At 46.5% G+C, this 41,424-nt stretch carries 39 protein-coding genes; 25 read left to right on the top strand and 14 right to left on the bottom strand.

Translation table 11 applies throughout. From position 1 onward, the window contains the following. The first annotated feature begins 323 nt into the window (after positions 1–323). The 5 genes from PSI22_RS16005 to ssb all read left to right on the top strand — a co-directional run bounded on the left by PSI22_RS16005 (position 324) and on the right by ssb (position 4,654). Complete coding sequence (locus PSI22_RS16005; RefSeq protein WP_273580614.1) at positions 324–1,037, top strand: PFL_4669 family integrating conjugative element protein; 714 nt, start codon at positions 324–326, stop codon at positions 1,035–1,037. 13 nt (positions 1,038–1,050) lie between these two features. After that, complete coding sequence (locus PSI22_RS16000; RefSeq protein WP_273580613.1) at positions 1,051–3,045, top strand: DNA topoisomerase III; 1,995 nt, start codon at positions 1,051–1,053, stop codon at positions 3,043–3,045. A 328-nt stretch (positions 3,046–3,373) separates the two neighbouring features. Beyond that, on the top strand, positions 3,374–3,838 hold the full coding sequence (locus PSI22_RS15995) for an STY4534 family ICE replication protein (protein ID WP_238127229.1): 465 nt from the start codon (positions 3,374–3,376) through the stop codon (positions 3,836–3,838). An 81-nt stretch (positions 3,839–3,919) separates the two neighbouring features. Continuing rightward, positions 3,920–4,129 carry a hypothetical protein gene (locus tag PSI22_RS15990; RefSeq protein WP_238127230.1) on the top strand — a complete coding sequence of 70 codons (210 nt, stop codon included), beginning with the start codon at positions 3,920–3,922 and terminating at the stop codon, positions 4,127–4,129. A gap of 15 nt (positions 4,130–4,144) precedes the next feature. Beyond that, entirely contained in the window at positions 4,145–4,654 is a 510-nt protein-coding gene (ssb, locus tag PSI22_RS15985; protein ID WP_273580612.1) for a single-stranded DNA-binding protein, read from the top strand. A gap of 83 nt (positions 4,655–4,737) precedes the next feature. Here the strand turns inward: ssb and PSI22_RS15980 are convergent, their stop codons facing one another. Both PSI22_RS15980 and PSI22_RS15975 read right to left on the bottom strand, forming a co-directional pair. Next, on the bottom strand, positions 4,738–5,328 hold the full coding sequence (locus tag PSI22_RS15980) for a hypothetical protein (protein WP_273580611.1): 591 nt from the start codon (positions 5,326–5,328) through the stop codon (positions 4,738–4,740). A gap of 343 nt (positions 5,329–5,671) precedes the next feature. Beyond that, positions 5,672–6,721, bottom strand: a complete 1,050-nt coding sequence (locus tag PSI22_RS15975; RefSeq protein WP_273580610.1) for an Abi family protein — start codon at positions 6,719–6,721, stop codon at positions 5,672–5,674. Between the two features lie 619 nt (positions 6,722–7,340). Here PSI22_RS15975 and PSI22_RS15970 point away from each other — a divergent pair. The 9 genes from PSI22_RS15970 (at position 7,341) to PSI22_RS15930 (ending at position 14,575) form a co-directional block, all read left to right on the top strand. Further along, positions 7,341–7,604 carry a helix-turn-helix domain-containing protein gene (locus PSI22_RS15970; RefSeq protein WP_273580609.1) on the top strand — a complete coding sequence of 88 codons (264 nt, stop codon included), beginning with the start codon at positions 7,341–7,343 and terminating at the stop codon, positions 7,602–7,604. A 179-nt stretch (positions 7,605–7,783) separates the two neighbouring features. Continuing rightward, entirely contained in the window at positions 7,784–8,344 is a 561-nt protein-coding gene (pilL2, locus tag PSI22_RS15965; protein WP_273580608.1) for a PFGI-1 class ICE element type IV pilus protein PilL2, read from the top strand. Then, on the top strand, positions 8,345–9,049 hold the full coding sequence (locus tag PSI22_RS15960) for a hypothetical protein (RefSeq protein WP_273580607.1): 705 nt from the start codon (positions 8,345–8,347) through the stop codon (positions 9,047–9,049). It abuts the gene before it with no gap. 8 nt (positions 9,050–9,057) lie between these two features. Next, positions 9,058–9,756, top strand: a complete 699-nt coding sequence (locus tag PSI22_RS15955) for a TIGR03759 family integrating conjugative element protein (RefSeq protein WP_273580606.1) — start codon at positions 9,058–9,060, stop codon at positions 9,754–9,756. Then, positions 9,753–10,298 carry a lysozyme family protein gene (locus tag PSI22_RS15950; RefSeq protein ID WP_273580619.1) on the top strand — a complete coding sequence of 182 codons (546 nt, stop codon included), beginning with the start codon at positions 9,753–9,755 and terminating at the stop codon, positions 10,296–10,298. The genes PSI22_RS15955 and PSI22_RS15950 overlap by 4 nt, the downstream gene beginning before the upstream one ends. Continuing rightward, the gene (locus PSI22_RS15945) at positions 10,295–10,816 is read left to right on the top strand and encodes an integrating conjugative element protein (protein WP_273580604.1); all 522 of its coding nucleotides are present in this window, start codon (positions 10,295–10,297) and stop codon (positions 10,814–10,816) included. Before PSI22_RS15950 ends, PSI22_RS15945 begins: the two co-directional genes overlap by 4 nt. Then, entirely contained in the window at positions 10,813–12,867 is a 2,055-nt protein-coding gene (traD, locus tag PSI22_RS15940) for a type IV conjugative transfer system coupling protein TraD (RefSeq protein WP_273580603.1), read from the top strand. The genes PSI22_RS15945 and traD overlap by 4 nt, the downstream gene beginning before the upstream one ends. 8 nt (positions 12,868–12,875) lie before the next feature. Next, positions 12,876–13,634 (top strand): TIGR03747 family integrating conjugative element membrane protein, encoded by a 759-nt coding sequence (locus PSI22_RS15935; RefSeq protein ID WP_273580618.1) that lies wholly within the window; start codon positions 12,876–12,878, stop codon positions 13,632–13,634. A gap of 131 nt (positions 13,635–13,765) precedes the next feature. Beyond that, positions 13,766–14,575 (top strand): S1 family peptidase, encoded by an 810-nt coding sequence (locus PSI22_RS15930; RefSeq protein WP_273580602.1) that lies wholly within the window; start codon positions 13,766–13,768, stop codon positions 14,573–14,575. A gap of 159 nt (positions 14,576–14,734) precedes the next feature. On the opposite strand, the gene PSI22_RS15925 is transcribed toward PSI22_RS15930, so the two are convergent. Then, positions 14,735–15,433: a DUF5710 domain-containing protein gene (locus PSI22_RS15925; RefSeq protein WP_273580601.1), complete on the bottom strand. Its 699-nt coding sequence runs from the start codon at positions 15,431–15,433 to the stop codon at positions 14,735–14,737. A 146-nt stretch (positions 15,434–15,579) separates the two neighbouring features. On the opposite strand from PSI22_RS15925, the gene PSI22_RS15920 reads away from it, so the two are divergent. The 10 genes from PSI22_RS15920 (at position 15,580) to PSI22_RS15875 (ending at position 23,410) form a co-directional block, all read left to right on the top strand. Continuing rightward, positions 15,580–15,909 (top strand): integrative conjugative element protein, RAQPRD family, encoded by a 330-nt coding sequence (locus PSI22_RS15920; protein ID WP_046336270.1) that lies wholly within the window; start codon positions 15,580–15,582, stop codon positions 15,907–15,909. Beyond that, complete coding sequence (locus tag PSI22_RS15915; protein WP_273580600.1) at positions 15,906–16,142, top strand: TIGR03758 family integrating conjugative element protein; 237 nt, start codon at positions 15,906–15,908, stop codon at positions 16,140–16,142. Before PSI22_RS15920 ends, PSI22_RS15915 begins: the two co-directional genes overlap by 4 nt. Positions 16,143–16,222: 80 nt before the next feature. Beyond that, the gene (locus PSI22_RS15910) at positions 16,223–16,555 is read left to right on the top strand and encodes a TIGR03745 family integrating conjugative element membrane protein (protein ID WP_273580617.1); all 333 of its coding nucleotides are present in this window, start codon (positions 16,223–16,225) and stop codon (positions 16,553–16,555) included. Between the two features lie 10 nt (positions 16,556–16,565). Then, on the top strand, positions 16,566–16,931 hold the full coding sequence (locus PSI22_RS15905; protein ID WP_046336267.1) for a TIGR03750 family conjugal transfer protein: 366 nt from the start codon (positions 16,566–16,568) through the stop codon (positions 16,929–16,931). Further along, positions 16,931–17,587 (top strand): PFL_4703 family integrating conjugative element protein, encoded by a 657-nt coding sequence (locus PSI22_RS15900; RefSeq protein WP_273580598.1) that lies wholly within the window; start codon positions 16,931–16,933, stop codon positions 17,585–17,587. Before PSI22_RS15905 ends, PSI22_RS15900 begins: the two co-directional genes overlap by 1 nt. Positions 17,588–17,604: 17 nt before the next feature. After that, positions 17,605–18,435, top strand: coding sequence for a TIGR03749 family integrating conjugative element protein (locus PSI22_RS15895; RefSeq protein ID WP_273580616.1), 831 nt, complete (start codon positions 17,605–17,607; stop codon positions 18,433–18,435). Further along, positions 18,425–19,867, top strand: a complete 1,443-nt coding sequence (locus PSI22_RS15890) for a TIGR03752 family integrating conjugative element protein (protein ID WP_273580597.1) — start codon at positions 18,425–18,427, stop codon at positions 19,865–19,867. Before PSI22_RS15895 ends, PSI22_RS15890 begins: the two co-directional genes overlap by 11 nt. Before the next feature lie 14 nt (positions 19,868–19,881). Then, positions 19,882–20,226 carry a hypothetical protein gene (locus PSI22_RS15885; RefSeq protein WP_273580596.1) on the top strand — a complete coding sequence of 115 codons (345 nt, stop codon included), beginning with the start codon at positions 19,882–19,884 and terminating at the stop codon, positions 20,224–20,226. Next, the gene (locus tag PSI22_RS15880; protein WP_238126835.1) at positions 20,220–20,624 is read left to right on the top strand and encodes a TIGR03751 family conjugal transfer lipoprotein; all 405 of its coding nucleotides are present in this window, start codon (positions 20,220–20,222) and stop codon (positions 20,622–20,624) included. The genes PSI22_RS15885 and PSI22_RS15880 overlap by 7 nt, the downstream gene beginning before the upstream one ends. Next, the gene (locus PSI22_RS15875) at positions 20,624–23,410 is read left to right on the top strand and encodes a conjugative transfer ATPase (protein WP_273580595.1); all 2,787 of its coding nucleotides are present in this window, start codon (positions 20,624–20,626) and stop codon (positions 23,408–23,410) included. Before PSI22_RS15880 ends, PSI22_RS15875 begins: the two co-directional genes overlap by 1 nt. 296 nt (positions 23,411–23,706) lie before the next feature. On the opposite strand, the gene PSI22_RS15870 is transcribed toward PSI22_RS15875, so the two are convergent. The 4 genes from PSI22_RS15870 to PSI22_RS15855 all read right to left on the bottom strand — a co-directional run bounded on the left by PSI22_RS15870 (position 23,707) and on the right by PSI22_RS15855 (position 31,277). Next, positions 23,707–24,042, bottom strand: a complete 336-nt coding sequence (locus tag PSI22_RS15870; RefSeq protein WP_273580594.1) for an immunity protein YezG family protein — start codon at positions 24,040–24,042, stop codon at positions 23,707–23,709. A 2-nt stretch (positions 24,043–24,044) separates the two neighbouring features. Then, positions 24,045–27,845 carry a DUF637 domain-containing protein gene (locus PSI22_RS15865; protein WP_273580593.1) on the bottom strand — a complete coding sequence of 1,267 codons (3,801 nt, stop codon included), beginning with the start codon at positions 27,843–27,845 and terminating at the stop codon, positions 24,045–24,047. A 362-nt stretch (positions 27,846–28,207) separates the two neighbouring features. Beyond that, a complete protein-coding gene (locus tag PSI22_RS15860; RefSeq protein ID WP_273580592.1) occupies positions 28,208–29,530 on the bottom strand; it encodes a filamentous hemagglutinin N-terminal domain-containing protein in 1,323 nt (440 codons plus the stop codon). Between the two features lie 49 nt (positions 29,531–29,579). After that, complete coding sequence (locus PSI22_RS15855; RefSeq protein WP_273580591.1) at positions 29,580–31,277, bottom strand: ShlB/FhaC/HecB family hemolysin secretion/activation protein; 1,698 nt, start codon at positions 31,275–31,277, stop codon at positions 29,580–29,582. Between the two features lie 524 nt (positions 31,278–31,801). Between PSI22_RS15855 and PSI22_RS15850 the strand changes: the two genes are divergently transcribed. Beyond that, complete coding sequence (locus PSI22_RS15850) at positions 31,802–35,062, top strand: inverse autotransporter beta domain-containing protein (protein WP_273580590.1); 3,261 nt, start codon at positions 31,802–31,804, stop codon at positions 35,060–35,062. Positions 35,063–35,147: 85 nt separating this feature from the next. Here PSI22_RS15850 and PSI22_RS15845 read toward each other — a convergent pair whose 3' ends face one another. The 7 genes from PSI22_RS15845 to tssI all read right to left on the bottom strand — a co-directional run bounded on the left by PSI22_RS15845 (position 35,148) and on the right by tssI (position 41,246). After that, on the bottom strand, positions 35,148–35,372 hold the full coding sequence (locus PSI22_RS15845; RefSeq protein ID WP_273580589.1) for a T6SS immunity protein Tdi1 domain-containing protein: 225 nt from the start codon (positions 35,370–35,372) through the stop codon (positions 35,148–35,150). A 26-nt stretch (positions 35,373–35,398) separates the two neighbouring features. Beyond that, positions 35,399–35,782 carry a GAD-like domain-containing protein gene (locus PSI22_RS15840; RefSeq protein WP_273580588.1) on the bottom strand — a complete coding sequence of 128 codons (384 nt, stop codon included), beginning with the start codon at positions 35,780–35,782 and terminating at the stop codon, positions 35,399–35,401. Between the two features lie 73 nt (positions 35,783–35,855). Continuing rightward, the gene (locus tag PSI22_RS15835; protein ID WP_273580587.1) at positions 35,856–36,491 is read right to left on the bottom strand and encodes a GAD-like domain-containing protein; all 636 of its coding nucleotides are present in this window, start codon (positions 36,489–36,491) and stop codon (positions 35,856–35,858) included. Continuing rightward, positions 36,491–37,810, bottom strand: a complete 1,320-nt coding sequence (locus PSI22_RS15830; RefSeq protein WP_273580586.1) for a polymorphic toxin type 15 domain-containing protein — start codon at positions 37,808–37,810, stop codon at positions 36,491–36,493. Before PSI22_RS15830 ends, PSI22_RS15835 begins: the two co-directional genes overlap by 1 nt. Before the next feature lie 10 nt (positions 37,811–37,820). After that, positions 37,821–38,195: a DUF4150 domain-containing protein gene (locus PSI22_RS15825; RefSeq protein ID WP_273580585.1), complete on the bottom strand. Its 375-nt coding sequence runs from the start codon at positions 38,193–38,195 to the stop codon at positions 37,821–37,823. Further along, positions 38,170–39,396, bottom strand: a complete 1,227-nt coding sequence (locus tag PSI22_RS15820) for a DUF2169 family type VI secretion system accessory protein (RefSeq protein WP_273580584.1) — start codon at positions 39,394–39,396, stop codon at positions 38,170–38,172. The genes PSI22_RS15825 and PSI22_RS15820 overlap by 26 nt, the downstream gene beginning before the upstream one ends. 11 nt (positions 39,397–39,407) lie before the next feature. Further along, the gene (gene tssI, locus PSI22_RS15815) at positions 39,408–41,246 is read right to left on the bottom strand and encodes a type VI secretion system tip protein TssI/VgrG (RefSeq protein WP_370689037.1); all 1,839 of its coding nucleotides are present in this window, start codon (positions 41,244–41,246) and stop codon (positions 39,408–39,410) included. Positions 41,247–41,424: the final 178 nt, after the last annotated feature.

The following is a 41,424-nucleotide window of genomic DNA, read 5'->3' as shown; positions in this document are numbered from 1 at the left end:
GCCAGCGGCTGAATCTGGCGAAATACAACTGAGGTGGATGTGAGTGAAATTCGTACCGTGTTGGAGGCTCCAACACGGTATAAAAAACAGCCATCTTTGTTTGTAACAGTGATGGTTGAAAATCATACCGTGTTGGCGTCTCCAACAAAGATTAAAAAGTATACAGTAACACGACCAATGGCGTTTAAATAAATCATCGTCCTGACAGGGAAATAAAATCAAAGGTTTTTACACCTTCCCATAACTGGTTATTGATTGAGTTCCGAATGCCTTTCCCCTGATAGTCCCGCAGACATAAACTGGCTGAACAGGAGATGATCTTTATGTCTGATATTGGCAAAAAAACGGCACCGCCGCCGCGTTTGCGTGCCGGCGTATTAAAATCTTCTTTGAATATTGAGCTGCATACTCACTACGCGATCCGGCTCTGGGAAGGGCGCAGAAGGGAAGAGATGACGAATTCCCGTAAATTTTCAGATATTCTCGGTATGCCGCAGGTCATCAAACGCGCAGGTACTATCAGTGCGGACTCGGCAGCCGATAATCCCTACGCCGATGTCTGGCTGGTTAAACTGGAACAGACGCTGGATGCCGCCTCTGCCAATCTCCAGCAGAGCATCATCACCTTGCAGGATACTCTGACCTCCCTGCCGGAACACGTTACCTTATCGTCGGTGTCCTCCGTCGAGCCGCTGAATATCGGTGTTTACAGTCATTCACCATTAGGCTATCGCTGTGTCTGGTTGCTGGTCGGCTATGACCAGTTAGCCATGAAAACTTTTCAGGCTTTTCATTACGGGCTGATTTCACGTTCGGAACGTGATGCGTCGCTACACAATGGCAGCCATGCTATCCGTCAGGTTTATGGGATTGTACGCTCTTACCGCTCATTGGCTGTCACCCGCCGTGATATTCAGGAAAAAACACCGACAGGACTTGAGGCCATTAAACTGTTGGGTGAACCCAATCCCGATATTCTGTCAGGCAGGTTGCGTTCTGTTTTTTCGCCTCCTCTGCGTTCGGTTGAGCAGGATTGAGGGAGGAGACGATATGCAACTTTATCTGTGTGAAAAACCGTCTCAGGCCAAAGACATTGCCAAAGTTTTAGGCGTTAAGCAGCGTGGACAGGGTTTTCTCTTTGGTGCGGGTATTACGGTGACCTGGGCTATCGGACATTTATTGGAGATGGCGGGTCCGGAGCATTATGGCGAGCAATTTGGCCCGCCATGGCGAATGGGTGTTTTGCCGGTACTGCCTGCGCAATGGCAATGGGAAATTAAAAAAGACACGGCGGATCAATTCGCGGTCATTAAACAACTGTTGAAACAGGCGGATGAAGTGATTATCGCCACTGAGGCTGATCGCGAAGGGGAAGTCATTGCGAGAGAATTGCTGGATTATTGCCACTTCACCGGCACGGTCAGGCGGCTCTGGCTTTCAGCGCTGGATGAAACGAGTATCCGGCAGGCGTTAGCGGCGATTTTACCGGGGGAGCAAACCGTGCCGTTATATCAGGCGGGATTGGGCAGGGCACGGGCGGACTGGTTAATGGGTATCAATCTGACCCGTCTGTATACCCTGAAAGCGCAGGCACAGGGTTTTGGTGAGGTGCTGTCCATCGGGCGGGTACAGACACCGACACTGGCGTTGGTCGTTGAGCGGGATAAGGACATTGCTCATTTTGTGCCAAAACCGTACTGGCAACTGATTGCAGAACTGGAAAAAGAGAACGTGCGCTTTCGCGCCAAATGGCTGCCGGCGGCGGATTACTGTGATGAAGAAAAACGCTGCATCCGGGAGGCGATGGCTCAGGCCGTGCAGCAACATTGTCAACAGACAGAACAGGCCACGGTTATTGACGTCAGCAAAAAACGGGAGAAAACGCCGCCGCCGCTGTGTTTTGATTTGGGTACACTTCAGCAGGTGGCTTCCCGTCAGTGGGGAATGGGCGCCGGTCAGGTGCTGGCAATTGCCCAGTCCCTGTATGAAACCCATAAAGCGACCACCTATCCCCGCACCGATTGCGGTTATTTGCCCATCTCCATGCAGGAAGACATTCCCGCTGTTTTCACAGCATTGGCGCGAACTGATCCCGCCATGGCTGCGATTATCAGCCAATTGGATAAGCACGGGGTTTCCCGTGTCTGGAATGACAGAAAAATCACGGCACACCATGCCATTATTCCCACGCGCCATCCCTTTGATATCACCAAATTATCGGCGGATGAGTTAACGATTTATCAGCTTATCCGCCAGTATTATCTGGCGCAATTTCTGCCGGTACAGGAATCAGATGTGACTGAGGTGACGCTGAATATCGGTGGTCAGCTATTCCGGGCGAAAGGGTGGGTCAACGTTATCACGGGCTGGAAGGCGTTGTTTACGCATGAGAAGACTGAGGATGAGCAGGAAGAGCATTGTCCGCTGCCGGAACTCAGTCAGAATGAGGTCTGTCGTGTTACCGGGGGCGACATACAGTCACGGCAAACCAAACCGCCTGCGCCTTTTACCGAAGGCACCCTGATTGCGGCCATGAAAAATGCGGCCGGTTTTGTCAGTGATCCGCAATTAAAGAAAGTACTGCGTGAGCATGCCGGACTGGGTACGGAAGCCACCCGTGCCAACATATTGGAGACCTTGTTTAAACGTCATCTGATTGAGCGGAAAAAGAAAACTATTCACTCAACTCCTCTGGCGCAGGAACTCATTGCCAGGTTACCTGATGTGCTGACTAATCCGGGCATGACGGCATTATGGGAACAGTCCCTCGATGATATCGCTCAGGGCAACGCGTCGTTGGCTGTTTTTATGCAAAAACAGGTGCAATGGCTTCAGCATTTAGTGGAGAAGGGTAAGACACAACCGATTCAGTTCACATTACCGGCAACACCGGAATGCCCGGTCTGCGGCGGTATGACTCAAAAACGGCAGGGAAAAAAATCCCCGTTTTGGGGCTGTGTAAACTACCTGGCCTGTAAGGGAATGCTGAATGCCAAAGCTGTGACGCAATCACGAAAAGTCAGGCGGGAAAATCAGCAGAGATGAGGATCCTATTGTTGATTGACTGCCCTGTACGATGCTTTAAAAATCAACCTGTTTACTTAGATGATCTGTCAGCCTGTAAAGATCGCCTGCGGGTGGCTGTAAAACTCCTGTAGCCTGCAAGGGAGAGCATCATGCGGTACATCTGCACACCTTTGGAAGCAGATATTGCGGGATCAAAAGCAACTATTGCCCGGCAATAAAGGTTCTTTATCACTTAATTATCAGATAGTCAGAAATGCGCATTTCTGGCTCCCGGCGGGAAAACCACTCCCGTCAGGGCATGGCTTTTCTCCGTCATATCTTATTTTACCTCCATGGAGAAAACAGCATGTCTGAGAATACAACGCCATTGACCAAAAACGACTATTTCAATCTGAACATCAAAGGACTGGGCTATTTGAATAATATTCGCCATGTCAGCACCTCCAACGGTACGTTCCTGAGCTGTGTGATTAATGCACTGAACGGGCCGGGTGATAACCCAGTGTATGTGCGTTTTGATATTACCGTTGTCGGTAAAGAGGCGACAAGTCTGGTCAGTCGTTGCCAGAAAGCGGTTGATGAGGATAAGAAAGTGTTGTTGGGTTTTACCTTAAGCAATCCCTCAACCGATATTTTTACCCTGAAACGCGGTGACCATGCCGGAGAGCAGCGTGTTAGCCTGAAAGCCCGTCTGATTAAAGTCGACTGGATCAAAATCGGTCAGGAAAAAGTATATCAGGCCGAACAGTCTGACTCACTGCCGCCTCAGAATGGCGTCACGCAACAGGAATATGTAGAAAACTCTTTCTGATATTCATTATTTGTCAATCCGGCCTGTCCTGAATCACCGTATTCAGGGCAGGTATCTTTATGATTACAACAGGATAATGCCATGCGTTTTGCATCGATTGGTTTTCTGGCACTGCAATATTGTCATAAACAATTACCGTTAACCGTTTTACAGACCCGTGCAGGATTTTATATCGGCACGACCGATGACGGCGTGCCGTGTTCCCGTGAGTCAGTGGAATATTTTGCCCGCCGTGAGCAGGCAGAGTTTGCGCTGAAACAAGGGCAGTGGACGCAACGTCAATCTTCATAACAGGGAGGAAATACTATGTCTTCACGGGGTATCAACAAAGTCATTTTAGTCGGCTATCTGGGGCAGGATCCGGACATCCGTTATCTGCCCACTGGCGGTACAGTGGCAACGCTTTCACTGGCTACCGCTGAAAACTGGCGGGATAAACAAACAGGCGAAATGCGGGAAAAAACCGAATGGCACCGGGTGGTGATATTCGGCAAGTTAGCGGAAATTGCCGCGGAGTATCTGCTGAAAGGTGCTCAGGTTTACATTGAAGGTCAGTTGCAAACGCGCAAATGGCAGGACGACCAGGGGCAGGATCGCTACTCTACCGAAGTGGTAGTGAATGTAAACGGCACGATGCAGATGTTGGGGAGTCGTGGTGATTCGAAGAGTGCGACTGCTCATCAGGTTGGACGCAAACCGTCACAGCAACAACCTTCTCAACCCGTTAATCAGGCAAAAAAAGCCTCTCGAACGGTACCGGTTTCGACTTTACCGGAAGAGGAGGAGGTAGATTGGAATGATGAGATCCCATTTTGACGTTTTTTATCATCAACACATTGCCCTGTTACAACAGGGCTTATTTTCATTATTGGGAAAATAATTTATTTTTTTATAGATCTTTATTTGAATCCACTGGCGTCTATTCGCCTTAATTTATCAGCGTATTCTTTCATTTTCTTTTTGTTAGGTAATTTATAATAAAACCATAACCAAGAAAGCTCTGTAATTATCATAAAACAATAAATGGTACTTAATTTGAATTCTGAAGGTGTATAAGAAATAAAAACGAAAATAGAAATCAGCATAAGCACCAATGATATCATTGATAATGAAAGGCGTTTTTTTCTATCCTTTGAGTACTTTTTAAAATCAACGATTATTTTTTTATTTTCAAGGTGAGTGTATTTCACTATTTCTTTCAACTGATCTTCAAGGATATCGCATCTGTATGGTTCGGCTAATAAAAACATATAAATCTTTCGGCTAACATGATCTCTTACTCCTGTTATTTTTAATAGTAAAATATCTTTTGTTTTCCTTTCTATGAATAGTGATTCTATGGTATTTCCTTCCTTAATACGAGAAAGATAATTATCACCATATTTCTTGAATTTATTCAATCCCTGATCTTTAAATGCTAATAGTATCTCTCTTAATTTTTTATTTTTTACAAATAAAATCAGGGCAATAAAAAAATATAAAGGGCGCATCCCCCTCATTGAGGTTTTTCAAAAAATCTTTTGTTTCATCTACCAATGACATAACATGTTTTCCTTTTAGATATGATAACCATTAAAGGTTATGCTAAAACATCTATGGAAGGTGAATTTTATCTATTAATATTTTATTTTTTTCTCGTTTTTTTAAACTAAATCACAAATTAGAGTTTGGTATGTGATATATGAATGTTTTTCTCTATTACTATAACGAGAATTGGTTTATACATTTTAATCGAGAAGAAAACCGATTTTGTGTTATGGTTCATTTATCACATGTAAGGTCTGATAATTTTAATTCATATCTCCACAAAATCGGCAACTTTGGCGTTATGATTTACACCTTGATGATCTTTTTTGCATTGGGATAACGTGCAGTACTTGATTCAGGATAATATTTCACTAAATCATGTTGTTGGTATGTATCAATCCCACTTTGAAGCTCTTCTTTTTTTCCAAAAAATATGACTCTATCTTTTTTGCTTTTTATTAAGATGTGATTGTCAGCGACATGAATAATTTCTCCAATATGAGAAGAGTCTAAAAGGGCTGTTTTTCCCCACTCTTTATTGATTGGTAGTGATGGTATACCGACGGGAAGTTGTTTATTTTTCCAGAGTGTATGGGTACTGCATAATTCTGCCATTTTCTGATTGTTTTCAATGATATCCAACAGCTTCAGATTTGAAGGATTGATCCAATAAATAACCTTCAAACAGCGTTCATAGTGCTCAATAACTTTGTTGATGATATCCTCAACCTGATACGCTTTTTGATCACGCCATAGTGGCTCATGATGAGAAAGCCGGTTGCGAATTTTATTAATTTCCTTTAGCTCATTGCCAATGCTGTTAATTGATAATGGACGGCCTGTTTGTGTATTCAATGCATTAGGAAAAACTAAACCTCTTAAATATGGCCAAAGAACTAAGTAAGCGTTTTTCTGAACGTCAAATTCATTTCTTACCATAGATACCCAAAAACCAAATGTCAGTTTGGCGATAATATTTTCAGGTGTGTGTGGTTTTTTTTCTTTATCTAATTGCTTTACCGCTGCTTGAATGCCTTTATAAGCGCCAGGGTTATTCTGTTGTGTGAACGTCGTAACGAACCAACTACGATCTATTTTGGATTTCTTTTCTTCCCAAACATGGCTGGCGAATTTGTTCTCAATACGTTTTTCTTCATATTGGATATAAGATTGATGGATGGCGTTACGTAATGAAATCTCAATGACCTGCAACGCAGGTAAGAAAACACTGGCCAGCTGTTTGTTCCACAGATAAATGCCCAGACATTGCTCAGAAGATGTTCCACCAAGGATAGGAGACTGATAGGTGGCAAATCTAGAAGCGGATAGCGATTTAGTAATTGCTTCAATAGTCATTGTGTTACTACGTCCTTTGTGAATTTGGCGTAGTATACCGTTGTTTTATTTAGATATACACGGTGCAAGCAACACACATTGACGTATTTTACTGAGTGATATATAATCTGTGGCCAGAGGAAACTCTACTTGTGTAAGCACCCGCCCCTACTCATTGTGATGGTCGGAGTGTGAAGAATATTTTTCAAAAAAGGCTCCGAAAGGAGCCTTTTTTGATCCTGATTTACAGTATGTCAGCGATTATTGATAGATATTTATTTTTCTGTTCGTTATTTGAAATTATCAGGACAGAGTAATTAGTGGTACTTTACTGACATGGCAGCACAATAGACTAAGATAATTGCCTTAATCACCTAATTTACTTGTTAAACTTACACATTCGATTATTGAATTAGATAACACAATCCGTTAAAGTAAAAAAGCTATCGGCACATCCGATAGTCGAGGTTTTGCAGCCTTGAGATCAACCACTGGTAGGATTTTTCTACCAGTGTGCCTGTTATCGCCCTTTCAATGGCGGTTCAGGCAGGGGAGGTTAACACCTCGCCGGAAGTTGATCCCGGTCTGCAAACCCTGTTTGAATCGCCACCATCAATAATCAAAAGAAGGGGAAGCAGGCATGACTCACACTCAACAAGACTGGCACCCAGCCGATATTATTGCTGCATTACGTAAACGTGGTACCACACTCGCTGCATTATCCCGCGAATCGGGTTTAAGCTCATCAACACTGGCAAATACACTGTCCCGCCCGTGGCCGAAAGGCGAATATATCATTGCAAGCCGTTTGGATATTGCGCCCTCTGAAATCTGGCCAAGCCGTTATTTTGATCACAAGGGCAATTTGCTTCAGAGAAAACTACGCAATTCGGTTGCTGAATAATTCTCCATTATAAACCATGACACAAAATACAATCATGTCTGTTCAGGTTTTATAAGTTATTGCCTATTTCGAATCGTATTTTTATTTTCAGCAAACACAGTTGAGTTGTTCATTGAATAAACCACAGGGTTCCCTGCATAGTCATCGTTATGTGATGACTGAGCGGGAACCTATCTGGGATGAAAAGCGGTAGTAATACAAGAAATGCGTTAATGGGTTTGGTCGCGGTAATACTGGCGGGATGTACGTCTCCTGCCAAGCAGCAATTTCCCTCTCAGCGTTCAATTGAAAGTACGCCTTCTGTCACGCTCACCCGAAATATTCAGCCTGTGCTGCCTGATGTGTATGGGCAAGCGCCGGAAGTCGTCCGCTATGGTCGTTATCTGTTGGTCAGCACAGATCCTACTGCGGTGCAGCGTGACCCACTCTCCCAACTGATTGATATCCATATACCTGTCTCCCTGAAACCGACGGTGGCGGATGCCATGCGTTATGTCCTGCGCCAGTCGGGCTATACGTTATGTGCCGCTGAACAGGCGGATGACATCCTGTATCGCCAGTCATTACCCGCTGTGCAATATCATCTGGGCCCCGTCCGGTTGAGCTCTGCTTTACAGCTAATGGCCGGGCCGGCATGGCAATTGGACGTGGATGAGGTGCAGCGCGTTGTTTGTCACCACTTGCGGGAAGGCTATCAGCTACCGGATCCAGACAAACGACGCCACAGGAAAGGGAATTAAATGATGAGTGAACAGGCGCAGTCATTACCCGAAAAACCATTCCGTCAGCGCAGATGGATGAATGGCTTCATTTTATTCTCTACCCTGAGTGTGTTGGCCGGCGCTATCGGATGCGGGGCAATGATGATGACGGAGGCAGATAAGCGCCTGGTCATTCTGGAACAGCAGCAAAATAACTGGGCACATCTGGATGATATCGGGCGTTTACAGCAGGCACTGAAAGAGCGGAACGCAGGCAATGAGGAGCAGATTACGCAGTTGAAGCAGGCGTTATCAGTCCTGCCAACCACGTTCCCGGAAAGCGATGCATTAAAGCAGCAGCTTAATGCCATGGAGGCTGTCCTAAAAGGGCAGGAAGCGCGCATCACAGCACTCAGCGAACAGTTACAACAATTACAGCAGGACAAGGCTAAAGCACCGATGCCCATTGTCGAAAAAGATACATTAACGCCCCCAAAGACCCAAAATCCCACGATGACCCCAAAAAACCGTCAATCCATTCAAGCGCCTTTTGTCCTGACAGGCATTGAGAAAAGGGGAACCACCTCTTTTGCTGCTATTGCACCGCGCGATTTCAGCCAACTGTCCCAAATCCGGTTAGTCGGTGAAGGAGAAACAATTTCTGGCTGGACATTAACACGCATGGGCATCGGGCAGGCTCAGTTTCAGGTCAAAGGTCAACGACACATTCTGAAAGTGCAGTGAGGGGCGTGATGCCATTGAAAACCTTCAGCATATTAACCTTAGTCATGTTGAGCTTTGCCGGACAGGCCGCAACATCAGAACCTCTCACCGCAACGGACAGTCAAACGGCAGAAAGCCGGACGCAGTCTCTCTGGACTCAGGCCGGGCAATGGGGATTGAGCATGGAGGAATATCAGCGTTATCAGCAGCTGATGCATGGGCCAAGAGGTATTCAGTCGCCGGGGCTAGATCCGCTGACTACATTGGGCATTGAAGCCCAAAATGAGGCAAAACGCCGTCATTATGCCGAGCAGTGGGTTAAAGCGGAATTTGCCCGCACAGAAAAAGAACTGCGTTTCCAGCGGGAAGTGGATGCGGCGTGGAAACGGTTGTTCCCGGATACACTGCCCGTCAATATGGAAAAAGGGGGAGAGACAAACGGACGTCTGGCGTTATTTGTCAGAGGAAAAAACTGTCCGCAGTGTGATCCCCGTCTGGCTGCGGTACTGGCCACCAATCAGCCCGTCGATATCTATCTGGTAGACAGTGGCGGCGATGACAATACGCTGCGTCAGTGGGCAAAGGGGCATCATATTCCGGTTGAACAGGTGCGCAACCGACGGGTCACACTCAATCACGATGCCGGGCACTGGCTCCGGTTTGGCAATGGCGTGATGCCCGTGTTATTGCGGCAAGGAGAGCAGGGGTGGCAGGTTACGTCATTATGATAACGCTGATTTTCGGTGTGACCGTGATGAGCCTGCCGGTCTCTGCCCATTCTCTGATCCCCACAGGGTACCGGCAGGTTGCCAGCCAGTATGGCATTCCGCCTGACTACCTGTATTCACTGGCTTTGACTGAATCCTCCCGCTCATTACCGTTCGGCCAACGCCCCTGGCCGTGGACACTGAATGTCGCAGGCAAAGGGTATCATTATGCTTCCCGTCCGGAAGCCTGGCAGGCATTACAACACTTTTTGAAAACGCATCCCTTCAAACGCATTGATATTGGCATTGCACAAGTCAATCTGGGCTGGAACGGCCACTATTTTACGTCTGCATGGGAAGCATTAGATCCCTACATTAATCTGCATGTCGCGGCGAGCATTTTACAGACATGCAGAGCGCGTACCGATAGCTGGCTGGCTGCGACAGGATGCTATCACCATCCGGCAGGCGGAAAGCCCGCTGCACGCTACGTTGAAAGGGTGAAAAAACACCTGGCAGGTTTGCAGACAATCAGCGGGAAGACGCAAAAGGAGCTTTCATGAAGCGATGGTACATACTGCCTGTTATCGGGATGTTTTGGATCAATGTCGGTCATGCCGAACTGAACGTCATTGCCGATTTAGGTGGTAAAGATGCCTCACCGTTTTATGAAGGCATCAATGCGCAACAAAATGAATCGCCTTTGCCTCCGGCACACCATTTTTCACCGGAGATAGCCGGCGAAGCGGCGATGTTGCCGGTTAAGACACCAGTGCTGACACCGGGGCAGCTTATCAGCAGGCCGCTGCAACTGCCGGGCATCGGGGCGTTGTTTATTGTTGGTGATGATCCGGATTCAAGGCGGTGGCTGAGCCAGAATGCCGCTCTGTTGGCACAGCATCATGCGGTCGGATTGGTCGTCAATGTCAATGATATGGCGGGATTACAGTCATTGCGTGCATTAGCGCCGGATTTACTGTTATCGCCTGCTTCAGGGACAGAACTCGCCCGCCGTTTGCAGCTGCAACATTATCCCGTGCTGATCACCGACACCGGACTCTCTCAGAAGGTATCACGTTGAGTCGGCGTTATGTTGTTGAAGCCCTGTTGCGTCCCGCTGTGGAATTGAATACCGCCGTGGTTTCGGCCATGGCAGCTTTTGTCTGTGTCAAAGCGCCGTGGGCTGTAGCGTTAATCCCTTCGGTCAGCTATGTCATGGCAGGTGGTTTTGCGGTGCTGGCGGTCATACGTACCCTGCAGGGCGTTCAGGTGATCCGCTATCGCCGGAATTTGCGTCGCTTGCCCCGTTATCAGATGAGTACAAAACAAATTCCGCTCAGTCATCAGCATTTGTTTCTGGGCAGGGGATTTCGCTGGCAGCAGAAGCACACTCAACGCTTGTTAGATACCCGCCGACCGGAAATCGAGCGGTTTGTGCAGCCGTCAAAAATGTATCAGTTTGCCCGTACACTGGAACGCAAAGCAGAATACCGTTATCCGAGGTTATCAAATTTACTGCGTCAGGATTCGCCCTTAAATCCGGTGCGTCCTTTGCCGCCAGTGGGCGGTAATCCGATGATACATGGTATTGAACCGCAGGAAACGGAGGTGTTTATGGATCTCCGGGAACGGGTGGGTCATACGCTGGTGATGGGCACAACGCGGGTCGGCAAAACTCGTCTGGCAGAGCTGCTGATCACACAGGATATCCGGCGGGGAGAAGTCACCATCGTTTTTGATCCCAAAGGCGACGCCGATTTGTTAAGACGCATCTGGGCAGAGGCGCATCGTGCCGGACGGGGCGGCGAGCTGGTGATATTTCATCTGGGCTGGACAAACATTTCCGCCCGCTACAATGCCGTCGGACGGTTTGGCCGGGTTTCCGAAGTCGCTTCCCGTCTGGCAGGGCAACTCAGCGGAGAAGGAAACAGTGCCGCGTTCCGTGAATTTGCCTGGCGGTTTGTCAATATTGTCGCCCGTGCGTTGGTGGCGTTGGGACACCGTCCTGATTACACACTGATCACCCGTTATGTCAATAACATCAGCGAACTGTATCAGTTGTATGCCATCCAAGTGATGGAAGAAAGGATGCCGGCGTTGTTAGCACAAATCAGTCATTGCCTCGGTACTCTGAAAGAAAAGGATGTACCGCGTAATATGCAGGGGCAGCCCGATGCCCTCCGGCTCTGGGCGATGGAAATGACCCTGAGTTCTGAAACGGGTAAACAACTCTATGATCCCATTCTGGATGGACTGCGTTCTGCCGTGCGTTATGACCGCACCTATTTTGATAAAATTGTTGCCTCGCTGCTGCCCCTGTTGGAAAAGCTGACCACGGGCAAAATCGCGGAATTGCTCTCCCCTGATTATCTCAATATGCATGACCTGCGGCCTATCTTTGACTGGGAGCAGGTGATCCGTAAACGCGGGATTGTCTATATCGGGCTGGATGCGCTGTCCGACAGCGATGTCGCCTCGGCGGTGGGCAACAGTATGTTCGCCGATTTGGTCAGTGTGGCAGGGCATATCTATAAATATGGTATGAATGCCGGCTTGCCGGTGCGCCATGATGGCAAACTGGCCATCAACCTGCATTGTGACGAATTCAACGAACTGATGGGCGATGAGTTTATCCCGCTGATCAATAAAGGCGGCGGTGCAGGGATGCAGGTGACGGCTTATACGCAAACCTCCTCCGATATTGAAGCCCGTATCGGCAGCCCGGCCAAGACGGCGCAGGTGATTGGTAACTTCAATACCCTGATTATGCTGCGTGTACGGGATAACCGGACGGCGGAGTTACTCACCAGCCAGTTGCCGGAAGTGGAAATTTACAGCAAAACACTGGTATCCGGGCATTCGGATGTCGCTGATGTGGAGCAAGGACAGGATTTTACGTCCTCAACTCAGGACAGGGTCGGCACGGTAAAAACGCCACTGATTACGCCCGCAGAAATGATCAACTTACCGAAAGGACAGGCGTTTGCGTTACTGGAGGGCGGTCAGTTGTGGAAAATTCGTATGCCGCTGCCAACAGGCGATACGCTGATGCCAGAAAATTTGCAGAAAATCGCCGAACATATGCGGCACCACTATCGCACCAGTGAATCCTGGTGGGAAAAGAAAGCGTAATTTCCGCGATGGCACAGTCAGAAAACCATTCCCGCCAACCCTCCCAACCCCCGCGCAAACATGGCCTGTTGTATCTGGTGTTGTGGGAATGGCCGTGGAAAATAGTCGGGTTTATTTTGATGTCCTGGTTATTCAGCCTGTTGATTGAATTTATCGGTATGGTATTTTTCTGGCCGGAACTGGGGGCGTCTCATAGCCAAACCATGATGAAGACAGAGCTGGGGTATTTATCGACGGAATTTACCCAAGGTTTGTTGCTGTCGGATCCATCAATGACCGTTTCAGCAGGATTGGCACAGGCTTATCAGTGGCTGTTTATGGGCAGTGGTTTTATGGATTGGATTCAGGGACAGCGGCATTATCAGTTACATGCCCGCAATGATTTTGTTCGCGAACTCAATGACGGGTTGTTCTGGTTATCGAACATATTGCAGGACTATTGGCTGGCAATGGTGTTTATGACCATGGTCACGCTAATCCGGATGGCAATCCTGATGTTATCCGTGCCGTTGTTTGTGATGGTGATTCTGGTGGCGTTGGTTGACGGGCTGGGACGCCGGGACTTACGGCGTTACGGGGCGGGGTATGAATCCAGTTTTGTCTATCATCATGCGAAACGAGTGATTAAGCCGGCTTGCACTATTCCTTGCGTGCTGTATTTGTCGTGGCCGGGGGCGGTGTATCCCACGCTGATCCTGCTGCCTGCGGCGATATTCTTGGGTATGACGGTTATGATAACCGCATCTATGTTTAAGAAATATATATGAGGAATTGGCGCGGGGCGATGGCATGCAAATCACATATTACCGAATCAGTAATAATTTTTCACAAATATCCATGGATTGTCTAGTATTAGTTCATGTGAAAATGGCTTGATTATTTCTGGTAAGATTATTATATGTTGATTTCCTCTTATGATTTTTATCCATATTATTCAGTTACTAAACACGTTACCTCTTGGATAGAGCAAAATGGTACTACTCAGCTATTTAAAAAATGGCAAAAATCTCTTGTTTCATTCTTTGTTAAGAAAGAACATAGCATGAAGAGCGCATTACTTATTGGTACCGGTTTTTTATATATGCTTGATGGAAAATATCCGTGCATTGTGACAGCTGCACATGTAGTACATGAATTGCGCAAAAGTTCATTGCCTTTTTTTTCTATTAATGGAGAAAAATATATTTTTCATAAATTAAACGTTGAATATAATGATGAGCAAGACTATGCGATAATCCCTTTTTCTGAAGAAATGACTGCTATTCAAAAAAGCTGGCTTTTTTTGAGTTCTGATGAAAGACCATTAATGAATAAAACCTCTTCTTTTGTAATAATGGGGTATCCCTCTACAAGAAATGAACTTCATGTCGATAAAAATAAAGGATTATCTCCTCATAATATTACATTTCATAGTTTCAAATATAATGAAGAAAACGAAGATATATATTTTTGGTATGACTCTAAAGTTAAAAATAGAAACATAATATTTGAAGAGAAAAGTTATTTTAAATCTATGTCATCATTGGAAGGCATGAGTGGTAGTGTTATTGCTCAAATAATGGAGCATAAGATTACAGGAGATTTTACACTTAGAGCTGTAGGTATATTCAAAGAATTTCATAGTAAACAAATAGATAAGTATTTGGTTGGTTGTACATTTGTTCCTTTTGCTGATGAAATTAATACTTACATTAGAAAGTACACATAAAGAGCCGGATAAAACTGCCGCTGCACGATGGGATGCAAAACAGTTTTTTGTTTTGTATCCCATCGTCAGCAGACAAGCCGCATAGCGGCGCGTCAGTTTGTAACAGGTTGCATATACAAACTCTGTCATCAGAGGCACCGTTGCTTGTGCCTCCCGGAATTAGTGGAGATATCTGGATGGAGTGTTGACAACCTGCGTCATAAGCTCGAACCAATCACTGGCATAACAGGCACCTTGAAATGCATCCAGTGCCTTGTTTTTCGGATCAATATGTAGATAGTGATGCGAAGCATCCTCACAATAGCCTATAAACGGTTCATCGATACGGTGGAGCAGGATCGAGGCCGCTTCCTCCGAGGAGGCCGGAAAAAACGCACCGCCCATTTCACAGAACATCTCCGCATCATTCTGCTGTGCACCACATTTTTCGCAGTGATTTATCCAGTGTTGCCGACGTATTTGTTGGCTGACCTCTTTGCGTAAAGCGTGGTTAAAGGAGGACAGCGCGTTGCGCACCTGAGTGGGAATATCCACAATATAGAATACAAAGGCGGGGTTTTCCTGCTCGGTGTAGTCGATTTCACCGTCTTCTTCATCTTCTTCCAGAATCTTGTGTCCGGCTGGCAGCATAAAGGCGGTCACCGTGGTCTGTTCATGGCAGTGTCTGCACGGTGTCCGGGTTTGTGCCAGATACCAGAAGGGAGCATGGACGTTGTAAAACGGCAGCCATTTTATAAACGGAGCCGGATCAACATCATTGTAAATAAACCAGATTTTGGCGGTGACATCCCAGTGTGCGCCCAGCTTCCGCGCCTTCTCGTGTTCATCATCCGGGACGTTTAAATCAATCCGCAGCATGTGTCTTCCTTCATTATTAAATCGTTAACCAAATAAATTAGTCAGACTATTTAGCTAATTTTCACCAAAGCATAAAGAGTTTATTGCTGACCTCATATTAAAAACACCGCATTCTCGGCATTTTGGAACCCATAAGGTGAGTGTTTATGCGCTGTTGCTTTTCCCTGTCCCGTACTGCCAGTCTGCTGGGGCTGACCGTATTGTGTATGCCGCTGGCTCAGGCGGCCGAGAAAGACGAACTGGCCAGTGCCAAGCATCTGATTGACCAGGTGCAAATGGCATTGGAACGCGCAAATATCGCCGAAAGTCAGTCTGAAGCTTCAGAACCCCCTCGTTATTATTTTGATTATTTACGCATCAAAACCGATCTCAACACCCTCAAAGACGGCATAGATGACTATCTCACCCCCTCCCGTGCCCAGCCGCGTGATTTAGGGTTGCTATCCGGTCATTACCGTCAGGAACACGCTCAATGACAGACGCACAAAAGAATGCCTTCGAGATGGCATCGGGACACTTTGAGATCACATTCCTGTATCTGGTGTGTGTCGGATTTTTCTTAGCCACCCTGTTTTTATGGGCGGCATGGGCGGCCGTGGATGTCTGGAACGGCTGGGCCAATGAAAAAGTGCGTAATCAGACCATCAGCCAGTTCACCATTCGAACGGCAGTTTTGCTGGTTGTGGCTATCTGGATGTTTGCCAGTTAATGCAAAGAACACGATAAAAAAGGGATAAATCTGATATGAAGAAAATTTTTACGGTCTGCCATCGGGCCAGCACCCACCTGATGACACGGATAAGCACGTTCATCCTGCTGGTCGGATTTTCCTGTGGATCTGCCCGGGCGGATTTGCCTGCCATCGAACCGCCCAAAAGTAGCGGTGGTGCAGGATTACTGGGACAGCTTAAGGGATATGCACAGGATGGCATTGTCATTGGCGGTTTAATTCTCTCTGCCGTGGCCTTTTATAAAGTTGCCGCCGCCGCAGTAGAAACCTTTTCTGAAGTGCGGGATGGGAAATCCAGCTGGACACAGTTTGGTGCCATCATTGTCGTCGGCGTTGTTCTGCTGGTCGCGGTGATTTGGCTGTTGGCGAAGTCTGCGAGCATTATCTTTTAAGGTGACGGCCATGCAGACGATCCGTTTTTTACCCGATCGCTTAAATGCTGAACCCGTGGTGTTCCGGGGATTCACCACACCGGAAATGGGATTGGCGGCACTGACCGGACTGGCTTTAGGGCTGCTCGTGAGCATTCCGCTGATCCCCTTGGCAGGCTGGGTCATCCTGCCGACAGGAATGTTGGTCACTCCTCTGCTATTGATTAGCTTTGGCGGGCGCTGGCTGGTACAGCTTAAACGCGGTAAGCCGGAGAATTATCTCTGGTTGCGGCTGGAAGAGAAAAAACGCCGGCTGGGGATCGGCGATCCTGCACTGATTATTGACGCTCAGGGCTGGTCTTTACGTCGCAGCCGAAGTGTCAGCAGGGGAATATGATGAGCCGATTCCGTCATGCGGTGAAAAATCGTGACCAGCATATTCTGACCCTGAGAATGGTGTGCGGCACGTTAGTGCTGGTACTGCTGCTGACCCTGACAGGCTGGATGGCTTCACCGCGCAATCTCACCATCCATAACCCGCCGGATTTGCGGACAGGCAGTACACGGGCGTGGTGGGAAGTGCCTGCCCCCAGTGTCTACAGTTTTGCCTTTTATCTCTTCCAGCAACTGAATGCCTGGCCGAAAAACGGGGCGCAGGATTATTCCGCCAAAATTTATGCCTTATCGCCTTATCTCACGCCCGCGTGTCAGGATTTTCTGCGGGAAGATGCCAAAAAAAGGGCCGACAGTGGCGAACTGCTTGATAGGGTGCGCGTGGTGTATGAAATTCCCGGCCGGGGCTACGAGACGCGCAGCGTGACCGTGCGTGATCGTGATCATTGGGTGGTGCGTCTGGATTTGGTGGCCGATGAGTATTATCACGCCGAACCCGTCAAACGGGCACTGGTACGTTATCCGCTGAAAGTGGTGCGCTGGGAGGGGGATGCAGAACGCAACCCGTTCGGGCTGGCGCTGGATTGTTATGACGGCGTGCCTCAGCGTCTGGAAGCCATGCCGCAACCGTTGGAAGAGAAAAAGGGCGTGTTTCAGTGATGAACAAATCTCTCTATATGCGTTTTCTGCTGGGGCTGGCAGGTATTTTACTGTTCACTTCCGGCGCAAATGCGGATGAATTGATGAAATGGGCGCGCATACCCTTATCTGTTTCATTAAAAATCGGTCAGGAACGGATAATTTTTGCGGATAGAAATGTGCGAGTTGGTTTTCCCTCGTCACTTAACGATAAATTGCGGGTGCAGAGTGCAGGTGGTGCGATTTATCTCAAAGCCGATACTGCGTTCCCGCAAACCCGTCTGCAATTGCAGGACAGCGAAAACGGCGAAATTATCTTGTTGGATGTGACAGCGGCAAAGACGGGGCCAACGGAGCCAGTACGCATTATTTATCAGGGTGAAAAAAGTACCATATCAAAGGTCGAACCGTCACGTCAGACAAAGCCAAGACTGATGGCACCTATTCCCGTTGTGTTAACCCGCTATGCAGCCCAGCGTCTCTACGCCCCGTTACGCACGGTAGAGCCGGTGACGGGTATCCAGCCAGTGAATCTGCATTTACCTGAATTGATTACCACACTTTATCCATCAGAACCCATTGAAGTTTTTCCGATGGTAGGATGGGAACTACAAAATCATACTGTCGTGGCACTGAAACTGCGCAATACCACTAAGCGAAAAATCACCCTCGATCCACGGAAGTTGCAAGGTCAGTTTGTGACAGCCACTTTTCAGCATCGTTGGCTGGGGGAAGCAGGTACGCCGGAAGATACCACCCTCCTGTATATCATCACGGCGGGACGACCGGATAAGGCTTTTGTTCTAGAGCCGGTAGCCACAAAGCAGACGGTTAAGGCGATAAAGCAGGGAGGCCGCGATGCAGGTTAAATCCAATGCGCTGGTGAAAATACTGGTGCCCGGCGTGCTGATCCTCGGTGGATTTATCGGCCTCAAAAGTTGCAGCTCAGAAGAGGACGCAAGACAGCCAAAAACGGCGCAGGGCAATGCGCTGGCAACCCTGTCACCCGATGAATTGCAGGCACTGGGCGTCGGCGGTGATACGCCGGAAGATACCCTGCGTACCCTGGTGGGCGCATTGAATAAAGTGCGGGAAGAACAGACACGCTTAAGTCAGCAAAACACCGCCATTCTGAAAAAAAATGACCAGTTGCGTCATCAAAAAACGGATGTGTCCGGTCAGTTAGAGGCTGCGGTTGCCGCTATCCGCAAAGAGGATGAACAGCACCAGCGCCGGTTACAGGATGAGCAGCAGGGCTTACTGGGGCAGGTTGATGCGCTGACAGAGAGATTAAATCAATCTTCACTTTCTGCCAGAGACAATGATATCCCTCTGGGGCTAGGATTGGAGGGGCTGGGGAGTCGTTATCATCCGCAGATAACCGGGGAGCAGGATGGGCTGATATGGGTAAGCCCTGCCGATGAAAAGCCCGCTGATGCCCGGAACCCTGCCAATGGCAAAACGGGCGCGTCATTCCCGACCGCTTTTCTGAGTGAGGCCGCGAGCGGGCAGACCACGTATCATCAGGCCCAAAATTCGGCTTATAAGCAGGAAGCAGAAGAAAAATCCGTCTACACCCTGCCGGAAAATGCCACGCTGGTCGGCAGTCAGGCCATGACCGCGTTACTGGGACGGGTGCCCGTCAATGGCACGGTGACCGATCCTTATCCCTTCAAAGTGTTAATCGGCAAAGACAATCTGACTGCTAACGGCATTGAACTGCCGGAGGTTGAAGGGGCGATTGTTTCCGGCACCGCCAGTGGTGACTGGACACTTTCCTGTGTGCGTGGGCAGGTCAGTTCCATCACCTTTGTTTTTCACGACGGCACCGTGCGTACCTTACCTCATGCGGGGCAAAACAAAAATGGCAGCACGAACGGGATTGGCTGGATATCCGACGAAAATGGCATTCCCTGTATCAGTGGCAGCCGTAAATCCAATGCCGCAACTTACCTGCCGACGCTTTTTGCCCTCTCTGCAGCCGGCGCTGTGGGAGAAGGCCTGAATGAAAACCAGCGTACCGCCCAAAGCAACGGGGCCGGCGGCATGGTATCCCTGCTGACGGGCGATGCCGGACAGGCTGCGTTGGGCAAAGCCCTGTCCGGTGGCATGAATGAAATGACTGAGTGGGTCAAGCAGCGTTACGGGCAGACCTTTGACGCCATTTATGTGCCGCCCGGTGCGCCGCTGGCGGTGCATATCACTCAGTCGCTGGCAATTGATTATGAAGAGAAAGGACGAAAGGTACGGTACGACTTCACTCTGCCGGAACAAGATAGCTATAAGGAAGAATTGGATTGATGGAGCAGCAAAACATGAACGGTTTATTTAGTGCAAGTCTGCCGTATTGCCTGCAAGTGCATATGAAAACTCTTTCTGAATTTGCTGAGCCTGTACAGCTTTACTGGCGACGTTTTCGTAAAAAGGATATTCGATTGTATTTGTCAGCAGGCAGGGAATGCCAGCCGCTCTTTGACGGCGATTTTACGGTTTTTCGTCTGACGGAAGCACAGTGGCAGGCTGTGGTTGAGAAACATGAAAAAGCCGCGCCGGAAAACTGGGAAGTGCAGCCCTTTACTTTACAGGAACTGGCGGTACACCCCGAATTTGCCACCTTTACCGTGACTGATGATGACAGAGAGGAGGAGAAAACATGCTGAGAGCAACGCATCATCTGACTCTGTTGAGTGTGGTGTGGCTATTGGCAGGCTGCGCTACTTCCAAAGAAGAAATCCTGCCCGCCGGTGAGCAGACGATGCTGGCGATGTGGCGTGGAAATACGACCGGGAATACGGCAACCATGGCAAGAAACACGTTGCGCCGACCGTTAACCGGGGCGGAACCACGGAATGTTCAGGATGAAGCCTATGATTACAGCCGTTCAGCGACCAACGAAATCAGTCAGCAGTTTCCCCGTCTGCCGAATCCCGATATGGTGATGTATGTGTTCCCGCATCTGGCTGCAGGTACTACACCGATACCGGGATACAGCACGGTTTTCCCTTTCTATCAGCAGGTGCAGTACGCCCTGCCGGGTGAACGCACGGAGGCGCTGTAATGGTCTTTCATCAGAAAAACAATGCCCGACCGGAATCCCTGCATCGTCCCGGCAGGCTGCGCGATACGGATGAATCCGCCCTCTACCATGCCAATCCCTCCATCATTGATTACCTGCCCTGGGTGGAATATCTCGAACAGGAACAATGCCTGTTGCTGGATGATGGCATTTCCGTGGGAGCGGTCTACCGTATCGAGCCGATCGCCACAGAAGGCCGACCGTTTGAACGCTTGCTGGAAATCCGCGATCAACTGGAAGATGCGATCCAGGACAGTCTGGAAGAGGACGATATTTCCCCGTGGGTGGTACAGTTTTTTTGTCAGGATGAAGACGACCCGACCGGCTATCTCAATACCCTGCGCCGTTATATCAAACCGTGGGCGGCCGGTACCGCCTTTACGGAAGCTTTTTTGCAGGAATCAGAAAAACACCTGAAGAATATTGCCAGTCCGGCAGGCATATTTCAGGACACCTTGATCACCGGGCAACTGTGGCGGGGTCAGCAACGACTGACCCGTATGGTGGTGTACCGATGGCTGCCCACAGGTCGCAAATTCCGTGCAGACAGCCACTCTTTGTCATCGGTGGCAGCACTGGATCAGGTCTGCGAACGCCTGGTCTCCGCACTGGCTTCGGCGGGTGTTGTCTGTGTCCGGCAAAGTGGTGAGCAAATCCACAGTTGGTTATTGCGTCATTTTAATCCGGCACCGGGCTGGGGGATGGGTAAGGCGGATTTTTACCGCGCTGTGAGTTACGCCGCACCGACAGAGGAAGAATTGCCCGTCAATAACGACTTTGCCGAAAGCCTGTGGTTTACCCCGCCGGTTTCCGATCCGCAGACGGGTATCTGGTGGTTTGATGGCCTGCCGCATAAAGCCATTCCGGTTGAACGTCTGCGTCGTTCTCCTGAGCCGGGCACGCTGACGGGGGAAGTCAAACGGGGCGATAATATTAATGCCCTGATGGATATGATGCCGGAGGGCACCGTGGTTTCTCTGACCATCGTGGCACAGGCACAGGATGTGCTGGAGGAGGATTTTACCCGTCTGGCGAAAAATGCTGTGGGAGAAAATACCGAATCGTTGCGTGTCCGGCAGGATGTGCAGGAAGTCAAAGAACTGCTGGGGCGGCGGCACAAATTGTACCGCAGCGCACTCACCTTTCTGGTGCGGGGAAAGGATATCGGTGATCTGAATCATCGGGTGCATCACATCTCTTCCACCTTATTGACGGCAGGATTACAGCCCGTCCGGCCGGAATTCAGTGTTTCACCGCTGAATGCTTACCTGCGGGCGTTGCCGATGGGCTTTAATCCGCAGAAAGATCAGAAACACTGGTACAGCCGCCTGACATGGGTTCAGCATCTGGCGGGGTTATTGCCGGTAACAGGGCGCTCAACTGGGACCGGTCATCCGGGATTCAGCTTTTTTAACCGGGGCGGAGAGCCACTGACCTTTGATCCGATGAACAAACAGGATCGCACCCAGAATGCCCATTTACTGTTATTTGGCCCGACAGGGGCAGGCAAATCAGCCACCTTATGTGCCTCGCTAGTGCAACTGATGGCAATACACCGACCGCGTCTGTTTATTGTGGAAGCGGGGAACAGTTTTGGCCTGCTGGCGGACTATTACCAAAGTCTGGGCCTGAGCGTCAATAAAATCAGTATCAAACCGGGCTGTGGAGTCAGTCTGGCGCTGTTTGCCGATGCCCATCAACTGTTGCAACTGAGTCCTAAACAATTGCGGATCAATGAAGCCGATATTCCTGATACGGATGAGCCACAGGAAGACGAGGGGGATGAGCAACGCGATATTCTGGGCGAGATGGAAATTGCCGCCAGACTGATGATCACCGGCGGCGAGAAAAAAGAAGAAGAGCGCCTGACCCGTTCTGATCGTGGCCTGATCCGCGAGGCGATAATGAGGGCAGCTCAGACGAGTTTTGAAGAAAAACGTCAGATGGTGGCTTCGGACTTACAGAATGCGCTTTATGCCATCGCCCGCAATCACCAGAAAGATGAAAACGGCCAGCTTCTTATAACCACACAGCGGCGGACACGCGCTGATGAAATGGCTGGCGCAATGTCGATGTTTACTCAGGGCTTCGAAGGAGAACTGTTTAACCGCACCGGCACCCCGTGGCCGGAAGTGGATGTCACCCTGATTGATTTTGGCACATTAGCCCGTGAAAACTACTCGGCACAGATGGCGCTGGCCATGGTCTCACTCATCAACAAAGTCAATAACCTGGCCGAACGCGACCAATATCAGGACAGAGAACTGCAACTGGTGATCGATGAAGGGCATATCACCACAACCAACCCGCTGTTATCACCGTATATGACCAAAGTGGTCAAGATGTGGCGTAAACTGGGCGCATGGCTGTGGCTTGCGACCCAAAACCTGGCGGACTACCCCGATACCGCCGAGAAAATGCTGAATATGGCCGAATGGTGGCTGTGCCTGACCATGCCGCCGGATGAAGTCGAACAAATTGCCCGCTTTAAGAAACTGAGCGAAGAACAGAAAGCCGTACTGCTCTCCGCCAGTAAATTACCCTGTTGTTATACCGAAGGGGTGGTGCTGGCGAAAAAAATCGAGGCGCTGTTTCGGGTGGTGCCCCCGAGCTTTTATCTGGCGCTGGGCATGACGGAAAAAGAAGAAAAGGCTGAGCGGCGGGTGTTAATGCGGGCACATCAGTGTAGTGAATTGGAGGCGGCGATGCTAGTGGCGAGAAAGTTGGATATTGCACGGGGATTGAAAGTTGATTTAAATAATAGATGACAGGTATTTGCCTATTCCAAAATAGCTAAGATCTGGCTGTCAGTAAAATGTGCTTTCTTCATAAGATTCGAAACTCCTCTAATTGATTAAGATCACGAGAAAATTCCACTTATGAGCACTCTGTTTTTTTAGGGGAATTACTCCCTTAAATGAAAACAAAAAACAGCAATAAGAGGCGACGAACGTGTCCCGATTTTGTGAGTCACTACAAGCGTGGATAGTTATCTGGTTAGCTGAGAACGGCTGACGGTTAAAGGGAAAAAAATCCCAGCGCTATAGCTGGGATCTCTTTCTGGTTAGTCCTCGTACTTGAATTCTATATTGAGTTTCATTTGTTCTACATCAAGTTTGACCTCACAACTATGCCATGCTGGGTGGTCATTGGTGAGATTGTTCTCTACATAATATTTACGAAGCTCTACTAAGCAATCCATTAGCTCACTATCTGTTTGTGAGCTATTCGGTTCAAACCAAGATTTATTTCCTAGCTCATCAACATAATCAAACATGAACTTAACATGATCATCTTCAGCAGATAGCTCTGCCTCCAAGACAATTATTTTGGCGCTTTCTGGTGCAGCAGCATACAAGGATCTACCAATCCGCGTATATAACTCATTTTCTTTAGACACTACTATTTTCCTCCTGGCTTATTCTGGAATGTTTCTCTCACAGGTTTTTCATTATCAATTTGATAACGTACAGTTAATTTGTCCGGCCTTACACTATTATCAGAATAAACAGCCTCTATCTTAACACTAACCTGCCTATCTTCTTTCAATGCATTCGCCCAGCTATTTTCCATCCGCTTCCAATTGCCTCGATTTAAATTAGCATCCATCGGTACAATATTCAGTTTTTCACCGGGCCCAGTGAATATAGTAGCTATTAAATGACCGCCATCATCTCCTGGGTTACCTTGTTTACCAGACTTCCGTTGCTGATAGGAATTACGATCGTTACTCGACAAATTTAATGAAGCCTCAATATTATTTGTTCTGCCTAATGCATCAGTATGGTACGTTTTATTTCCATCCACATGATAAATCGTATTTGGTTGAGGTTTGTTCAGATCTTTGTTCCAATTACCTTTTGTACCTGAGTCTGTCTTTACAACCACCACCGTTGGCGAAGAACCTGACGGATTTGTTTGTTGATTATGGGCTGAATTGGTGCTTTTTCCTTTAATTGAAAACTTTGTTTCGTTGCCTACCAATATCTCAGCACCGTTAAACACATACTCCAGTATTTCACCTTTTGTACTGATATAGTCATTGATGACAGCATTGTCCTTATCCGTTTCTGTCTTCACAAACGCAACAACATCACGATCAAAATAAAATTCGCCGATACCTTGGAATTCCCCTATCGCTTCATTGGCGAGTTCGCGATGTGCAGCACCACAGATAGTCGGACTGTCCTTACAGGTGGTTTTGACCATATCCCGATCTTCTGCCAGGCTCTTACGCATTTTCTCAAAGATAGGTGTTGTGTCTTCGCCTTTTTCTTTTGCTGCCTTGACTTGTCGATCCAATTTATATAGATCATATTTCAGGAAGTTATGCTCAAGAACTATTTCACCGGCACCCGCGCCACCGTGGGCTCCCTGTGCACTATTTGTAGCAAATGCCCCGGCAATACCACCAATGATTTTACCGCCTGCCAGAATTTGAGCTGGATCATTAAACGTTTTAGCCAGTGTTACAGACGCAAGCCTGGCTGCAAATGCACCCGCTGCTGCAGCTTTTGCATCACCCCCACCAATGTGTGCGGCAATAGCTGATACTGCTGCATGGCTGATAGCCTTTTCAGTAAAACCTAATGCAGCTCCATTTTTTCCGATGAAATCCGCACCTTCGATATTGACCTGGGTGCCTACATTGGCAAGTAACGCAGTAGTGAAATTATCTTTAAAGCTGCCACCATTAATTCCTGTATTTAAACTGGAACTGATAATTGATTGTCCTGCAACGCGTTGAGCGACTTTGATCCATTCTTGATTACTTAATAAAGGTACATTAGTTACACTGTTAGCCGCTTTTTCCACGCCCATCAACTTGTCAAATCCGGCTAAAGCACCACCAATTGCCATGGAAGTGACGGTTGATTTTACAGTTTGACTACTGCCCATTTCCTTAAGAGTTTTGGATACATTGCCTTGGTTGTTAATAAGGCTAACCGCTGCAGTAGAAGCTAAAGATGAGATACCAGCAGAAACTGCGCCGTATGTAGCGGTGCTGACTGCTGCAGTTGTCGCAGCACCGGCTCCGGCTGCGGCGGCTGCGCCACTGGCTGTACCCGCGGCAGCATTAGCGGCAGCAATAGTTACTCCTGCACCAGCTGTGACTACAGCAACGGCGATAGCGATAACAGCAGAAACTACAGGGTTTAAATGCTGGCTCTCATGATCCCAATTCTCATAAGCATCCTGAACTTCATTCCAGTTTACATCTTTGCGCTGACTTAATTCTTTTAACCAAGCTGTTTCAGGCGTATCACCAAGAGCAGTCAATACAGCCTGTAAAGATTGGCCTTTCTGTGTTTTGATATCAGCACTGATTCCATTTTCGGCATCAATTGTTAATTTTCCACCAATATGAACAGAAGGTAATATCCACGTTTCTTTTGAATAACCTTTATCTTGGTTTTTAATAAAAAAACCTTCAGAGTAATTAATGACTTGATTAAACTCTGTATCTTTAACTGCTTTAAAATTTATTTTACCGTGAGTACTAGTTAATGTAGCATTCTTACCAGCTTCGAATTTGCTAGCCTCATAAGTACTATCACCCCTACTTAGTAAATTGATATCTCCACTAGATTTAAACTCAGTTACTTTATTTGTTACATCATGACGATTCTGTGTAGAAGTTTTTGTGTTACCAAACCCACCCCAACTAGTTTTTGAACTTGTATTTGTTTCATGAAGAACCTCTTCTTGAGCTTGAGCATATAAGTATCCACCTTTAGCAGCTACGTTTAATTTATCCCCAGAGTTTAATTTAGTAGCTTGAAACAAAAGACTACCATTAGTTACAATATTTAAATTACCAACACTATTTATCTCTGTACTTTTATGAGTTATATTGGTTAAGCTACTGTCTCTGGTTATTTTATGAATGCCATTTCGACTAGATTCAAAACGTATGTTTCCATCGCTAGTAATATTTATATCTCCCTTAGATTGAAGATAACCTCCTTGAGTGGTTAAAGTATTATTAGAGATTAAAGTTAATTTTTTTTGGCCAATCAGGCTGGAATCTAACTGATACCCTCTTTGTTCCCAATCATAGCCTATAGGATTAGGAGCTGTCGAATATGGAAATGAGTTAAAAGTTATATTTCGGCCAGAAAATAATAATGTATGACCATTCGAAGATAATGTGGCACTTTGTCCACTGAGATCTCTTCCTGATTGAACTAAAAGATCTCCTCCTGCCTTAACTTTACTTGAAATTTTATCAATCAACTCTGTAGAAATCCAGAATTCAAATGGATCTATAGCTGAAGTTATTTCTGCAGAAGTATTTTTATGACCTCCTTTATACGTATCATCTACTAAAGAGAAATTAGGAGAATTATACATCCAAAGAGTATCTTTATCCTCTGTCCAACGCACACCTTGAGAACCTATCCAATATCTATACCCAAAGTCTTTTGAAATAATTCTAGGGCCTAAATCTATATCTTTTGCAGAAATTAAATTAATATTTTTTCCAGCTTCAATACCGATTCCACGTAAATTAAGAGATTGATTTACAGAATTTAGATATACAGAACCTTTTGTGTTTAATTTCTCAATTGACAATGCTTCTTCAAATGCTTTTAATTCCTTATCTCTATTAAATAGTTCCGACATTCTTTTATTATTTTTTAGGATAGAATCATCATAGTTTACGGTGATCCCTTGATTAGCAATTATACTTATATTGCCACTTTGAGGCTTAAATCTCAAATTAGATAATTTAGCGTTATTTCCAGCTGATATTGTAAGATCATTTGTAGCCTCAATTCCACCTAACCAACGAATTCCATTCAGTAAAAAATAACCTATGCGATTATCAGTGAGAATGTTTGCATCTCCCTCTTTACTTAATAAAGAGATATCCTTACCTTTAAGATCGCTTTGGATTATTTCAATGTTATTAACAGCATTAATGGATAAATCCTTGTTAGCTAAGACTTTTGACTGATTTATATTAATAAAATCATTTGCTATTATTGAAATATCTCCACTTGATCGTATATTACTCTTGTTATTTATTGAATTAGAAGATAATACTATATTCCTCATACTAACTAACGATTCTGAATTATCGTTATCAATGGTGATTTCACCTGTTTTTTCAGTATAATAAGGCCTTTTCTTTTCAATGTTTATATTATTTGAAAAATCAGCAATTAAATTTCCTTCAGAGAATAAAAGAGAATTCACTTGAGGATTAATATCTTTCCAGGAATGAGCTTCTCCTAAATTAAAAAATGAATTATCAGTATCACATCCTCCCCAAAAATTAAAACAAGGAAATGCATAGTCAAAAGTGTGGAATATGTTTTTTTCACCATTCTGAGTACTTATTACGTTTAAATCTCTTCCAGTTAGAATTAAATCTTTCTTGGATTTTATGTCAGAATTTATATTATCTAAATCAGTTGCATTAATATACAGATTATTCCCAGAACTTATAGATGCTTTGGTAAAATTAACATTGTGTTGGGTTAAATATCTCTTTACATTGACAGCATTGTTCTGATAAAAATCTATCGTATCGAACCATTTAGAATACTCAAATTTTTTTATATTTGCACTTTTTTTTCTCCACTATATCCTTCGATAGATTCTATATCATGATATTCAGTTATGCCTAGTCGATTATTCTTACTAGTCGAAGTTGCTTCAACTTTCATATCATTGTTCAAAGAGGACTCTTGAATATTATCTAATTTTTCAGTTCTAATAATCAAATCGCCATTATTGGTTTTTATAGCTGCTGATTTATTTTCAATGTATTTACTCTTATCTCCTTCTGTATTCTTCTGAATCCACATATTGTTGTCAGCTTGAAAAAGAGCATCAGTATTAATATTATGCAATTCATTTGTATATATTCTCATATCTTGCCCAGCAGTCACATTACTTTTATTACTCAGTTTGCTGCTTGCAAGAACAATATTCCGCTCTGCCTGAACCGGAGAATTTAGTTCAATATTAATTTCTTTGGCGCCCACATTTAAGTCAGTTTTAGCCTTAATGCTGCCAAGCTCCATTTTGCCATTAGCACTGAGCGTAATGTCTCCCTGATTACTGGTGATATCTTTCAGATTCACCCCGACACCATTTTCCGTAGCAATTAGGCGGATTTTATTGGCGTACATGCCACCCAGCGCTTTGGTATCGACAGCCAATTGTGGCGTTGCACCTTCTCCGGCAATGGTTTTTGTCGTGCCGTCTTTGAAGGAAATCTGGTTGGCCCCCTGAGTGAGTGCAAGGTTATTGGTCTGGATTTTTCCATTCAGTTCGGTGGCTCGGCTGATAATATCAACATAATCTGTTGACTGACCATTTAACCCTTTACCACCAATCGTGATTTGGCCTTTTGTCACATTCAGCGCTTCCAGTGCACCCTGGGTGTCAAATTGCGTTTTACCAGTAGTCAGTACTGCACCGGAGGTATTAATAAATCCGCATCCGTCACAGGTAATGCCATTGGGGTTGGCTATCATGACATTGGCTTTCTGGCCTGCAACCTCCAGTTGTCCCAGTAATTCAGAACGGCTGCTTCCGGTCACTTCGTTGATGATGAGTTGGGCTGCCTCTCCCTGCAGATTGGTGTTGGCGTTGATTTGGCCGGCCAGTTGAGAGTTAACCGCTTGTGTGGCGTTATTTAATATCGCGCCCTGAGTATCGGTATTAAACTCTTTATACGTATTGTGAGATATCCCGGCATTATTGGGTGCAGCAATATTGACAACCGGGACATTGCCATTGTTTTGTACCTGTGTCTGCGAATTGTCAGGGGTAATTCCTCCTGCAAATGCAGAATTCAGAGGATATACACCGGTCAGGTAAATTAAAAGATAGCAGGTTCCCCTTGCCATGGGATTATTATATTTATCCATTTTTTTGTCCTTTAACTAAATTAAGTCCTAATTTGCTGGTATAGTTTTATTAAAAACTGAGTGAAGCAGACCAATAAATAACCCAGTGGTCTGGTTTGAGGTGATTGGGATAAATCAGCGGTTTTCCTAGTGTGACCCTCTGATTCATCCTGTTGCGATTGAGCGAAATACCCAGTGATGTTCCTGTAACATTACCTCCTTCGATTTGCCTTTTTTTATTGTTTTCCAGCCAGCCTGTATCCAGTGCACCATTTAAAGAAAGTTCACCCAATAAAGGGAGTCTGGCTAGTTTCCAGTTCAGTTCATTACGCCAATATCCACCATTATTCCCGATGAGATTTTGCTCCTTAAATCCTCGGACGGAATATTGCCCGCCTAATGAAAGGCGTTCACCGGCATAAAGATTATCCGGAGTAAACTGCCCATACAGGGAGGTCAGGTAATAGATATCTTCCGTAACAGGAATAAAATAACTGCTACTCAGGCTGAATTTACGGAACTGACTTCTGAGGGCATTGCGGTCGCCGGAGTTATCTTTAGTCGCACCCCAGATGCTTAAACCATGACTGAGCGTCGGGTTGAACGTAAGATAGCCCCCTGCCAGTACAGTGCTGTAGTTAGCACCCAGACTGACAGCGTTTAATGTCGGGCTACTGACGGATAACTTTACTCCGGCCGCAATGTTGGAGGTCTGGCGGCGGACTAGCCCTATATTCAGCCCCAGTTTTTGCTTGCTATCACGGTATAATGTCCGGTTTGCTTTTAACTGATGAGTTTGTCCCTTGCTTTCATGGCGGTAACGGTCGGTGCCTACAGATATCATTTGAAATGAGCTGTTTCTGGCATACTGGTAATCGAATGACCAGTAGCCATAAGGAATTGTTATCCCTGATGTCACGTTCCAGTTCTGGTGATTATGGCGAAAATCACTGTTACGGTTGGCGGATATTGACCACAGATCAGCAAGGTGCAGTAGGTTATCCAGCCCTAAAGTGACATTAATTTGTTCTTTCCCGGTATTTTTTTGTCCACTGTTATCCAGTCCCAGACTGGCATTGACCGGCAATCGGGAAGCGGTGCGCTTTAAAATAACGTCAGAATAACCGGGTTGTTTAGCCGGCTGGATATCAATCGTTATCTGTTGGGAAGGCAGACGGTTTAACTGTTCCATGCCCTGCTCAATATCCCGCAAATTAAGGGGTTTTCCGACCATATATGGAAAAGCCATTTTCAGGGCAAGGGGCGTTTCATCATCAAGCAGGATGGAGCCGACTTTTCCTTCCGTAACCGTAATTGTCAGGATGCTGGTGGATAAATCCTGCTCTTTTAATCCTGCCTGAGAAGTTACATAACCTTTTTCTATGTAGGTGTTTGATACCTTACGTACCAATTCGTTAATTTTACCGACGGTCAGGCAGCGGGATAGATAGGGTTTGGATAATGCCTGTTGCACTGATGCGGAGAGATTTTCTGCGCCTTCAAACTGAATTTGGTGAATAGGGTGGCAGAGCGACTCTTCATCATCAGATGTCGGTGTCGCGAGTGGTGATAGCGTAATGCTATTGCGAATGTCATCACGCTGCTGTTGTGCTTGTTGTAATAAGTCTTTTTGTTGCTGAGTAATGGCATCTTGATCAACAGGGCTGATAAATGATGATGCATTTGATTTCCCTGAAATTGCTAGCAGCGCAAGGAGCAATAAACGAGCAGAATTAGCAGAAATTCTGCCCAGAGAATAAAGAGGCATAAATAAATTACACATATATAGAAAATGACGCTGCATTATATAGAAATGTAAATTTAAAACAATATTCTTATAGTTTTGTATTTTTTATGAATTTGGTTGTTTTTAAAGTATGTATGGAAACTGGACTGAGTTTGTTTAGTATTTGATCGCGCGCCTTATTTATAGTGATTATAAATTTTATGTAAACTGTCTTAATATAAAAATTGCATTTTTTTATTTTCAAATTATTTTTAATTATTAATATTAAATTGATGAGTTTATTGGTTGAAAAGTAATCGCGAATTGGTGGTATACTTTTTTAGTGCATTAAAAATAATAAGTTGTGTGGAAATAATAATCAGTCAGTAAATGTAAAAGATATGAAGATGTAATTTTTTACTGGATGTTTTTTATTTAACGTTTGGAAAATGGCTTTATATTCAATTATAATTCATTAATTATTAAAATTTAAAAAAGAATTAAAAGGCGTTGTTTATCATTCCACTCGGTATGTTGTCCTTTTCAGAAGATATAAAAGGGGTAATATGCCAGTTTATCAAAAATCGTATTCATCCTTGTTCGACGGTGTAAAGTCTCTGATTATCGCTCTATTGGGAATGTCACTCAGTTTTTCCGGCCAGGCCATGGCAGAACATCAAAACGAAGACAACCACACAGCTTACAAACTGTCTGAAATCACCTCAAAATGGGGGCAACTCACCCAGTCACAATCCCCCACCGAAGCCGCACAGACGATGGTAGCTCAGCAGTTATCTTCTACTGTCACATCAACACTAACACCCTGGTTTAATCAATACGGCAATGCCCGTCTCACGTTACCTTTTGATCACCATTTCTCATTAAAAGATGCGGCTTTTGACTGGTTGTTGCCATGGTATAGCGCTTCTTCTTATACCGCATTCAGCCAGTTTGGGATAAGGGCGAATCACGGACAGACGACAACCCATATCGGGCTTGGATATCGCTATTTAATGGATAAATGGCTATGGGGGGCCAATGCTTTCTGGGATGCCCTGTGGCCGGAACAACATCATCGTTATGGTATTGGATTAGAAGCCTGGCATGATAACATCAAACTGTCGGCTAATGCCTATCAGCGCTTATCTGGCTGGCAAACATCCCGACAATTCATCGATTATGATGCACGACCGGCAAACGGCTGGGATATTCATGCAGAAGCCTACTTACCTGCATTTCCTCACTGGGGCGGGCAGTTGGTATTTGAACAGTATTACGGGCAGCAGGTTGCGTTATTGGGTGAGTCAGAACGGCAGAAAAATCCGTATAGCGTGACAGCCGGACTGACTTATACCCCCGTGCCGTTAGTGACTTTGGGAGCTGATTTTCGGCAGGGGAAACAGGGTCTCAGGGACAACCGTTTTACACTGGGTGTCAATTACCAACTGGGTGTCCCGTTCAGCCAGCAGCTTGACCCGAATTCCGTGGCTGCGTTGCGTAGTCTGAAATCCAGTCAGTTTGATTTTGTGAACCGGCGTTACGACATGGTGCTGGACTATCAAAAGCAGATGCTGATGTCACTGGCGTTTCCGGCACAAATCAGAGGGTATGAAGGAAAGGAAGTGACTTTTGTTCCCGTTATCCAGTCTAAATATTCCCTTGCCCGTTTAGATCTATTTACAGATGAGTTGCAGCAGGCGGGCGGAAAAATTCTCCATCAGCAACCAGAGAAAGTGATTTTACTGCTGCCAAAAGCCACGGAGAAACCTGTCCGGCTTTCTGGTGTAGTCATTGATAACCAGGGCAACCGTTCCAATATGGCGGAAACGACCCTTGTCAGTTTACCGACCGAAAAACACGTGCAGGTCACCGTAAATAAAACGCAGGCAAGGGCTAATGGTGATGACAGCGTGGTCTATACCGTGGTTGTTACCGACCAGAATGGTGAGCCTGTATCGAATCAAACGGTTATCTGGTCAAGTGATGCGGGGGAATTATCGCAAACCACGCAGGAAACGGATGCACAGGGGCAGGCCACTGTGTTGCTGAGCAGCCGCCAGTCGGGGATTCATTCGGTACGGATTTCTGTGGATGAGCGCGTTGCTGTTGCACCTTCGGTACATTTTAAGGCGGTACTGATGCCGGTGGTGATTGTGGATAACAACAGCCTCAAAGCGGACGGAAAAGAGTATGCCGTTGTGACCGTCACGGTCAAAAACGCAGCCGGAGAGCCAGTACCGAATCAGGCTGTTGGCTGGCAAACCGATTTTGGCCAGCTCTCATCGCTGTCATTAAAGACAGATTCGAACGGGCAAGCCACCACCCATTTAGCCAGTCTGGTATCAGGAACGGCGGAAGTCATTGTCGCTGTGGGCAGCGAGACCGTTGTTTCTTCCCCGATTATTTTTGTCGCCTCTTTGACGCATGCCATCCAGTCAGATAAACAAACCGCCATTGCGGATGGCGAGGACAGTGTACTTTACACTGTTTATGTGCATGACGCAGCTGACCAGCCTGTTACCAATACTGAAGTCAAATGGTCAGTGGATAACGGGCAGCTTGTGGATGAACAAGCTCGGACAGACAGCAAAGGAGAAGCCACAGCTCGGTTAATCAGCCGGAAAGCGGGAACTGCTAAAGTCAAAGTGGAAGTCTCAGGAAAAACACTCAGTGCCCGTCCGGTCACTTTTGAACGCTTGTTACAACCTGTTATCACGGTTGATAAGGTGAGTACCAAAGGCAATGGGCAGGATGAGATTGTGTTGACGGCCAGGGTGAAAGATTCGCTCGGCCAGCCTGTGGAAAATCAGACTGTCATTTGGCAGACAGATAATGGCGCTCTGTCTTCAGAAAGCACACAGACTGACCATCGGGGGCTGACACAGGTTAGGCTGACCAGTACATCCGCGGGGGCACATCAGGTGCAGATTCAGGTTGGGGACAATAAGACAGAAGCCCCCATCATCTGGTTTGATGAAGTGTTGTCATCGGCAATTCGTGTCAATAAAACCCGTGCTGCGGCAAATGGAAAAGAGCGGGTGACATTTACCATCACGGTGACCGATATTCATGGTCAGCCCCTACCGGATAAGATCGTCAACTGGAACACAAATAGGGGGGATATGGTTTCAGTTGGCGATTTGACCAATAGCCAGGGAGAGACGACAGTCACATTAGTGAGTCATCAGACGGGGTTCACTTCGGTGACGGCAACAATTAATGGTCACCAGGTGGTCTCACCCACCGTGGAATTTCTGATGCCGTTGCGGGTAGTTGATACCGTCGCCGTCGATAGACAAGGTGGCAATGTCAACCAGAAATTATTTGGCACCCGGGGGCCTTCGGTGTTTTGGCGCGGGGCGAAATTCCGCATTATCACGGAAGGAAGTACAGGTCGCGTGAACTGGCAGAGTGATTCCTCTTCTGTCACGATGTCGGATGATGCGGTAGTGGTACAGCAACGTCCTGATGGGGTGAGATTAACGGGAACGGATGAGGCAGGGCAACAGGTGATATTCACTTTAACAAGTTATACCTGGTTTGAACGCTCAGGGTTGACAGAAGACTTTTATATGAATGCTAAACAGATTTGTAAATCGCTAGGCAGTCAGATCGCGTCCAAATACGCGCTTGAACGGCTTTATGACGAATGGGGTAGTTTTTATCTTTACGACGGCTGGGCGCGGCAATTTTATGTGACATCAACGGATTATCTGGCTGCCAGCTCAGGTTCAACAGAGGCGCAGGCAAAATGGGCGTTCTGGGCAGAGAGTGACAATTGGATGCGAAATGCCTGGCATATGACGGGATTTGCATGTTCTAAGTAGTAGTATTGAACAGCGCCCTATTATTTTACCTAAGATAAGCGAAGTAAGTGGTTGTTAGAACAGCCACTTTAACAGCAGTAAATTATCAAATATCCTGAATATCAGGATCTACAAACTTCCTTAAAATATCTAGGTGAATATGCATATCCAATTTTATGACATTTTCGAGTTTAATTTCACCACCTAAAATAATGGTGGGTTCAAAGCCAAATATCTCATGTTCCCCTAATGAGCCATATTTTTCTACTGCTTTGGCGAAAATACCTGTTTTTGTGTTGCCTTTTAAATCAACATCATCGATAGATTTCACAGCAAAGAAAGAAGATACTTCGTGATCTAACTCTTTCTTTTCTTTTTTATAAGCTCTTTTTGAAGAATAAAAAAAGTATTAAAAACACAATCAAGTGTTAAGTTAATCCCAGTTTGTTCGCCGCAGAGGTAAAGTTTACCAAAACCACTTCTGGCAATGGCATGGTAAGTATCTGTTGATTCAAATGGGGTGTCTTCTAGCCACATATCGACAATATCTTCATAGTCATCGGGATTTACAATATTAAACACCCCATCTTGATAACTGTCCCAGCCTTCGGTTTTCCAGTAATATAATAATTGTCTCGGTAATTTTCCCTGCCATTTCTTTATAGATTCGGTTGGTACAGGTCTATGCTGGGTTGCTTCACCTAAATCGTCAATAAAACATTTAAAGAATTCATCGTGCATTATCTATACCCATCATTAGGTGATTTAAGTGACTGCATATGCAGCCACTTTATAAACATAATACTATTAAAAATTAAATTTCCTGAATGTCTGGATCTGCAAATTGATGCAGAATATCGAGGTGAATATGCATATCCAATTTTCTGACATTTTCAAGTTTGATCTCGCCTCCTAAAATAATTGCGGGTTCAAAACCAAATATTTCATGCTCATCTAATGGGCCATATTTTTCAACAGCACGAGAAAAAATACCTTTTTTTGTCCCGCCTTTTAGATCAAAGTCATCTGGTGATTTGATTCCAAAGAAAGAAGATATTTCTTGGTCTAACTTTTTCCTTTCTTTCTTGTATGCTCTTTTTTTAGAGTAATTAATAGAGTTAAAAATACAAGATATTGTTAAATTAATTCCTGTTTGCTCACCGCAAAGATAAAGCTTACCAAAGCCACTTCTGGCAATGACATGATAAGAATCTATTGATTCAAAAGGAGTATCTTCCAGCCATATGTCGACAATATCTTCATAGTCATCGGGATTTACTATACTAAATAACCCATCTTGATAACTGTTCCAACCTTCATGTTTCCAATAATATAATAATTGACTTGGGACTTTGCCCAGCCATTTTTCTATTACATCAGCAGGAACATCTTTATGTTGAGTCGCCTCTCCCATTTTTTCAATAAAATATTCAAAAAATTCGTCACGCATTATTTTTTCCCCTTACCTCGACACAATTCTAATTGAACGTTCATCTTAGCGTCACCTAACCCGCTGTCAATGGCCTCTTTTGCTGCATCATCAAGAGATTTTATACGTTTTCCATTCCAGCTACCACCTATAGCGCTGTTAATCCCTTTATCGCCCATTTTCTTAGGTGCATATTGTCCATAGCCTCCTGCAACCATATCTGGTTCATGCAGTGCTGCTAAGCCATCAAATATTTCATCTGCTCTGCTTTGTGCTATTTTTTCCGCTTCTTTTACAGAAACTTTTTTATTAATTAATGAATCAAATATATTACCTTTTATATCTTCTTTAGTATCATTCCGGAAATCTTCCTGCGCTTTCCCAGCCAAACTATTCCGTTTATTCTTCTTATAAGCCTCCCGCGCAATTTTAAACTCTTCAGGCGACATATTATTAATCGCATCCTGCTGTCTGCGTAGTTGATTTGCGTATTCTTTCAAAAATTCCTTTCGTTCTTTCTCTGTTTTTAATTTTTTATAACGTTTGCTGTCATAAGGAGAAAAACAGGGTACTTTCGTTTTCTTTACCCCTTTGACCTTACCCCCTTTTTTCTCAGGAGGCTCTTGAGGATTCCCGGCATTCTCCTTCGATTTTTCATTTTTAGGAACAACATTGGGAGCATCTTTCTCAATTTTCTGGCCTGCTCCGGCAGCTGTTTTTTTCCCTCCTTTAGCGGTAATCTTTTCAATCGCTTTACCGACTCCCTTAACTGCCCCAACGATTCCCTTAACTGCGCCTTTAACCGCACCCTTAGGATTCAAGTCAGCCAGTACCGCACCAGCCTCCTGTTCCGGGTTGTCCAATGTCACTCTGAGTTCATCAAGATTACCGGTGACCGCCCTTCCTCTGGCCTCTTCGGCTGCTTCCGATAACACTTTTGCCTGCTCTTTATTGCCAAGTATTTCATACCACCTTGCCGCGTCTTCCATGTCGCGTGCCGCCTCCATTTGGGCAGCCGGATACGCGAGTTCAGCAATATCAACCCCAAAATTCCAGGTATCTTTTGCTGCACCTTTACCCATTTCGGCGACACTTTTACCGCCCTCAACGATTGCTTTTTTCGCATTGTCATATGCCTGACTGGCGAAATTTTTTTCGTGCAGTGTATTGGACTTGCTTATCAGGTTAGCTTCACCCGGCGCTTTAGTGACCTGAGGGGGTTGCCCGACAATTTCACCTATCGTATTGCCTTCCCCCGTCGGGGCGTCGTTGCGCGCCTTTTTTTCCAGCAAGGGTTTATCGCTCACCGTGGGCGGTGTTTTTTCGATTTTCTTCGCCATAGCTGTATCCTTATGCGCCGTTCATCCAGAATTTGTCACCATGCCGCAGCAATAATTTATTGCCGGCCCGCACACTTTTTGAATGTTCTTTAGGATGGCACTTGCCCCCCACGGTGCCGCTTTTGATGCCATTGGCGACGCCGGGCTGGTCGCCCAGTGTCTGTGGCACAAAACTTTGTGCGAAAACCACCACGGGTTTGCCGTTTGCCCGCACGGATTTTACCGGCACGGAACTCTCCGCCAGTTTGGCCACTACAGGGTAAGGAATAGGCGGGGTTGATGAACCCATCGGCGTTTTGCACACGTCCGGCACAATGCTGACGACTATCCATTGAGTTGCCGTTCGGGCGAAGTAGTTATCAGCCATAATGCAGCTCCTTGCCATCGCCTAAATCGACCCTGACCAGGGGCGCATCCGGGTTCATCTCAAACCGTGCTTCCATCAATCTGATGGACTCGTCAATTTCTATGTGATAACGGTAGGTCATGGAAAGTGTGAGCGCTTCGCTATCGATAATTAAGGTATCCGGATACATCAGATCAGGTAACATTTCTCCATTCAGCATTCTCAGCAGAATAAAGGGACGGTATCCCGGTAGTTGCACTCGCAGTGTGCCCTCACGGGTTAAATGGAACAGGCTGATACGGATATTGTTATCCGGAAAGTCGATTTGCTGGTCTTCCGGCGCGTTATTCCAGTAACCAAAATCAAAATCGTCGGGTAAATACGGATGGCGCTCTTCCAGCCAGGTTTCATTATAGGTGCCTGCTTTTGTGCGACGGGGCAGCCAGGGGCGGCCAATGATACCGAAACCCGCAGGCTGGTAAGCCGCTTCATTAGCGGGAGGTTCATGATTCAACCATTGGGTGAAATCTTCACCAGTGACGGGGGCGTCAAAATGTTCAATACGCGGCGCGGGGTAACGGGAGAGGGCTTTGGCGTTGGCATACCATGGTGTCACAAATCCCCTGCCAATCGGGTTGTATTCGAAAGTGGCATGGGCGATAGGGGGATGTTCTTTTTCCGGGTGTTGTTCGCGTTGTTCAGCGGACAGCCTGAATTCATCAGCCACGGAAGCGGCCGCCTCATCGTCTTCATAGACCTTGCATTGACCACCAAAGGCGTATTGGAAGTCTATCGGCAATTCCGTGAATTTTTGCGGCGGTGTCAGCTGCCATTCGTCCTCTGACGTGCGTTGAAACTCGCGTTCTCCCCAAACCAGTAAAGTTTTGTCGATAAGGGGTTGCCGGTCTGCTTTTGTGACGAGTAACCGGATGGGAACTCTTTCAGCCGGAATGCCGCCCGGCGCATAGGCTACCCCGTTGACAATCACATCACATTTCGGCTTTAACGGTGCTAAGTCACTTTCCTGCCGGACAGAGGACTGGTTGAGTTCACCGCTGAATTCGTCCTGCAATGCCAGCCCTCCAAACGGCTCGGTTAATACAGCCTGATAATACGGCCCGTCGCCGAGAGGCTGGAGCTGATAGACGATTTTCATCGCGACAACATGATATTCTTTGTCTTCGGTATCAAGCATCTTGTAGTGCATAACCGAAAACGGGGTCAGATTTTTGAATTCCATATCAACGCTCCTTAGTTCAGGTCAATGTCCTGTGCACTGATTTGAATGGCATCACTGGCCTGGAACAGGAAATTACTGCCCTGAATCGTGACATTGCCCAGTTTGTCCATGCGCAGGACGCTACTGCCGCAGCGGAGTTCAATCACCGTGCCTGCGGTAATGGATAAGGATTCACCGACGTCAAGCGTATCTGTCAGGCCAATGGTCTCTTCCCGGTGTTCATAAACATCGATGGTTTGGTTTTTCTCGACAGTCTCAGAGTGATTCGCCAGCACATGAGTATCACGGTCATTAAGCACTTTGGTGTTCATGTCCTTTTGGGCATGGATAAACACCTCTTCACCGCCTTTCGCATCCTCAAAACGCAGTTCGTTAAAGCCTTTGCCTTTATGGGTTTTGGTTTTGAAGGTTGTGCGGGTTTTCTGTGCCGGTAAATCCAGTGGCGGGCGGTTCAGGCCGTTATACACACACCCCGTCACGATCGGCCGATCAATATCGCCGTTGAGGTAGGAGATAATCACCTCCTGCCCGATGCGCGGTATTGCCATAAAGCCAAAGCCATGACCATTCCAGCCTTGAGCGACACGTACCCAGCAGGATGCGCCATCATCCGCCTTGTCGTAACGGTTCCAGTGGAAATGCACTTTTATCGCCCCGTCTTTATTGACGAAGATTTCTTCTCCTTCGGGACCCACGACGATGGCGGTTTCATCGCCATCTGCTAAGGGCTTGTAATAGAACGGCGGACGCCAGTCGGCGAGACCGTCGATAAAACTGAACTGGTTGGAGAGTGTCGTACCATCACCGCCATCATGACCCAGTGCCTGTGGGCAGCGTCCATGATGGCTGATACCGACAATCTGCCAGCGGGCATTCAGCGGGGCGTGCGGATGACTTTTTATCTCGAAGATTTTACCCGGCATCAGTTTGATGCAGTTACTGTTTCCGCTGCCGGTCTTTTTCTGGTTATCCAGCGCTTCATGACGGTATTTTAAGAACGGTTTGGCCGCCGCATCTTTCTGGAATCGCCCGTAGCTCTCAAAGACGGTATAGGGGGTTTGTGCACCAAAATCGCGAAAGCCTTCACTGCTTTCCATATGGGAAAGGTGATAACGCGGGTTATCGTAGTTAAAGTCTTTGTGGAGGCTGCGTTGCGGACTCATTCCGACTCCTAACCGCACCTGATAAATCGTATCTATCCCATGGGCGGTTTCCGGTTGCGGGCTGTAAACCAGCGGCAGCCCGGCTGTCATCCCCAGATGGCTGTCGCTGAAAAACAACGTTTCATCCTCAAACCAGAAACTGATGCCTTCTTCTGTGGCCAGACGGCTGAAAAACGCATAATCCGACTCGCGTTTCTGGGTGGTGTATTCCCTGTCCTGATGGGTATCGTAGAGTTTGGAATCGGCGCGTACCCGGTGCTTTTTCAGCAGGCCATTCAGGATGGCGGGCACATTTTGTTGATGGAATATCCGGCTGTCCTGATTGAGTGTCAGGCGCCAGAGGGCGGGGCGAACCGTCAGGGTATAGAGGGTTTTATTGCCGTCGGTGCCTGCCCAGTCAGCGTGGGAGATGATACCGGTGATTTTGCGCTGCTGGAGTTCCCCATTAAAGATTTGTAACACCGCTTCCTGCATCAACAAGGCGGTCAAATCCACCTCGTCTAAAGGCTTGAACGGATTCAGGCTATGGGTTTTGACCAGCGTCAGGTTCAGGGTAAACAGCTCAGATAACCCTTCCTGCAGGGAAAATTCCCCCACGCTGAACGTATCTTCAGGAAGCCCCGCAACCTGAAAAGTAAACCGCAATCCACTTTTGGCAGAGGACAGCTTATTCATCATATTCATCATGTTTTGTTCCTTATTGTGCTTTCTTTATTGCTTACATATCCCTGCGTAATCCATAGACTTCCCAGAATGCCCACAGGGCTTCGTGACGGTTCGGGGTATACACATCCAGCTTGACGAAGGTGGACTGGCCGACAAAACAGGCCATGGCCTGATTAATCAACCGGCAGAAACGGTACAT

Origin of the sequence: Xenorhabdus aichiensis (genome assembly GCF_028598775.1) — a bacterium.
Lineage (GTDB): Bacteria > Pseudomonadota > Gammaproteobacteria > Enterobacterales > Enterobacteriaceae > Xenorhabdus > Xenorhabdus bovienii.
The sequence above is the reverse complement of the archived record's forward strand: the minus strand, read 5'-3'. Positions and strand labels throughout refer to the sequence as shown.

Bases quoted from the DNA above. Each gene is read 5' to 3' on its own strand.
- tssI (WP_370689037.1), bottom strand. From the start codon at position 41,246: ATGATGAATATGATGAATAAGCTGTCCTCTGCCAAAAGTGGATTGCGG.
- PSI22_RS15955 (WP_273580606.1), top strand. From the start codon at position 9,058: ATGCCATTGAAAACCTTCAGCATATTAACCTTAGTCATGTTGAGCTTT.
- PSI22_RS15840 (WP_273580588.1), bottom strand. From the start codon at position 35,782: ATGCACGATGAATTCTTTAAATGTTTTATTGACGATTTAGGTGAAGCA.
- PSI22_RS15960 (WP_273580607.1), top strand. From the start codon at position 8,345: ATGATGAGTGAACAGGCGCAGTCATTACCCGAAAAACCATTCCGTCAG.
- PSI22_RS15980 (WP_273580611.1), bottom strand. From the start codon at position 5,328: ATGCGCCCTTTATATTTTTTTATTGCCCTGATTTTATTTGTAAAAAAT.
- PSI22_RS15885 (WP_273580596.1), top strand. From the start codon at position 19,882: ATGAACGGTTTATTTAGTGCAAGTCTGCCGTATTGCCTGCAAGTGCAT.
- PSI22_RS16005 (WP_273580614.1), top strand. From the start codon at position 324: ATGTCTGATATTGGCAAAAAAACGGCACCGCCGCCGCGTTTGCGTGCC.
- PSI22_RS15950 (WP_273580619.1), top strand. From the start codon at position 9,753: ATGATAACGCTGATTTTCGGTGTGACCGTGATGAGCCTGCCGGTCTCT.
- PSI22_RS15945 (WP_273580604.1), top strand. From the start codon at position 10,295: ATGAAGCGATGGTACATACTGCCTGTTATCGGGATGTTTTGGATCAAT.
- PSI22_RS15860 (WP_273580592.1), bottom strand. From the start codon at position 29,530: ATGGATAAATATAATAATCCCATGGCAAGGGGAACCTGCTATCTTTTA.
- PSI22_RS15900 (WP_273580598.1), top strand. From the start codon at position 16,931: ATGAGCCGATTCCGTCATGCGGTGAAAAATCGTGACCAGCATATTCTG.
- PSI22_RS15970 (WP_273580609.1), top strand. From the start codon at position 7,341: ATGACTCACACTCAACAAGACTGGCACCCAGCCGATATTATTGCTGCA.
- PSI22_RS15825 (WP_273580585.1), bottom strand. From the start codon at position 38,195: ATGGCAAGGAGCTGCATTATGGCTGATAACTACTTCGCCCGAACGGCA.
- PSI22_RS15820 (WP_273580584.1), bottom strand. From the start codon at position 39,396: ATGGAATTCAAAAATCTGACCCCGTTTTCGGTTATGCACTACAAGATG.
- PSI22_RS15880 (WP_238126835.1), top strand. From the start codon at position 20,220: ATGCTGAGAGCAACGCATCATCTGACTCTGTTGAGTGTGGTGTGGCTA.
- PSI22_RS15875 (WP_273580595.1), top strand. From the start codon at position 20,624: ATGGTCTTTCATCAGAAAAACAATGCCCGACCGGAATCCCTGCATCGT.
- ssb (WP_273580612.1), top strand. From the start codon at position 4,145: ATGTCTTCACGGGGTATCAACAAAGTCATTTTAGTCGGCTATCTGGGG.
- PSI22_RS15935 (WP_273580618.1), top strand. From the start codon at position 12,876: ATGGCACAGTCAGAAAACCATTCCCGCCAACCCTCCCAACCCCCGCGC.
- PSI22_RS15920 (WP_046336270.1), top strand. From the start codon at position 15,580: ATGCGCTGTTGCTTTTCCCTGTCCCGTACTGCCAGTCTGCTGGGGCTG.
- PSI22_RS15835 (WP_273580587.1), bottom strand. From the start codon at position 36,491: ATGCGTGACGAATTTTTTGAATATTTTATTGAAAAAATGGGAGAGGCG.
- PSI22_RS15925 (WP_273580601.1), bottom strand. From the start codon at position 15,433: ATGCTGCGGATTGATTTAAACGTCCCGGATGATGAACACGAGAAGGCG.
- PSI22_RS15910 (WP_273580617.1), top strand. From the start codon at position 16,223: ATGACACGGATAAGCACGTTCATCCTGCTGGTCGGATTTTCCTGTGGA.
- PSI22_RS15890 (WP_273580597.1), top strand. From the start codon at position 18,425: ATGCAGGTTAAATCCAATGCGCTGGTGAAAATACTGGTGCCCGGCGTG.
- PSI22_RS15855 (WP_273580591.1), bottom strand. From the start codon at position 31,277: ATGCCTCTTTATTCTCTGGGCAGAATTTCTGCTAATTCTGCTCGTTTA.
- PSI22_RS16000 (WP_273580613.1), top strand. From the start codon at position 1,051: ATGCAACTTTATCTGTGTGAAAAACCGTCTCAGGCCAAAGACATTGCC.
- PSI22_RS15975 (WP_273580610.1), bottom strand. From the start codon at position 6,721: ATGACTATTGAAGCAATTACTAAATCGCTATCCGCTTCTAGATTTGCC.
- PSI22_RS15995 (WP_238127229.1), top strand. From the start codon at position 3,374: ATGTCTGAGAATACAACGCCATTGACCAAAAACGACTATTTCAATCTG.
- PSI22_RS15895 (WP_273580616.1), top strand. From the start codon at position 17,605: ATGCGTTTTCTGCTGGGGCTGGCAGGTATTTTACTGTTCACTTCCGGC.
- pilL2 (WP_273580608.1), top strand. From the start codon at position 7,784: ATGAAAAGCGGTAGTAATACAAGAAATGCGTTAATGGGTTTGGTCGCG.
- PSI22_RS15850 (WP_273580590.1), top strand. From the start codon at position 31,802: ATGCCAGTTTATCAAAAATCGTATTCATCCTTGTTCGACGGTGTAAAG.
- PSI22_RS15915 (WP_273580600.1), top strand. From the start codon at position 15,906: ATGACAGACGCACAAAAGAATGCCTTCGAGATGGCATCGGGACACTTT.
- PSI22_RS15905 (WP_046336267.1), top strand. From the start codon at position 16,566: ATGCAGACGATCCGTTTTTTACCCGATCGCTTAAATGCTGAACCCGTG.
- PSI22_RS15930 (WP_273580602.1), top strand. From the start codon at position 13,766: ATGTTGATTTCCTCTTATGATTTTTATCCATATTATTCAGTTACTAAA.
- PSI22_RS15990 (WP_238127230.1), top strand. From the start codon at position 3,920: ATGCGTTTTGCATCGATTGGTTTTCTGGCACTGCAATATTGTCATAAA.
- PSI22_RS15830 (WP_273580586.1), bottom strand. From the start codon at position 37,810: ATGGCGAAGAAAATCGAAAAAACACCGCCCACGGTGAGCGATAAACCC.